Annotated in this window: 62 protein-coding genes (2 of these 62 only partly in view); 26 read left to right on the plus strand and 36 right to left on the minus strand. The window is 68.9% G+C overall.

Going from position 1 to position 52,871, the window contains the following annotated elements; translation table 11 throughout:
- The 4 genes in view from ACU5AX_RS06875 to ACU5AX_RS06890 are tightly spaced (at most 57 nt apart) and all read left to right on the plus strand, a layout consistent with a single transcriptional unit that may run on beyond the window.
- A protein-coding gene (locus ACU5AX_RS06875; RefSeq protein WP_446690180.1) for an Mrp/NBP35 family ATP-binding protein crosses the window boundary here: on the plus strand, window positions 1–695 show its 3' portion. 295 nt of this gene lie to the left of the window's left edge; only the last 695 of its 990 coding nucleotides appear in the window; its start codon lies beyond the left edge, outside the window; its stop codon occupies window positions 693–695.
- Between the two features lie 25 nt (window positions 696–720).
- Window positions 721–1,152, plus strand: a complete 432-nt coding sequence (locus ACU5AX_RS06880; RefSeq protein WP_446690181.1) for a CoA-binding protein — start codon at window positions 721–723, stop codon at window positions 1,150–1,152.
- Window positions 1,153–1,209: 57 nt separating this feature from the next.
- Window positions 1,210–1,548, plus strand: coding sequence for a hypothetical protein (locus ACU5AX_RS06885; RefSeq protein ID WP_446690182.1), 339 nt, complete (start codon window positions 1,210–1,212; stop codon window positions 1,546–1,548).
- The gene (locus tag ACU5AX_RS06890) at window positions 1,545–1,967 is read left to right on the plus strand and encodes a hypothetical protein (protein WP_198352058.1); all 423 of its coding nucleotides are present in this window, start codon (window positions 1,545–1,547) and stop codon (window positions 1,965–1,967) included. The genes ACU5AX_RS06885 and ACU5AX_RS06890 overlap by 4 nt, the downstream gene beginning before the upstream one ends.
- Here the strand turns inward: ACU5AX_RS06890 and ACU5AX_RS06895 are convergent.
- The 3 genes from ACU5AX_RS06895 to ACU5AX_RS06905 all read right to left on the minus strand — a co-directional run bounded on the left by ACU5AX_RS06895 (window position 1,964) and on the right by ACU5AX_RS06905 (window position 4,758).
- The gene (locus ACU5AX_RS06895; protein ID WP_446690183.1) at window positions 1,964–2,836 is read right to left on the minus strand and encodes a GNAT family N-acetyltransferase; all 873 of its coding nucleotides are present in this window, start codon (window positions 2,834–2,836) and stop codon (window positions 1,964–1,966) included. The genes ACU5AX_RS06890 and ACU5AX_RS06895 overlap by 4 nt on opposite strands.
- The gene (locus ACU5AX_RS06900; protein ID WP_446690184.1) at window positions 2,836–3,783 is read right to left on the minus strand and encodes a polysaccharide deacetylase family protein; all 948 of its coding nucleotides are present in this window, start codon (window positions 3,781–3,783) and stop codon (window positions 2,836–2,838) included. The genes ACU5AX_RS06895 and ACU5AX_RS06900 overlap by 1 nt, the downstream gene beginning before the upstream one ends.
- A gap of 225 nt (window positions 3,784–4,008) precedes the next feature.
- A complete protein-coding gene (locus ACU5AX_RS06905; protein ID WP_446690185.1) occupies window positions 4,009–4,758 on the minus strand; it encodes a Crp/Fnr family transcriptional regulator in 750 nt (249 codons plus the stop codon).
- 266 nt (window positions 4,759–5,024) lie between these two features.
- Between ACU5AX_RS06905 and ACU5AX_RS06910 the strand changes: the two genes are divergently transcribed.
- On the plus strand, window positions 5,025–5,273 hold the full coding sequence (locus tag ACU5AX_RS06910; protein ID WP_446690186.1) for a hypothetical protein: 249 nt from the start codon (window positions 5,025–5,027) through the stop codon (window positions 5,271–5,273).
- Here ACU5AX_RS06910 and ACU5AX_RS06915 read toward each other — a convergent pair.
- Window positions 5,270–6,016, minus strand: a complete 747-nt coding sequence (locus ACU5AX_RS06915) for a Crp/Fnr family transcriptional regulator (RefSeq protein WP_446690187.1) — start codon at window positions 6,014–6,016, stop codon at window positions 5,270–5,272. The two genes, ACU5AX_RS06910 and ACU5AX_RS06915, sit on opposite strands and share 4 nt — an antisense overlap.
- 116 nt (window positions 6,017–6,132) lie before the next feature.
- On the opposite strand from ACU5AX_RS06915, the gene ACU5AX_RS06920 reads away from it, so the two are divergent.
- Window positions 6,133–6,312: a hypothetical protein gene (locus tag ACU5AX_RS06920; protein WP_198352052.1), complete on the plus strand. Its 180-nt coding sequence runs from the start codon at window positions 6,133–6,135 to the stop codon at window positions 6,310–6,312.
- A gap of 29 nt (window positions 6,313–6,341) precedes the next feature.
- On the opposite strand, the gene uvrC is transcribed toward ACU5AX_RS06920, so the two are convergent.
- The 11 genes from uvrC to ACU5AX_RS06975 form a co-directional block, all read right to left on the minus strand.
- Window positions 6,342–8,264 carry an excinuclease ABC subunit UvrC gene (gene uvrC / locus ACU5AX_RS06925; protein WP_443024686.1) on the minus strand — a complete coding sequence of 641 codons (1,923 nt, stop codon included), beginning with the start codon at window positions 8,262–8,264 and terminating at the stop codon, window positions 6,342–6,344.
- A 64-nt stretch (window positions 8,265–8,328) separates the two neighbouring features.
- Window positions 8,329–8,790 carry a hypothetical protein gene (locus tag ACU5AX_RS06930; RefSeq protein WP_446690188.1) on the minus strand — a complete coding sequence of 154 codons (462 nt, stop codon included), beginning with the start codon at window positions 8,788–8,790 and terminating at the stop codon, window positions 8,329–8,331.
- Between the two features lie 206 nt (window positions 8,791–8,996).
- Window positions 8,997–9,317, minus strand: coding sequence for a DMT family transporter (locus ACU5AX_RS06935; RefSeq protein WP_446690189.1), 321 nt, complete (start codon window positions 9,315–9,317; stop codon window positions 8,997–8,999).
- A gap of 186 nt (window positions 9,318–9,503) precedes the next feature.
- Window positions 9,504–10,151, minus strand: a complete 648-nt coding sequence (locus ACU5AX_RS06940) for a F0F1 ATP synthase subunit B family protein (protein ID WP_446690190.1) — start codon at window positions 10,149–10,151, stop codon at window positions 9,504–9,506.
- On the minus strand, window positions 10,144–10,638 hold the full coding sequence (locus ACU5AX_RS06945) for a F0F1 ATP synthase subunit B family protein (protein ID WP_446690191.1): 495 nt from the start codon (window positions 10,636–10,638) through the stop codon (window positions 10,144–10,146). The genes ACU5AX_RS06940 and ACU5AX_RS06945 overlap by 8 nt, the downstream gene beginning before the upstream one ends.
- A gap of 54 nt (window positions 10,639–10,692) precedes the next feature.
- Window positions 10,693–10,923: a F0F1 ATP synthase subunit C gene (locus ACU5AX_RS06950; protein ID WP_115378701.1), complete on the minus strand. Its 231-nt coding sequence runs from the start codon at window positions 10,921–10,923 to the stop codon at window positions 10,693–10,695.
- Window positions 10,924–10,964: 41 nt separating this feature from the next.
- On the minus strand, window positions 10,965–11,756 hold the full coding sequence (locus tag ACU5AX_RS06955) for a F0F1 ATP synthase subunit A (protein WP_198352046.1): 792 nt from the start codon (window positions 11,754–11,756) through the stop codon (window positions 10,965–10,967).
- A 39-nt stretch (window positions 11,757–11,795) separates the two neighbouring features.
- Window positions 11,796–12,119 (minus strand): AtpZ/AtpI family protein, encoded by a 324-nt coding sequence (locus tag ACU5AX_RS06960; RefSeq protein ID WP_446690192.1) that lies wholly within the window; start codon window positions 12,117–12,119, stop codon window positions 11,796–11,798.
- 288 nt (window positions 12,120–12,407) lie between these two features.
- Window positions 12,408–12,776, minus strand: a complete 369-nt coding sequence (locus ACU5AX_RS06965) for a YdbL family probable chaperone protein (protein WP_446690193.1) — start codon at window positions 12,774–12,776, stop codon at window positions 12,408–12,410.
- Window positions 12,776–12,970 carry a YnbE family lipoprotein gene (locus ACU5AX_RS06970; protein ID WP_232473762.1) on the minus strand — a complete coding sequence of 65 codons (195 nt, stop codon included), beginning with the start codon at window positions 12,968–12,970 and terminating at the stop codon, window positions 12,776–12,778. The genes ACU5AX_RS06965 and ACU5AX_RS06970 overlap by 1 nt, the downstream gene beginning before the upstream one ends.
- A 29-nt stretch (window positions 12,971–12,999) precedes the next feature.
- Window positions 13,000–16,137, minus strand: a complete 3,138-nt coding sequence (locus ACU5AX_RS06975) for an intermembrane phospholipid transport YdbH family protein (protein WP_446690194.1) — start codon at window positions 16,135–16,137, stop codon at window positions 13,000–13,002.
- Between the two features lie 73 nt (window positions 16,138–16,210).
- Between ACU5AX_RS06975 and radC the strand changes: the two genes are divergently transcribed.
- Window positions 16,211–16,894, plus strand: a complete 684-nt coding sequence (gene radC, locus ACU5AX_RS06980) for a RadC family protein (protein ID WP_446690195.1) — start codon at window positions 16,211–16,213, stop codon at window positions 16,892–16,894.
- Between the two features lie 69 nt (window positions 16,895–16,963).
- Here radC and ACU5AX_RS06985 read toward each other — a convergent pair whose 3' ends face one another.
- Window positions 16,964–17,515 (minus strand): EF-hand domain-containing protein, encoded by a 552-nt coding sequence (locus ACU5AX_RS06985; RefSeq protein WP_446690196.1) that lies wholly within the window; start codon window positions 17,513–17,515, stop codon window positions 16,964–16,966.
- A 216-nt stretch (window positions 17,516–17,731) separates the two neighbouring features.
- Between ACU5AX_RS06985 and purB the strand changes: the two genes are divergently transcribed.
- Window positions 17,732–19,048 (plus strand): adenylosuccinate lyase, encoded by a 1,317-nt coding sequence (gene purB / locus ACU5AX_RS06990; protein ID WP_446690197.1) that lies wholly within the window; start codon window positions 17,732–17,734, stop codon window positions 19,046–19,048.
- A gap of 4 nt (window positions 19,049–19,052) precedes the next feature.
- On the opposite strand, the gene ACU5AX_RS06995 is transcribed toward purB, so the two are convergent.
- The 3 genes from ACU5AX_RS06995 to ACU5AX_RS07005 form a co-directional block, all read right to left on the minus strand.
- Complete coding sequence (locus ACU5AX_RS06995; RefSeq protein ID WP_446690198.1) at window positions 19,053–19,487, minus strand: TM2 domain-containing protein; 435 nt, start codon at window positions 19,485–19,487, stop codon at window positions 19,053–19,055.
- Between the two features lie 85 nt (window positions 19,488–19,572).
- Window positions 19,573–20,256, minus strand: coding sequence for a hypothetical protein (locus ACU5AX_RS07000; protein WP_446690199.1), 684 nt, complete (start codon window positions 20,254–20,256; stop codon window positions 19,573–19,575).
- Between the two features lie 306 nt (window positions 20,257–20,562).
- Window positions 20,563–21,069 (minus strand): thioredoxin family protein, encoded by a 507-nt coding sequence (locus tag ACU5AX_RS07005; RefSeq protein ID WP_446690200.1) that lies wholly within the window; start codon window positions 21,067–21,069, stop codon window positions 20,563–20,565.
- A gap of 185 nt (window positions 21,070–21,254) precedes the next feature.
- On the opposite strand from ACU5AX_RS07005, the gene ACU5AX_RS07010 reads away from it, so the two are divergent.
- Window positions 21,255–21,827 (plus strand): DUF6624 domain-containing protein, encoded by a 573-nt coding sequence (locus ACU5AX_RS07010; RefSeq protein WP_446690201.1) that lies wholly within the window; start codon window positions 21,255–21,257, stop codon window positions 21,825–21,827.
- Window positions 21,828–21,866: 39 nt separating this feature from the next.
- Here the strand turns inward: ACU5AX_RS07010 and ACU5AX_RS07015 are convergent, their stop codons facing one another.
- The 3 genes from ACU5AX_RS07015 to dnaK all read right to left on the minus strand — a co-directional run bounded on the left by ACU5AX_RS07015 (window position 21,867) and on the right by dnaK (window position 25,499).
- Window positions 21,867–22,322: a hypothetical protein gene (locus ACU5AX_RS07015; protein ID WP_446690202.1), complete on the minus strand. Its 456-nt coding sequence runs from the start codon at window positions 22,320–22,322 to the stop codon at window positions 21,867–21,869.
- Window positions 22,323–22,354: 32 nt separating this feature from the next.
- Window positions 22,355–23,473: a molecular chaperone DnaJ gene (gene dnaJ, locus ACU5AX_RS07020; protein ID WP_446690203.1), complete on the minus strand. Its 1,119-nt coding sequence runs from the start codon at window positions 23,471–23,473 to the stop codon at window positions 22,355–22,357.
- A 118-nt stretch (window positions 23,474–23,591) separates the two neighbouring features.
- A complete protein-coding gene (gene dnaK, locus ACU5AX_RS07025) occupies window positions 23,592–25,499 on the minus strand; it encodes a molecular chaperone DnaK (RefSeq protein WP_198352034.1) in 1,908 nt (635 codons plus the stop codon).
- A 165-nt stretch (window positions 25,500–25,664) separates the two neighbouring features.
- On the opposite strand from dnaK, the gene ACU5AX_RS07030 reads away from it, so the two are divergent.
- Window positions 25,665–26,117 carry a copper chaperone PCu(A)C gene (locus ACU5AX_RS07030; protein WP_446690482.1) on the plus strand — a complete coding sequence of 151 codons (453 nt, stop codon included), beginning with the start codon at window positions 25,665–25,667 and terminating at the stop codon, window positions 26,115–26,117.
- Window positions 26,118–26,121: 4 nt separating this feature from the next.
- Window positions 26,122–26,574, plus strand: a complete 453-nt coding sequence (locus ACU5AX_RS07035) for a vgr related protein (RefSeq protein ID WP_446690204.1) — start codon at window positions 26,122–26,124, stop codon at window positions 26,572–26,574.
- Between the two features lie 14 nt (window positions 26,575–26,588).
- Here ACU5AX_RS07035 and ACU5AX_RS07040 read toward each other — a convergent pair whose 3' ends face one another.
- Window positions 26,589–27,827 (minus strand): threonine synthase, encoded by a 1,239-nt coding sequence (locus tag ACU5AX_RS07040; RefSeq protein ID WP_446690205.1) that lies wholly within the window; start codon window positions 27,825–27,827, stop codon window positions 26,589–26,591.
- 126 nt (window positions 27,828–27,953) lie between these two features.
- On the opposite strand from ACU5AX_RS07040, the gene ACU5AX_RS07045 reads away from it, so the two are divergent.
- Both ACU5AX_RS07045 and ACU5AX_RS07050 read left to right on the plus strand, forming a co-directional pair.
- Window positions 27,954–28,184 carry a BrnT family toxin gene (locus ACU5AX_RS07045; RefSeq protein WP_446690483.1) on the plus strand — a complete coding sequence of 77 codons (231 nt, stop codon included), beginning with the start codon at window positions 27,954–27,956 and terminating at the stop codon, window positions 28,182–28,184.
- Entirely contained in the window at window positions 28,138–28,392 is a 255-nt protein-coding gene (locus ACU5AX_RS07050) for a BrnA antitoxin family protein (RefSeq protein WP_446690206.1), read from the plus strand. Before ACU5AX_RS07045 ends, ACU5AX_RS07050 begins: the two co-directional genes overlap by 47 nt.
- 6 nt (window positions 28,393–28,398) lie before the next feature.
- Here the strand turns inward: ACU5AX_RS07050 and ACU5AX_RS07055 are convergent, their stop codons facing one another.
- The 4 genes from ACU5AX_RS07055 to ACU5AX_RS07070 are packed head-to-tail and all read right to left on the minus strand — an operon-like array spanning window position 28,399 to window position 30,723.
- Window positions 28,399–28,605, minus strand: coding sequence for a hypothetical protein (locus ACU5AX_RS07055; RefSeq protein WP_446690207.1), 207 nt, complete (start codon window positions 28,603–28,605; stop codon window positions 28,399–28,401).
- A 5-nt stretch (window positions 28,606–28,610) separates the two neighbouring features.
- A complete protein-coding gene (grpE, locus tag ACU5AX_RS07060) occupies window positions 28,611–29,171 on the minus strand; it encodes a nucleotide exchange factor GrpE (protein ID WP_446690208.1) in 561 nt (186 codons plus the stop codon).
- A gap of 16 nt (window positions 29,172–29,187) precedes the next feature.
- On the minus strand, window positions 29,188–30,228 hold the full coding sequence (hrcA, locus tag ACU5AX_RS07065) for a heat-inducible transcriptional repressor HrcA (protein WP_446690209.1): 1,041 nt from the start codon (window positions 30,226–30,228) through the stop codon (window positions 29,188–29,190).
- 6 nt (window positions 30,229–30,234) lie between these two features.
- A complete protein-coding gene (locus ACU5AX_RS07070; RefSeq protein WP_446690210.1) occupies window positions 30,235–30,723 on the minus strand; it encodes a DUF6438 domain-containing protein in 489 nt (162 codons plus the stop codon).
- A gap of 88 nt (window positions 30,724–30,811) precedes the next feature.
- Between ACU5AX_RS07070 and rph the strand changes: the two genes are divergently transcribed.
- From rph to ACU5AX_RS07085, 3 genes are read left to right on the plus strand one after another with little or no spacing between them, the layout of a single operon-like run.
- Window positions 30,812–31,528 (plus strand): ribonuclease PH, encoded by a 717-nt coding sequence (gene rph / locus ACU5AX_RS07075; protein ID WP_198352027.1) that lies wholly within the window; start codon window positions 30,812–30,814, stop codon window positions 31,526–31,528.
- Window positions 31,525–32,151, plus strand: a complete 627-nt coding sequence (rdgB, locus tag ACU5AX_RS07080) for an RdgB/HAM1 family non-canonical purine NTP pyrophosphatase (protein ID WP_198352026.1) — start codon at window positions 31,525–31,527, stop codon at window positions 32,149–32,151. The genes rph and rdgB overlap by 4 nt, the downstream gene beginning before the upstream one ends.
- A 17-nt stretch (window positions 32,152–32,168) precedes the next feature.
- Window positions 32,169–32,804, plus strand: coding sequence for a GNAT family N-acetyltransferase (locus ACU5AX_RS07085; protein WP_446690211.1), 636 nt, complete (start codon window positions 32,169–32,171; stop codon window positions 32,802–32,804).
- Window positions 32,805–32,819: 15 nt separating this feature from the next.
- Here ACU5AX_RS07085 and ACU5AX_RS07090 read toward each other — a convergent pair whose 3' ends face one another.
- A complete protein-coding gene (locus ACU5AX_RS07090; RefSeq protein ID WP_446690212.1) occupies window positions 32,820–33,377 on the minus strand; it encodes a CAP domain-containing protein in 558 nt (185 codons plus the stop codon).
- Window positions 33,378–33,398: 21 nt separating this feature from the next.
- Here ACU5AX_RS07090 and hemW point away from each other — a divergent pair, with 21 nt between their 5' ends.
- Window positions 33,399–34,556, plus strand: coding sequence for a radical SAM family heme chaperone HemW (gene hemW, locus ACU5AX_RS07095; protein ID WP_446690213.1), 1,158 nt, complete (start codon window positions 33,399–33,401; stop codon window positions 34,554–34,556).
- A gap of 56 nt (window positions 34,557–34,612) precedes the next feature.
- Here the strand turns inward: hemW and ACU5AX_RS07100 are convergent, their stop codons facing one another.
- The 3 genes from ACU5AX_RS07100 to ACU5AX_RS07110 all read right to left on the minus strand — a co-directional run bounded on the left by ACU5AX_RS07100 (window position 34,613) and on the right by ACU5AX_RS07110 (window position 37,637).
- Complete coding sequence (locus ACU5AX_RS07100; RefSeq protein ID WP_446690214.1) at window positions 34,613–36,070, minus strand: carbohydrate porin; 1,458 nt, start codon at window positions 36,068–36,070, stop codon at window positions 34,613–34,615.
- A gap of 77 nt (window positions 36,071–36,147) precedes the next feature.
- Complete coding sequence (gene dapD / locus ACU5AX_RS07105; RefSeq protein ID WP_446690215.1) at window positions 36,148–36,975, minus strand: 2,3,4,5-tetrahydropyridine-2,6-dicarboxylate N-succinyltransferase; 828 nt, start codon at window positions 36,973–36,975, stop codon at window positions 36,148–36,150.
- Window positions 36,972–37,637, minus strand: a complete 666-nt coding sequence (locus ACU5AX_RS07110; RefSeq protein ID WP_446690216.1) for a pyrimidine 5'-nucleotidase — start codon at window positions 37,635–37,637, stop codon at window positions 36,972–36,974. Before ACU5AX_RS07110 ends, dapD begins: the two co-directional genes overlap by 4 nt.
- A gap of 127 nt (window positions 37,638–37,764) precedes the next feature.
- Between ACU5AX_RS07110 and ACU5AX_RS07115 the strand changes: the two genes are divergently transcribed.
- Both ACU5AX_RS07115 and ACU5AX_RS07120 read left to right on the plus strand, forming a co-directional pair.
- Window positions 37,765–40,086, plus strand: coding sequence for a S8 family peptidase (locus ACU5AX_RS07115; protein ID WP_446690217.1), 2,322 nt, complete (start codon window positions 37,765–37,767; stop codon window positions 40,084–40,086).
- Between the two features lie 45 nt (window positions 40,087–40,131).
- Window positions 40,132–41,130: an LLM class flavin-dependent oxidoreductase gene (locus ACU5AX_RS07120; protein WP_446690218.1), complete on the plus strand. Its 999-nt coding sequence runs from the start codon at window positions 40,132–40,134 to the stop codon at window positions 41,128–41,130.
- Here the strand turns inward: ACU5AX_RS07120 and ACU5AX_RS07125 are convergent.
- From ACU5AX_RS07125 to ACU5AX_RS07140, 4 genes are read right to left on the minus strand one after another with little or no spacing between them, the layout of a single operon-like run.
- Window positions 41,114–41,752: an HPP family protein gene (locus ACU5AX_RS07125; protein WP_446690219.1), complete on the minus strand. Its 639-nt coding sequence runs from the start codon at window positions 41,750–41,752 to the stop codon at window positions 41,114–41,116. The two genes, ACU5AX_RS07120 and ACU5AX_RS07125, sit on opposite strands and share 17 nt — an antisense overlap.
- An 11-nt stretch (window positions 41,753–41,763) precedes the next feature.
- Window positions 41,764–43,158, minus strand: a complete 1,395-nt coding sequence (locus ACU5AX_RS07130; RefSeq protein WP_446690220.1) for a sensor histidine kinase — start codon at window positions 43,156–43,158, stop codon at window positions 41,764–41,766.
- A 23-nt stretch (window positions 43,159–43,181) separates the two neighbouring features.
- On the minus strand, window positions 43,182–43,847 hold the full coding sequence (locus ACU5AX_RS07135; RefSeq protein ID WP_198352015.1) for a response regulator transcription factor: 666 nt from the start codon (window positions 43,845–43,847) through the stop codon (window positions 43,182–43,184).
- A gap of 30 nt (window positions 43,848–43,877) precedes the next feature.
- On the minus strand, window positions 43,878–44,201 hold the full coding sequence (locus ACU5AX_RS07140; protein ID WP_446690221.1) for a hypothetical protein: 324 nt from the start codon (window positions 44,199–44,201) through the stop codon (window positions 43,878–43,880).
- Between the two features lie 250 nt (window positions 44,202–44,451).
- Here ACU5AX_RS07140 and ACU5AX_RS07145 point away from each other — a divergent pair, with 250 nt between their 5' ends.
- A complete protein-coding gene (locus ACU5AX_RS07145; protein ID WP_446690222.1) occupies window positions 44,452–46,230 on the plus strand; it encodes an ABC-F family ATP-binding cassette domain-containing protein in 1,779 nt (592 codons plus the stop codon).
- 122 nt (window positions 46,231–46,352) lie between these two features.
- On the opposite strand, the gene ACU5AX_RS07150 is transcribed toward ACU5AX_RS07145, so the two are convergent.
- Window positions 46,353–47,468: an NADH:flavin oxidoreductase/NADH oxidase gene (locus tag ACU5AX_RS07150; RefSeq protein WP_446690223.1), complete on the minus strand. Its 1,116-nt coding sequence runs from the start codon at window positions 47,466–47,468 to the stop codon at window positions 46,353–46,355.
- Window positions 47,469–47,627: 159 nt separating this feature from the next.
- Between ACU5AX_RS07150 and ACU5AX_RS07155 the strand changes: the two genes are divergently transcribed.
- The 6 genes from ACU5AX_RS07155 to ACU5AX_RS07180 form a co-directional block, all read left to right on the plus strand.
- The gene (locus tag ACU5AX_RS07155; protein ID WP_446690224.1) at window positions 47,628–47,891 is read left to right on the plus strand and encodes a DUF6356 family protein; all 264 of its coding nucleotides are present in this window, start codon (window positions 47,628–47,630) and stop codon (window positions 47,889–47,891) included.
- A gap of 13 nt (window positions 47,892–47,904) precedes the next feature.
- On the plus strand, window positions 47,905–49,257 hold the full coding sequence (locus ACU5AX_RS07160; protein WP_446690225.1) for an FAD/NAD(P)-binding protein: 1,353 nt from the start codon (window positions 47,905–47,907) through the stop codon (window positions 49,255–49,257).
- Between the two features lie 73 nt (window positions 49,258–49,330).
- Window positions 49,331–51,415: a response regulator gene (locus ACU5AX_RS07165; protein ID WP_446690226.1), complete on the plus strand. Its 2,085-nt coding sequence runs from the start codon at window positions 49,331–49,333 to the stop codon at window positions 51,413–51,415.
- Between the two features lie 181 nt (window positions 51,416–51,596).
- Window positions 51,597–51,842: a translation initiation factor IF-1 gene (infA, locus tag ACU5AX_RS07170; protein WP_055844981.1), complete on the plus strand. Its 246-nt coding sequence runs from the start codon at window positions 51,597–51,599 to the stop codon at window positions 51,840–51,842.
- Between the two features lie 37 nt (window positions 51,843–51,879).
- Entirely contained in the window at window positions 51,880–52,464 is a 585-nt protein-coding gene (locus ACU5AX_RS07175; RefSeq protein WP_332837867.1) for a Maf family protein, read from the plus strand.
- A protein-coding gene (locus tag ACU5AX_RS07180; protein ID WP_446690227.1) for a ribonuclease crosses the window boundary here: on the plus strand, window positions 52,457–52,871 show its 5' end (the start). 530 nt of this gene lie beyond the right edge of the window; 415 of the gene's 945 nt are visible here — the first part of the coding sequence; the start codon lies at window positions 52,457–52,459; its stop codon lies beyond the right edge, outside the window. Before ACU5AX_RS07175 ends, ACU5AX_RS07180 begins: the two co-directional genes overlap by 8 nt.

Genomic DNA, 52,871 nt, shown 5'->3' on the forward strand with positions numbered 1-52,871 from the left:
GCCGCCGCGTCGGACTGGTCGATGCCGATATCTACGGTCCGTCGCAGCCGCGGCTGATGGCGGCGGAGGGCGTCAGGCCGACCGCCAAGGACAAGGTGCTCGACCCCGTCCCGACCCCTTATGGCGTGCCGATGCTGTCGATGGGGCAATTGGTCGAACCCGGCCGGGCGCTCGCCTGGCGCGGACCGATGGCGGCGGGCGCGCTCGGCCAGTTGGTCGAGGCGGACTGGGGCGCGACCGACACATTGGTGCTCGACCTGCCACCGGGCACCGGCGACGTGCAGCTGACCATGGTGCAGAAGTACAAGCCGGCCGGCGCCGTGATCGTCTCGACCCCGCAGGACCTGGCGCTGATCGATGCGACGCGCGCGATCGACCTGTTCGACAAGGCGGGCGTGCCGGTGATCGGGCTGGTCGAGAATATGGCGGGTTACGCCTGCCCGCATTGCGGCGAGGTGTCCGACCCCTTCGGCCAGGGCGGCGCGGAGGCGACGGCAGCGAAGCTCGGCCTGCCGTTCCTCGGCCGGGTGCCGCTGGCGATCGACATCCGCGTCGCCTCCGATGCCGGCAAGCCGCCGGCGGCGGAGGCGGACGATCGCGTGTTCGCGCCGATCGCGGAACGCGTGGCGGCGTGGCTGGCGGCGCAGCGAGCCGCCGCCCACGCCGGGGAACCGGCTTGCGCGGCGTCGGTATAGTCTCCGATTAACCGGAGACCCGCCGATGCCGTTGACCGACGATGCCGCGATCAGGACCCTGCTCGAGAACGCCCGCACGATCGCGATGGTCGGCGCCTCGGATCGCCCCGATCGCCCCTCTTACGGCGTGATGGCGATGCTGCAGCGGCACGGCTATCGCGTCATCCCGGTCAATCCGCAGATCACCGGCGAGCACGTCCACGGCGAGTTCGTGTTCCGCGAGCTGGCACAGCTCGGCGATCCGATCGACATCGTCGACATCTTCCGGCGACCGGAGGCGGCCGGGATAGCGGTGGACGAGGCGATCGCGATTGGCGCCAAGGCGGTATGGCTGCAACTCGGCGTGATCAACCACGAAGCGGCGGCGCGTGCCGAAGCGGCGGGTCTGCAGGTGGTGATGGACCGCTGTCCGGCGATCGAAATCCCGCGACTCGGGGTAGCGGCGATCACGGCTTGATTTGGCCACATTGCTTCGCAAGGATCGCAGCCGACCGATGATCGGTGGGAGTGGCCGATGCTGATTGCGCTGTTGCTGATCCAGGCCGCGTCGACCGCCGCGCCGGCCCCGCCGATCAGGCCGATCCTCGACCAGAAATGCACCTACGATCGCGATCGTACCGACATCACCGTTTGCGGCCGCCGCAATGCCGACCGGTTCCGCGTGCCGATCCTGGTCCACGAGCCCGGCGACCCGCGCCATGAGACGGTGCCGGCCGAACGCGAGCGGCTGCTCGCACGGTCGAACCCGGTCAAGGACCTCAGCCCGTTTCTGGTCGGCGGCGGCATGACCGGTGTCACGGTCAGCTCGACCGGCGCCGTGAACGGCGCGACCGACCGGCCGCTGGCGCCATGATCCTGCTCGCCCTGGCCTTGCAGGCCGCCGCGCCCGCCGTGCCGCAGACCAAGGCCGACGGGTCGCAGAGCTGGTCGATCCTGACCAAACCGCCGTGCGGGGCCAAGGATGAAAAGGGCGACATCGTCGTCTGCGCGAACGGCGAGAAGCTGCCCGAGCTACCCGATACCGAGCCGTCGGCCAGCGGGCGCGGTGCCAATCCCGATCTGTCGCCGAAGCAGGCGCTGGCCCTGCAAGCCACCCCCTGCGGCGCGCGAATGGCCGGCTGCACCGTCGGCTTCGGGCCGCCGATCGTGCCGATGGTGGCGGCGCTGGCCAAGGCGGCCAAGTCGGCCTTCGCCAAGAAGCCCGACAAGACCGGCCGCGTCGCGATCCCACTCGACGATCCGACGGGGCCGCTGCCGCCGTTGCAGCCCTAGCGGCGGATCCGGCGCACGGCGCGGGCGACGGCGGGATGGCCGCTGGCCCGCTTGGCCAGCGCCACCGCACCATCGAACCCGGCCAGCGCGGCCAGCGTCGCGCGATTGGCGAGGGTCGGGCGGAGCAGCAGCAGGTCGACGCAGGCGACACCACCGCTGGCGAACTGGCGCTTGTGCTGCCCCTCGCCCTCGGTGAAATCGAACCAGCGGAAGCGGTCGGCGAACAGGTCGCGCATCGCGGCGGCATGCAGGACGCTGCCCGGCGACAGCTCGCGGTGCGCCGGATCGTGACCGACGTGCATGTACAGCAGCGTCTCGCCCTCCGCCGTGCAGCAGAGATAGGCGACCGGCCGGCCGTTGAGCAGCAGCAGCCAGGCGCGCAGATCGTCGCGCGCGGCGGCGGCGCGCAACTGGGTCGGGTCGATCGGCAGGCCGGTGTCGAGCAGCCGCTCCTGATAGGTCGTCGCCGATACCTGCCGCGCGAGCGGGTGAAAGATGTCGAACTCGGCGGGCGTGCGATAGGCGCGGATCTCGACACCCAGCGCCGCCGCCTTCTTCGCCTTGCGCTTCAGCGTCGAGCGCGCCTGTCCCGACAGGCCGGCCAGCCAGGCGTCGTGACCGATGGTCAGATCGGTGTAATAGCGCGTATAGCGCTGACGCACCGTGGCGATCAGGCGGGCACCGCTCACGCCGGCGAGCGCGTTCGCCGCCAGCGAGGTGACGAGATAGCCATCGTCCTGTGGCGGCGGCAGTTGCGGGGCGATGCCCGCCATCGCCTGGATCAGCGTCAGCGGCACGCGCGTCAGCCGCCGCGGCACGGTGGCGATCGTCCGCGCGCCGACCTGGAACTTGAGGGCGGCCACCGTCATCAGGCGCGCTCGGCGACCCAGTTGGACCAGAGCTGCTCCGCCTGTCGCCAGTGCCGGCGCACTCTATGCGGGGCGAGCGGACGGTCGTTCCGATCGAGCGGCAGGGCGGGCAGATCGGCAAAATGCGCGGTGGGCAGGCGGTCTCGTCGGTCGTCCAGCGCCTGGCACAGCGCCGCGAAGCGACGGACGTGGACGCCGTTGGCGCGGGTGCCGAGCCGGTTGGCCAGCTCGAAGCCGTGGCTGACGATCGTCACCGCCGCATGATCCTCCGCCGCCGCATGATCGAGCGCGGCGGCGGCCTCCCCCGCCGACAGGGCGCAAAGCTGAAAATGGCGGTAGCAGTCCGGAGCTTCGGCGATCACCGTCACCGGCACCTCGACCACGCCGAGGTCGAGCGGGGCGATTTGGTCGGCGGGTAGACCGATGCGGCTGTCCGCTGGCTCTGCGCCATTGTGGCTGCTGTCGTAGCGGAAGCCGAGCTCGGCGAGCACCGCCGGCGTGTCCGCATTCGCCGCGTAGCTGCCGGCGCGAAAGGCGACGGGCGGCGGCGCCCCCGCGGCGACGAGCAGGTCGGTCGCCCCTGAGATCAGGTCGCGTTGCTCGCCGCGATCATATTCGTGCAGCTGGCTGCGCGACGCCCCTGCGCGCCGTTCGACCAGCGAAGCACCGGTCCAATGCGGGTGGAGGTGGAGCTGCACCTCCTGCCCGGCGGCGAGGATGGTCTCGACCATACGGCGGATCGGCGCGAGGCCGGTGATCACCGCTGGCATCGGGTCGACGAAGAAGCAAGCCTTCAGCCCGTGTCGCGCGAGCATGTCGAGCTGATAGCTGAGGCCGACGCCGGCCGGCTCGATCGAGCGGGCATAGACCGTATCCAGATCGAGACCGGCGACATGATGGCGCCACGCGAATTCGGTGTCGATCGTCAGGAAGACAGAGGTCGGCATCGGCTCGCTCTAGCAACCAGCCGTGAACAAATGACGAAGCGGAGGACTTGGGCCGACCGGCAGCGAAAGCTGACAAAGTTCACGCGTATGCAGTGTCCGCCCGCCGGCAGGGACCCGGACGGGCAGGACGCGCCGGGATGCGACGAGCCTAGCGTCTTGCCGGCTTGTAGGACAGCGCTTTTACCGCCCGCCGCCGCTGGCAGTGCAGCGATGGTCCCCGCCGGGTCAGCGTGCCGCGTCGCCCGCTGCGTCGCCCCAATGGAGATAGCTGGCGTCGAACGCCGCCGCCCGGCGCAGCGCGCCGACGTCGCGGATCGTCAGATGTCCCTGCATGATCTCGACCAGTTCGGCCTCGCGAAGCTGGCGCAGCACGCGGTTGATATGGACGCTGGTCAAGCCGAGCGCGTCGCCGAGATGCTCCTGCGTGATCGGCCATGGGAAGCGGCGCGGGCCGACGGGTGCGTCAGAATGGAGACGGGCGTCGAATTCGCAGAGCAGGTGCGCCAGGGTGCGAAACGCATCCGACGAATTGAGCAGCCACGTGCGCAGGATCGCCTCGTCGACCAGCTTGGCGTACCATAAGGCGCGTCCCAGCAGCGGACGTGCGGCGACCAGGCTTTCGACCTCAGCCAAGTCCACCCGCGCCAGCGTACATTCGGTCAGCGCCAGGATGGCATGGTCCATCGGCGCGTGACAGACGGCGTGAATGCCGCAGAAGTCGCCGGGCAGCAGGAAACCGGTGATGCGGCGGGTGCCGTCCGGCCGGAGGCTGTAGCGGGCCGCCCAGCCGTCGAGCACCGCATAGAAATACGGCGGCCGCTCGCCCTTCTGAATCACGTCTCGATGCCGGGCGAACCGGACCGCCTGAAAGTGCAGCTGGTCGATCGCCGCGCGATCATCGTCCGCCAACGGGATCAACCGGTCCAATCGGTGCAGGAATGGTCGTAGTGACGCCGTGTCATCTTGATCGGCCATACAGCCCTCCTCCACGCAGATCGCCGAACCGGTCTAACCTGCATTGCAACGGCTGGCTTTGATCGCCGTTAATGTTGCGGGACGGTAATAATCGTCACCGTTCTCCGTCGATCGGACACCCGCCTGGCCCCAGCGCCGGCAACGAAAACCTTGGACTGAGCGGATGGAATCTTGATGCCGATCAAGGCACAAGTCAGTCGTACGGTCTGACTTTCCGCAATCATCTTCGCCGTGACATGGATCGGTTTCTGACGGATAGTGTGGCGATGCGTATCTTTTCGGTGATCCTCGACGACGGTCAGACGCGCGATCATGCGGAAGGTCATTATCGTTCGATCGACAATGCGCTCCGGGATACGATCCAGGCCGCAGCGCAGGTCGCGGTCGAGACGCTCGGCACCGCGGGCGGCACGCAATCGATCGTCTGCACGGTCGAGGACGTCGACGCGGGGGAGCGGCGCAGCGCCACGCTGCATGTGGCGGTGGAGACGGCGCCGGTCGCGCCCCGCGACTAGCCGTTCGGGATCGGCTGGCCGACGGGTGGCAGCCATGACGGCTGGAATTGCGGGCGGCGGGGCGACAGCGGCGACAATCGGCGGAGCGCCGCCATGTCGAGCAGTGCCAGCCGGCGGCCGCGACGGGCGATCATTCCTGCGTCTTCGAGGGCCCGTAGCGTTCGGTTGACGTGAACGTTGGTCATGCCGAGCAAGTCCCCGAGCGTCTCCTGGGTCAGCGGCAAGTCGAACCCGTCATCGTCGACCAGGCCGAGCGGGCAGAGCCGCGCATGCAGGTCGAGGAACAGGCGCGCGAGCTGCTCCCTGGCAGAGGCGGTGCCCTGTACCGCCAGCGCGTCCATCAACGACAATCGCTCCATCTGCACCGCAATGGTGAACAGTGCGGCCAGACGTGGCGCCGAAGTGAATAACTGGCCGAAGCGTTCGTAGGGGACAAAGGCGGTCGCCGCGTCGGTGACCGCGGTCAGGGTGTCGGCCGCCGCCGTCAGCGCCATGCTGGGCGTCGCCAGCATGTCGCCGGGAAGATGCAGCTTCTGGATGAGGCGCTTGCCGCTGGGCAGCGTGATCGACGAGGCGATCCAGCCGCGGGTGTGGAGGTAGAAGCCGTGGAGAGGGTCGCCTTCCATCTGGAAGGTCTCACCCTTCGGGCGGAGGACTTCCGGATCGCCGAGTGCCGCAAGATGCGCCTCCTCTTGCGGGGTCAGATCGGCGAAGGCCCGGTATCGATGGATCGGATAGGCCATGCAGGCTCCGTAATCGAGCCGGCCTCCATGGGTCAAATTACCGCAGCGGGCGAGCACCGGGCCGCCACCCCGTTGAAAAGCCGTGACCTTGCCCGCCGGCCGGACTAGCATGTCCCATGGCCGAACGCTTCGAACGTCACCGTCAGCCCTGGACGCCGGATGAGGTGCAGAAACTGCACACGCTGGCGAAAAAGGGCATGGCCCTGAAGGCGATCGCCAAGGCGATGACGCGCAGCGAGGAGTCGATCAAGGACCGCGCCAAGGCGGACGGGCTGTCGATCGCCAAGCTGCGCTGATCGCGACGCGGGGCGACCGTCGCCCCGCGCTAACGCGCGTGATAGAAATCGTAGACCTGCTGCGCCACCGAGGTCGACACGCCGGGCGCCTTGCGCAGATCCTCCAGGCTCGCATTGCGCACCGCCCGCGCCGTGCCGAAATGCATCAGCAGCGCCTTCTTGCGCGCCGGACCGATGCCCGGCACCTCGTCGAGCGGGCTGGCGCCGATCGCCTTGGCACGCTTGTCGCGATGCGCGCCGATGACGAAGCGGTGGACCTCGTCGCGTAGCCGCTGGAGATAGAAGAGCACCGGCGCGTTGACCGGCAGCTGGAATTCCCGTCCGTCGAGCAGGTGAAAGACCTCGCGCCCCTCGCGGCCGTGATGCGGGCCCTTGGCGATGCCGACCAGGCAGACGTCCTCGATGCCGAGATCCTCCAGCACCGCCTTGGCGGCGTTGAGCTGGCCGCGGCCGCCGTCGATCAGCACGAGGTCCGGCCAGGTGCCGTCGTCGCGGTCTGGCGCTTCCTCCAGCTGACGCGCGAAGCGGCGGCGGAATACCTCGCGCATCATGCCGAAATCGTCGTTGGTCGCCGCCTCATTCCCCTTGATGTTGAACTTGCGATACTGTCCCTTGCGGAAGCCCTCGGGGCCGGCGACGACCATCGCGCCCAGCGCGTTGCTGCCCTGGATATGACTGTTGTCATAGATTTCGATCCGGTCGGGCGGCCCATCCAGCCCGAACAGCTCGGCCACCTCGCGCAACAGCCGCGCCTGCGTCGTGCTTTCCGCGAGCCGCCGTTCCAGCGCCTCGATCGCATTGCGCTTGGCCTGGTCCATCAGCCGGCGGCGGTCGCCGCGCTGGGGAACGGAGATCGCGACCTTGTAGCCGGCACGCTCGCCGAGCGCCTCCATCAGCAGCGTGCCCTCGGCGAGCTCGCGGTCGACCAGGATGGTGCGCGGCGGCGGCACCTCCTCGTAGAACTGGGTCATGAAGCTGACCATCACCTCGTCCTCCGGCACCTCCGCGGTGTGGGCGGGGAAGAAGCTGCGATGGCCCCAATTCTGGCCGCCGCGGATGAAGAAGGCCTGGATGCCGATCACCCCGTCCTTGCACGCCAGCGCGAAGACGTCGGCATCGCCGACCCCCTCGGCGTTGATCGCCTGCGTACCCTGGACGAAGGTCAGCGCCTTCAGCCGGTCGCGCAGCAGCGCGGCCAGCTCGAAATCCATGTTCTCCGCCGCGGCCTGCATCTGCGTGCCGAGCTTGGCCTGGACCTTGGTCGACTTGCCGGCCAGGAAGTCGCGGCAATCGTCGACGAGTTCCTTGTAGCCTTCCGTGTCGATGCGGCCGACGCAGGGCGCCGAGCAGCGCTTGATCTGATAGAGCAGGCAGGGCCGGTCGCGCGTCTTGAAGAAACTGTCGGTGCACGAGCGCAGCAGGAACAGCTTCTGCAGCGCGTTGAGCGTGTTGTTGACGCTGCCCGCGCTGGCGAACGGGCCGTAGTAATTGCCCGGCGCGCGACGCGCGCCGCGATGCTTCTGGACGCGCGGAAAATCGTGGTCGGTGCGCAGCAGGATGAAGGGGAAGCTTTTGTCGTCGCGCAGCAGCACGTTGTAGGCGGGACGGAAGCTCTTGATCAGCTGCGCCTCGAGCAGCAGCGCCTCCGCCTCGTTGTTGGTCGTGACGATCGTCATCGACCGCGTCTGCGACACCATGCGCTGCAGGCGTTTCGGCAGCCCGTTGATCTGCGTGTAATTGGCGACGCGCTGCTTCAGCGAGCGCGCCTTGCCGACGTACAGCACGTCACCCTTGGCATCCTGCATCCGATAGACGCCGGAACGGGCGGGCAAGGTCTTGAGGACATTGCGGATCGCCGCCACGCCCGCGTCGAGATCGGGCGTGTCGGTACCGCGGACGGTGAAGGTGGCGCGTTCTTCGTTGAAGCGATCGGGGGGGCCGTAGCCGGACATGGCGCCCATGTAGGAGTCTGGGAGTCTTGGCGAAAGGTCTGTGCCGTCACTCCCGTTGCATGGCCTAGCGGCCGACCACCGGACCCGTCGGCTTCTTCGCTCCCGGCGGCGGCGCGCCACCGCCGAGCGCGGCGAGGTCATAGGCCAGCTTGCCCATCAGATCGGCCGTCATCTGCCCGCCGCTGAGCGGCGCCAGCCGGCGCAGCGACAGCGCGTTGAACTTGGGCAGATTGTCGTCGGTGCTGAGCCCCGGCATGTCCTTGTCGAGCACCGCCTTGGCCCCCGGATCGGCGAGCAGATCGGCGATCGGCGTGTCGAGCGAGAAGTGAGTCGTCGTCGGGCGTGTGACCGGCGCAGGGTCGGCCGGCGGCACGCCGGCGGGCTTGGGATCGGCAGTTTTCGAGTCGGCGGGCGCGATCACCGTGTCGTCGGCGGGCAGGTCGAGCGAGAACTTGCCCGCCCGATCGGCGGCGGTGGAGGATTGCGGCGCCTGGGCGGCGACAAGCAAGAGCGACAGCAGGATCATCGGCAACACCTCACCTCGCGTCACGACGCGCGGGGAACATGTACCATCACCAAGCCCACCCCGTCACCCCGGACCTGTTCCGGAGGTCCACCGGGCCGCAAGCGCCCGGCAAGAGCAGCGGAGGCCACACCCAGCCGCAGGGTGGACCCCGGAACGGGTCCGGGGTGACGGTGGGTGTGCGGCACCGTGCCGCGCTCCTCATGCCTTCACGCCTGGCCGAACAGCTTGGTGCCGACGACGCCGATCACGGTCAGCGCCATGAAACCGGCCTGGATCAGGCTGACCTTGTCGCCGAAGAAGATGACGCCGCCGATGATCACGCCGACCGCGCCCAGCCCCGTCCAGACCGCATAGGCCGTTCCGGCGGGCAGTCCGCGCATCGCCAGCGCGAGCAGGTCCATGTTGACGAAGGACAGGATGATCGGAACGCTGGATGCCTGCCAGGTGGCGAGCGTCGCGGCCCATTTCAGGCTGAGCGCCCAACAGATCTCGGTGACGACGGCGACGGCGAGAATGGCCCAGGACATGGAGGATGTCTCCTTGCTGCGGGCTCGTTGACCGTTGGGCGCCGCCGGAAACCCGGGAAGAGACGGCGCGGGGTTAAGAAGTCACCACCGTGCGGCGGCATGATCCTGCCGATGCAGGAAACCCGGAGCCGCGAGCGGCTCCGGTAGGGTGTCAGGCTCCTGCACGAGGCAGGCGCGCAGGTCGGATCAGTGGGGGCGGCCGAGCCCGGCGATGGCGCGGTCGACCATCGCCTTGTCGGCGTTGCCGTCGATATGTTCCGCGATCAGCGTGGCGGCGGCCTTGGCGGCGCTGTCGGCGGCGAGCGCGCGGACCTCGGCGATCGCCTGGCGTTCGGCGGCGGCGATCTTGTCCTCGGCGCGCTTGGTGCGGCGGGCCATCAGCTCCTCCGCATCCTGCTTCGCCTTGGCGATGATCTGGTTCGCTTCCTGCTGCGCATGGCTGCGCATGGTCGCGGCATCCGCCTCGGCGGCCTTGGCCTTGGCCTCATATTCGTTGCGCAGCCGCTCCGCCTCGGCGCGCAGCGCCTTGGCCTCGTCGAGCTGCTGACGGATCGCGGCGATCTTGCCGTCGAGCGAGGCGCCGATCTTGCCCGGCACCTTGGCGACGATCATGCCGATCAGCACGACCAGCGCTGCGATGCCGACCCAGCCGGTGGTGTTCAAGCCGAGCGCGGTCGGCTCCTCGACATGATGCGCGTCAGGCTCGGCGACGCCGTTGGTCAGGGCGCTGGCATCGCGGATGTCGCGGGGCTGGAGCCCCTGCGCCGAGGCCGCGTCGTTGAGGTTGGCCTGGATCGACGCATCCGCCCGATCCATCGTGGCGGCATTAGCCATGGGCGTTGCTCCGGCGGACCGCATCGGCGGCGGCTTCGATGCTGACCTGGACGCCGGCGACCTTGGCGACCAGATCCTGCGCGACTTCCGCCGCGACCGTCTGCAGGTTCAGCATCGCCTGCGCCTTGGCATTGCCGACGGCGAGGTCATGATGCGCCAGCCGTTCGGCCAGCTCGGCGTCGACGGCATGGACCTGGCTTTCCGCCGCCTTGGCGGCGCGCGCCTTGGCCGCGGCGGTCTCCGCCTGCGCCGCGCTGCGCGCCGCATCCATTTCGGCACGCCATGCCGCCTCGGTCTGGTCGGCGGCCAGACGCGCCTGTTCCGCCGCGGCGAGATCGCCGGCGATCTGCGCCTCGCGCGCGTCCACGGTCGCAATGACCCTGGGCACCATCATCTTGCCGATCCCGAAATACAGGATGCCGAAGGTGACGAGCAGCCAGAAGATCTGCGAGGCGTAGGTGGCGGAGAGCTGGGCTATCTGGGGCATGGCGTCCTCTCGTGGCCGGCGGCGCGTGGCGTCACGCACCGCCCGCCGACGACATTACTTGGCGACGAACACCAGGATGATCATCGTCACGAAGGCGAGCAGGCCGAGCAGCTCGGCGCCCGCGAAACCGATGAACAGACGGCCCTGCTGGCTGTCCGCCGCACCCGGATTGCGCAGCGCGCCCTCGAGGAACTTGGCGAACACGTTGCCCACGCCGAGCGAGGCGAGGCCCATACCGATGGCGGCCAGACCGGCACCCAGCATGCGAGCGGCTTCTGCGTCCATTTCAATCACTCCAGTTCAAAACGTTGGTAGGGTACGAAAACTCAGTGCAGGTTGACGGCGTCGTTGAGATAGACGCTCGTCAGCAGCGCGAAGACATAGGCCTGGATGGCGGCGACCAGCAGCTCGAGCAGCGTGATGCCGATCATCAGCAGGAAGCTGGGCAGCGAGATCAGCGCGACATAGCCGGGGCCGAAATTGATGCCGTTGATGACGAAGGCGGCGAGCACTTTCAGCAGGATGTGCCCCGCGGTCATCGCGACGAACAGTCGCAGGCCGAGGCTGAAAGGGCGCACCAGGAAGCTCATCAGCTCGACAACGAAGATCAGCGGGATCATCAGCGGCGGCGTGCCGTGCGGCACGAACAGGCTGAAGAAGTGGAAGCCGTGCTTGCCGAAGCCGACGATCAGCACGATCGAAAAGCTGATGATCGCCAGCACGCCGGTGACCGTCAGGTGGCTGGTGATCGTGAACGGATGCCAGCCCGGCACCACGCCGACCGGGGTCAGGCCCCAGATGTTGGCGAACAGGATGAACATGAACAGCGAGAAGACATAGGGAACGAAGCGCTTGCCCTCCGGCCCGATGTTCGACGTCAGCATGTTCTGGACGAAGCCGGTGAAGCCTTCGACCGCGGCCTGCCAGCGGCCGGGCACCAGCTGGCGCTTCATGCCACCGAGCATGAACAGCCACAGGCTGGCCAGGGTGATCACCATCCACAGCGCGGAGTTGGTGAAGGACAGATCGTGCCCCGCGACGATCCAGTGCCGACCGAACAGAGGTTCGATCAGGAACTGGTGCATCGGATCGATCTTGCTGCCCGTCTCTGCCGCCACGTGCTGTTGCTCGCCTTCCCAATATGACAAACGCCCGGTTTACTCCGGGCGCGTGCCTGTGATCCGTATGATCTGCCTGAACGCGACCGCTATTCCGAGGAACAGCATCACGATCAGCGCCCAAGGGGTCGTGCCGAACCAGCGGTCGATACACCAGCCGATCAACGCCGAACCGACGAGACTGCCGATCAGGGCCGCCAGCACCCGGTTGCCGAGCGAATAGCCCGCATCCGCATTGGGTGCCGCCTGACCCGTCCGCACCGCTTCCTGATGCCGGGCTTTCCGTAGCCGCTCGTCGAGCGCGGAAAGCCGCGGATCTTCCGCCGTGCTGCCGAAGTCCTGTCCCGGACCCTCATCCGCCATGCGCCATCCTCAACCCAATCGTCATCGGCCGGGGGAGGATTGCGCACGATCGGCGAGCGATCCCGCCAAGGCACGGATGCGTCTAGATAAGGCACCTTGGGGTGTCAACCGCTCGCGATTGTTACGCGGGGATGAACGGGAATGCGGCCCGTTGCCGCGGCCGTTTCCTTTATTCCAGCGGCGGCGGGGACCCAGAGACGCTGACGGCGTGGTCTACGTGAGACCTGCACGTCTGGATCCCCGCCTTCGCGGGGATGACGGGTCGGGCGGTCGTCCCGCCCCGCCCCATCACTTGCAGCGTGGGTCGATCTCCGGCGTGCCGGTGTTTTCCTTCCACTGGCCCGACGGCGTCTTGTACATCTCGCCGACCGGCACGCGCGCGACGAGGTTGCAGCCGGTGGTGAAGGCGAATTGCTCCACCGTCGACCCGTTCGCCTGCGCGCTCTGCGTATAGGCCGCCTTGCGCTTGATGTTGATGTCGCGGACCAGCGCCTGGATCGCCGGGCCGCCGCTCACCACGCCGAGATAGCCGTCGGGCTGTTCGCCGACCTGCTTCGCCTCGCGTGCGGCGGCATAGGCGGGGTCGCGCTGCGCCGCGGCCTGCACCGAAAGGCCGGCGAGAGCCGCCAGGCCGGCAACCATCATGACCTTGTTCATCAGAAAATACCCCCAGGGTTCTGCTGGATCAGCGACTTCGCCTCGCCGTCGAGGCGGTACACCACCTGCTGCGTGACCGCGATGTTGAGGTTGATCTCGATCGGCTTGTCCGGCGCGGTGACGTTGACGCACGCGCCCGTCCCCATCGCCAGCCCGATCGCGGCCCAACCCTTCATCGCGATGGAAGTCGTCATCCTTCGCCGTTTCGTCAATGCTGTTACGCTCATGGCACGGTCTCGCTTGCGGGGGGCTGAATGCCCTGTTTGCGTTGTTCCTCGAGCAGCGCGGGCAGATTGCGCTGGATCAGCCGGCTGGGGTCGTAGAAGGACTGCGCCGAATCGAGCAGCCCGCGGAAGGGCGCCTTGATCTGCACGTTGAACACGAACGCCAGGCGCTGCAGCCGGCGGATTAGGAAATTCGACTTGGCGCCCTTGCCCTGCGTCACGCCGGCGAAGCGGACCTGCGTCACCATCTCGCCGGCCAGCGGCCCGTTCATCGTGATCGTCAGGCTGCGGTAGCGCAGCGAGCGCAGCGCCTGGAAGGCGAGATTGCCCCAGAAGCCCAGATCCTTCTGCGTCAGCTCGCCGACATAGGCGAGGCCGCCGCCGCCCTCCCGCACCGTCAGATGGCCACCCTCGATCCGCCCGCCGGTGGTGTCGAACACCATCGGCAGCTCGCCGTCGAAGATGCCGGTGGCGTCGAGGTTCTTGAAGTCGAATTGCTGCAGGAACTGGTCCGCCGCGGCACCGCGGATGCGGAAGGTCATGCGGCGCGGCTGATCGGTGGAGAAATCGAGCGTCGTCGGCAGCAGGGTCAACTGCCCACCGGCGAACGGCCAGGTGCCGGATTCGACGCGCACGCGGCTGCCGGCGAGCGTCTGGTAGCGGATCGTACCGTCGTTGACGGCGATGCCGGGATTGACCGTCTTGATCGTCGCCACCTGCCCCGGCGCGCTTTCCAACGCGAGCAGATCGGTGAAGTGGATCGTGGTCGTGATGCCGGTGACCGGGCCGAGGGCGGCGGCGAGGTTCAGGCCGGTCGTCGCAAATTGCCCGGTCGAGGTGACACCGGCGGCGCTCCAGGCGATATGCCCCTCCCCCGTCACGACGCCATCGACATCCGCGACGACGCCCTTGGTCAGGGTGGTGAGCAGATCGGGCTGGAAGGTCTTGGCAAAGGTGATGCCGGGCACGGTCAGGTCGGCGCGGCCTTCGCCGGTGCTCAATCGATGCGCGATGACGACGTCGGCGACGCGGGTGCCGGTGGTCGGCTCCGCGAGCGTGCCGGTGGCGCGGATCGCGCCGTCCGCCAGGGTCAGCGCGACGTCGCGGCCGTTCATAGGATTGAACCGCGGCACGTCGGCAGCGTCGCGTACGGTCAGCGCGCCGGTCAGCGCCAGCACGCCGCCACGGAACCGCCAGTTGCCCGCGGCCTCGCCGAGCAGCAGCGGCACCGCGCCGATCTGCCCCGCGCCGCCGGCGAAGGTGCCGGCGACCCCACCGTCGGTGACCCGTCCGGCAAGATCGGCGATGTCGATCCGCGTCACCCGTTCGGCGCTGCCCAGCCGCACTGCCAGACCGGCGACGGTGAACCCGCGGTCGCCGAGGCGGAGCGTCGCGCCCGTCGCGGCAAGGTCGAGCGGCGTGCCACCAAGCCGGCCGGTCAGATGGGTCGTGCCGAGCCGCGCCCCGCCGTCGATCCGGCCGCCGACACTGCGGATTAGCCCCTCGCCCGGCGCGCAGACGCGGGTCGCGACCGGATCGAGGGTTAGGCCGGACAGCACCAGCCGGCGCAGCGCCAGCGGGGTGCAGCCGGGATTGATGACGATCGCGCCCCGGCCGTCGCGGCGCAGGTCGACCGGCACGGTCAGCCCATCGACCCGGCCGCTCCCGGCCAGCGGACCGGACAACTGCGCCCGGGTGGTCAGCCGCAGCGCGCCGCCGTCCTGCAGCGCGAGCCGGATCGGCGTCAGCGCGAGCCGCGCATCCTCGACCGCATAGGGTGCGACCGCGATCTGCGCCTGCAACGTCGCGCCGGGCCGGCGACGTGCGACATCGGCGGTGACCGTGGGCAGACCGCCGCCCGCCAGCGCGAGCTGGGCCGCGCCGCTGAGCGGGGCGCGGCGCGCATAGCCGATGCCGTCGCCGCTGGTCAGACGGAGTCGGGCACCGCTTGCCGCGGTCAGCTCGGCGTCGGTCAGTGTGATCCGGGTATCGTCCGGGCTGCGTTCGGCGCGGATCGTCGCGCGCGCCGCGAAGCTGCGTGCCGCCTGCCGAAGCGCAAAGTCCATCCGCCGCGCGAGCGGGGCGAGCGGCGTCGAAGCAGTGGCGGCCGTCATGTCCGGCAGGCGACGATCGGCGCGTGCACCCTCGACCGCGAGGCGACCGGCGAAGCTCTGCGTCGCGCCGATCCGATAGTCACCGTCCACGGTCAGCCGTGCCGCGGCACCCGGCGCGGTGCGGACCCGCAACGCCGCCAGGGCGACATGGCCGGCGGTAGCGGCGGCCTTGCCTGCAAAGTCGAGCCGCCCCTGCGCCGCCGTCGCCGCCACACCGGGGCCGCGCACCGCGCCGCTCGCCAGCCGTGCGCTGCCTTGCCAATGGTCGAGGCGGGCGGACAGCACCGCATCCACGTCGAGCCCGGCATTGGCTAGCGCCACAGTCCCGCAGCCGCCCTGCGCCGCGCGCACCGGCCCGGCAAAGCGCGGCGCGCCGTCGGCGGTGGTGACGTGCAGCGCCGCGGCAAGTCCGCGCACGTCGCAGCCGGCGACCATCAGACGCGGCGCGACTGCGGCGATGCGACCGTCAAAGCCGTCGTCGATCCGCCCCTTGCCGCTCAGGCGCAAGCCCACCGGGCCGGCCGGCGTCTCCAGCCGCATCCGCGCATCGGCGATGTCGACGCGCATCGCCGGCAGCGCGAACGGCTTGCCCGATGGCGGCCCCATCAACTTGTCCAGCTCGCCGAGCGTGATCCGGCCGTCCTGCCATCGCCCGCGGACGCGGACATGGCCGGCGCGCAGCTTGACGAGGCGCGGTCCGTTCAATCCGAAGCCCGTGTCGGTTTCGATCCAATCGGCGACCAGATCGGGATCGGCCGGGTCGCCGATGACGACATCGGTCAGCCGCTGCGCCCCGAAGCCGAGGTCGCCGATCGTATAGCGCGCGGCGACGCCCCGTCTGGCGAGTTCGCGGTCGATGACATGGCCGGCGATCGGCTTGCGCCCGATCCACAGCGCGATCAGCGCCGCCAGGGCGACCAGGGCGACTGCCAGCGCGATCCGACCGCCGCGCCCGAACCGCGGGATGGGCCGCCGCCGGGCGACGCGCGCTGCCTGTTCCGCGTCGTCGCCGGGCTCATCCATGCCGCTTCCATAGGCCGGTCCGCCGTGGCGATGCAATTGCGTCCACCCCGGCCGGGCTCTAGTTTGACGGGCCATGACCGACCGGTCGGACGATAATGCCGGGCATCGATCCCGCCTGCGCGCACGCCTGCTCGGCCACGGCGGCGAGGCGTTGCAGGATTATGAGCTGATCGAATATCTGCTTGGCCTCGCGATCCCGCGCCGCGACACCAAACCCCTCGCCAAGGCGCTGCTGCGTGAGTTCGGCGGCATCGGCGGGGCGCTGACCGCCGATGCCGAAGCGCTGCGGCGGGTAGCCGGCATGGGCGAGAGCAGCATCGCGGCACTCAAGGTCGCCCAGGCCGCCGCGCTGCGGCTGTTGCAGGCCGACGTCGCGGCACGGCCGGTGCTCGCCAACTGGCAGGCGCTGCTCGACTATCTGCGGGCGGACATGGCGCATCACGGCATCGAGCGTTTTCGGGTGCTGCACCTCAACACCCGCAACATGCTGATCCGCGACGAGGTGATGAGCGAAGGCTCGATCGACGAAACCGCCGTGCACGTCCGCGAGGTGATCCGCCGCGCGATCGAGCTCGGCTCGGCGGCGGTGATCCTGGTGCACAACCATCCCTCCGGCGACCCCTCCCCCAGCCGCGCCGATATCGCGATCACCCGGTCGATCGCCGAGGCCGGCAAGCCGCTCGGCATCGCCGTGCACGACCATCTCATCATCGGCACCGCCGGCCACGCGAGCCTGCGGGCGGCCGGGCTGATCTGACCGCAAGCCGGCACAGCAAAGGGGCCGCCGGATCGCTCCGGCGGCCCCTCGTCATCCGTCGCTACCGGATCAGGACTGGCCCTGGCTCAGGAAGCCGATCAGCTCGGCCTTGCTGATCTCCTTGTTCCGATCCTTGTCGGCCTGGGTGAAGGCCGCGCCCAGCCACTTTTTCGTCGCGGGGGCATCGGCGGTGGTCGCCGGATCGCTCGCCTGCTTCAGCTTGACCATCCAATTGTCGAATTCGACCTTGGTCAGCTGCCCGTCCTTGTTCCCGTCATAGCTGGGGAATTCGGTGTCGACGATCGTCGCAACCTGGGTCGCTCCGCTGGCCGGCGTGGCGGCTGCCGATGCGGTGGCGGTCGTGGCGCTATCCGACTCCGGTGAGGTCGCTGCTTGCGGTGCTGGTTGGACCTGCGCCGCCTGTTCGACCGGGGTGGCGGTGTCCGCCGGTTGCGTCGCCGGCTGAGCCGCCTGTATTGTCGTCTGGTCCGGCACAGTCGTCGCGGGTGCCGTGGCCATCGGCTGGCGCCCCGGCTGCGTCTGCGGCTGAGTTGTCGCACTCTGCGCCATCGCCGGCGCAGCAATCGTCATCGCGCCGGCGAGCAAAGCATATTTCAACATTGCTTGTCTCCCATTGTCGTATCGAAACGTTCTGACGGATCATCTTGAGACGACCGCGCCGTCCATTTCATGTGGGTCAACGTTGCATGGTTTTCAACGGTTCCACATCGGACCGTTTGTGGACGGCGCACGGCTTTGCTAACGCCCCGCGGCAATCCGCGAGTCGCGTGCCAAGCCGCGCGGCGAACCGTGCCCTCTTCAGGACGAAGGATCCTTATGGTCCCCCGCTATTCCCGCCCCGACATGACTGCGATCTGGACGCCGGAGGCGCGCTATCGCATCTGGTTCGAGATCGAGGCGCATGCCACCGACGCGCTCGCCGATCTGGGCGTGGTGCCGCGCGAAGCGGCCGAGGCGCTGTGGGCGTGGTGGCGCACCGATCCGGTCATCGACGTCGCGGCGATCGACGCGATCGAGGCGGTGACCAAGCACGATGTCATCGCCTTCCTGACCTGGGTCGCGGAGCATGTCGGCGACCAGGCGCGCTTCATGCACCAGGGCATGACCTCATCCGACGTGCTCGACACGACGCTGAGCGTGCAGCTGGCGCGGGCGGCTGACATCCTGATCGCCGACCTCGACCGGCTGCTCGAGGTGCTCGAGCGGCGCGCGCGCGAGCACAAGCTGACGCCGACGATCGGACGCAGCCATGGCATCCACGCCGAACCGGTCACCTTCGGCCTCAAGCTGGCGCAGGCCTATGCCGAGTTCGACCGCTGCCGCACCCGGCTGATCGCCGCTCGTGCGGATATCGCGACCTGCGCGATCTCCGGCGCGGTCGGCACCTTCGCCAACATCGATCCGCGCGTCGAGGAACATGTCGCCGCCAAGCTCGGCCTGGCGATCGAGCCCGTGTCGACCCAGGTCATCCCGCGCGACCGGCACGCGATGTTCTTCGCGACGCTGGGCGTGATCGCCTCGTCGGTCGAGCGGCTTGCGGTCGAGGTGCGGCACCTGCAGCGTACCGAGGTGCTGGAGGCGGAGGAATATTTCTCGCCGGGGCAGAAGGGTTCGTCGGCGATGCCGCACAAGCGCAACCCGGTGCTGACCGAGAACCTCACCGGCCTTGCGCGCATGGTGCGCGGCTATGTGACGCCGGCGCTGGAGAATGTCGCGCTGTGGCACGAGCGCGACATCAGCCATTCGTCGGTCGAACGCTATATCGGCCCGGACGCGACGATCACGCTCGACTTCGCGCTGGCGCGGCTGACCGGCGTCATCGACAAATTGCTCGTCTATCCGGCGCGCATGCAGAAGAACCTCGACCGGATGGGCGGCCTCGTCCATTCGCAGCGGGTGCTGCTGGCGCTGACCCAGGCGGGGGCGAGCCGCGAAGACGCCTATCGCCTGGTGCAGCGCAACGCGATGAAGGTGTGGGAGAGCGACGGCGCGCTGTCGCTGCTCGACCTGCTCAAGGCCGATCCCGATGTGACGGCGGCGCTATCGCCGGCGGAGATCGAGGACAAGTTCGACCTCGGCTACCATTTGCGCCACGTCGATACGATCTTCGCCCGCGTCTTCGGTAACAGCTGACCGGTCAGTCCGACCGCGCGTAGCGCGCTGCGAACTCGCGGTTGGACATCAGCAGATAGCGGATGGCATCGACGAACGCCCAGATACCGGTGACGAACAGCCCGATGACGGTGAGCGACACGACCAGCATCGCGATGCCGGAACCGGTTCGCCCCAGATAGAAACGGTGGATGCCGAGCGTGCCCAGGAAGAGGGCGAGCAGCGCGGCGACGATCTTGCTGCGGTCGGCCACCGGCGGCTGCGGGCGTGGCGGCAGCGTCGTCACGCCGCGTTGCTCGCCGGGCAGCGGAAAGACGCTGAGCGCACGATCCTGGTCAACGTCGAAATCGACCGTCATGCCGATCGCCGGCTCGCCGCGCGTCGCCCAATCCTGCTGGCTGAAGCGGTAGCGCCGGCCGTCGTCGCCCGCCACCAGCCCCTCGCCGGTCCTGACGTCCACCCCCAACACCCGACCCTGCATCATCGTCCCCCCGGTTGCAGGGGCATGATGCCCGCTGCAGCGCGGCATGCAAGAGGCGCGGTGATCAACCTGCCGGAATCAGACTATCGACGCCGCGCGCCGCCACTACCCAGCGATAGAAGGCTTCGGCAACATAGGCACGCAGATAGACCGGATCGATCGTGACCCGCTGCGTATTGCCGAGGCAGGCGCGCCCTTCGATCAGCAAGGTCTGCGTCAGGCCGCGTTGCAGTTCCCGATCGGTCGACGCGTGAACGAAACGGGTGGCGAGCTTCGGCTGCCGCTGAACGAGACACATGGCGATTTGGAAGGCGCCGAGATCGTTGGGCAGGCGAAAGCGATTGTGCGTCGCCTCGCTGTCAAACAATCGCTGCGTGATCGCTGGATCATAGGTCTGGGCCAACGTCAGCGTCGCATCCGGCGCATATTTGGTCAGCGTCTGTTCGAACATCGTGCCGCGGTCGATCAGGTCGACTGGCACCTCGACCTGGTTGATCGACACTTTCTGCAAGGTCCCGGCCCGCGGACGGTAGCAGCCAGCATGGGTCATCAGGATCCGCGATGCGGCGAAACGGGTCGATGCATAATTCGGCGCCCCGTCGATCGCCTTGCGGAGCCAAGCCGCGTCGGTCGTCTTGAAGGCGCAACGCATGAAGAAGGCGGCACCATCCTGTTCGATCGTCGAACTGAACGCCGTCGTCTGGTTCCAATGGACTTGGACGGGCAGCTTCTCGCGGGGAATCTGCAATGCTCGAACGATGATATCGTCCGAACTGTCGGCGTTGGGAAGCGACGGCGGTGTGGCCATAGCCTCGGAACGAAGCTTCTCCTGCGCCACTGCGGCAACCGGCACGGCGCAAGCCGCCATAAGGCAACAGACACCATATCGCAGAAATCGCCGCGTCATATCCGCCTCCGTTTTGCCGATCATTACATCATAGAGGGAATATACCCACCAGCGATATATTTCGGCCCATTGCCAAACGAATTAGCTCAACATGTGCAACTTTGTGCGATTGCTCTATGCGGATGGTATACTCGCCCTCGACGAATTCTATGCTACCCAGCCCGCCAGCCAGTCGGCGAGTGCCTGCGGGGTCAGGCTGCGCGCATCGGCCAACGCGGTTTCGCGGCCGGCGTTGACCAGGCGGTTGGTCTTGGGATCGACGATCAGCACCGCGGGAACGCCCGCCAGCCGTCCCTTGATGCCGTAGCTGGCAGGGATGTCGAGATTCTGGTCGAAGCGGCCGACATCGACCGTCACCACTTCGAAATGTTTGGCGACGAAGCCGCGCATCTGCGGCAGTTCCATGACGCCTGCGAGCAGACGGCAGTCCAGGCACCAATTGCCGCCGAGATCGATCAGCAGCCGCTTGTGCGCCTTGGCAGCACGCACCCGCGCCGCGGCGACCGCCGCCTTCGCATCACCGGCGTGATAGGGCAGCGGCAAGGGCTGCGGCAGCGCGTCGAAGCTCGCCACGCCGACCCGCGGCGCCGCGACCGGTGCAGCGGCGAGGAGCAGGGGCGTGGCGAGCGTGGCGATGGCGAGGGCAAGGCGCATGAAGGAAACTCCGCGATTTCGTCGGCCATCCAAACGGCTGGAGCGGGGAAAGGCAAGCGAGCAAAATCTTGTCCCCCGGCAAGCGATCGCGCCGCCACGACAGGACGTCGGGTGACCCCCCCTTGCCACATGCCGACTACACTTGTAATCATAACGCCACGACAACGACGCGAAGGTGACTGTCGATGGGTCTTCCGCCACTTGCCGCCCTCTTGCTCAGCCTGTCCCCGGCGGCCGCCATGCCCCCGGCGCATGCCGTGGTGGCTCAGGACGACCAGACGCTGGCGGCGCTGTTCGACGCCGACCAGGCGATCCGCAAGGCGATCGGCGCGACCAAGCCGATCGACGTCGCGCTGGCGCGGCGCATGGTCGCTGAGGACGCGGACCGTCGCATCAAGGCGCGGGCGCTGCTGGCAGACGGCCATGTCCGCACCGCCGAGGATTTCTACCGCGCCGCCTTCATCCTGCAACACGGCACCAAGGCGCCGGACTATCTCCTCGCCCATTCGCTGGCCCTTGCGGCTGCGGCGCGCGGCAAGGTAGAGGCCCAGTGGATCGCCGCGGCCACGCTGGACCGGTATCTGATGGCGATCGGCCAACCGCAGATCTACGGCACGCAATATGTCCGCGACACGCGCGTCGGCGGAACCGGCCTGACGATGGAGCCGTACGACCAGAGCCTGGTGCCCGACACGCTGCGCACGGCATTGGGCGTGCCGACCCGGGCGGAGCAGCGAGCCCGGCTGGCCACCGACTGACGTCGGTCGGGGATCGATGAGCCGCGCTGGGCTGCCGGCCTAGCATGCCTGCGCCGCGTCATGCGGCCCCTCGTCGTCGTTGGCGGGTGACGATCGGCGCGGCCGGATCGTCCGCCGGCGGCGGCAGTGGCCGGCGCGACGCAGCGGAAGGGAGATCCGAACACCATCGCCGCGGCCACGCCACGCGGCAATCGCGGCAGCGACGGCAACGATCGTGTCGAGCACCATCGACCATTCCACCGCCGACACCCACAGCGCGACATCGGGCACTGCGGTGACGAACAGGCGGGCGGCGGATCCGTCGTCGCAGCAGATCATGACGATGCCCGCGACCAGCACGGTCAGGCCGATCACGGCATCGGCGCGGCTAAGCGCGGAAAGCCGCGTCGCAGGGACCAGCACCAGCCAACGGTGCAGACACAGGCCGATCGCCGTCCGCGGCGCCACCGCTAGCATCAGCCAGCAGAAGAGAAACGTCGTGATGATCGCCGTCATCGCCCCCCCGATCGCCGGCACCCCGTAACCGGCTATTCCCCCGCGAACACGCCCTTCAGCTTGGCGAAGAAGCCGTGGCTCGCCGGACATTCGTCACCCGTTTCCGTCTCGCGGAACAGCTCAAGCAGTTCGCGCTGCCGCGTCGACAGCTTGGTCGGCGTTTCCACCTCGATCTGGACGACGAGGTCGCCCTGGCCGCGCCCCTGCAGCACCGGCATGCCGGCGCCGCGCTGGCGCAGTTGCTTGCCGGACTGGATGCCCGCGGGGATCTTGATCTCGTGCTTGGCGCCGTCGAGCCCCGGGATCGACAGCATGCCGCCGAGTGCCGCAGTGGTGAAACTGATCGGCGCGCGCGCGAACAGGGTCGTGCCCTCGCGCTCGAAGATCGCATGCCGTTTGACGTGCAGGAAGATGTAGAGATCGCCGGCCGGCGCGCCACGCGGCCCCGCCTCGCCCTCGCCGGTCAGGCGGATGCGCGTCCCCTCGTCGACGCCGGGCGGTACGTTGACGGCCAGCGTCTTGGTCCGTTCGATCCGACCGTCGCCGCGACAGTCGGCGCACGGATCGGCGATCACCTGGCCCGAGCCCTGGCAGACCGGGCAGGCGCGTTCGACGACGAAGAAACCCTGCTGCGCGCGCACCTTGCCATGGCCGGCGCAATGGCGGCAGGTCGTCGCCTGCGTCCCCGGCTTGGCGCCCGTGCCCTGGCACGTGTCGCATTGCGCGGACACGTCGACGGTGATCTCGGTCGATTTGCCATGGAACGCCTCTTCGAGGCTGATCTCCATGTCATAGCGCAGATCGGCGCCACGTCGCGGCTGCGCCCGGCCACCGCCGCGCCCGCCGCCCATGAATTCGCCGAACACGCTTTCGAAGATGTCGGAGAAGGCGCCGAAATCCTGCGCGCCACCGCCGCCGCCGTTCTGGAACGCGGCATGGCCGTAGCGATCGTAGGCGGCGCGCTTCTGCGGGTCCTTTAGGACCTCATAGGCCTCGCTGACCGCCTTGAACTTGGCTTCCGAATCCTTGCACCCGGCGTTCTTGTCCGGATGGTATTTCATCGCGAGCTTGCGATAGGCGGACTTCAGCGTCGCACCGTCCGCATCACGCTCGCATTCGAGCAATTCATAATAGTCGACTGTGGTGCTCATACTCGCCCCCGAGACATGCCGTCATGCCAGCGGAAGCTGGCATCTCCATCCATTCGAGCGAGCTCTGGGGGAAGGAGGCCCCAGCTTTCGCTGGGGCGACGGCAGGTGTCCACCGGTCTTACGCCTTGTGGTCGTCGACTTCCGAGAATTCGGCGTCGACCACGTCATCGGCCTTCGCCTCTTCGCTCGTCGCGCCGCCCTGCGGCGAGGCATCGGCCTGCTGCTGCTTCTCGTAGATCGCCTGGCCGAGCTTCATCGCGACCTGCGCGAGCGCCTGCGCCTTCTCGGTCATGCGATCGGCATCGTTCGACTCGACCGCCGACTTGGCCTCGTCGATCGCCGCCTGGATCTCCGACTTCAGCGATTCGTCGACCTTGTCGCCATTGTCGGCAAGCTGACGCTCCGTCGTGTGGATCAGGCTTTCGGCGTTGTTCTTCGCCTCGGCCGCCGCACGCCGCTTCTTGTCCTCCTCGGCGAACTGCTCGGCGTCGCGGACCATCTGTTCGATGTCGTTGTCGCTGAGACCACCCGAAGCCTGGATGCGGATCTGCTGCTCCTTGCCGGTGCCCTTGTCCTTCGCCGAGACGTTGACGATGCCGTTGGCGTCGATGTCGAACGTCACCTCGATCTGCGGCACGCCGCGCGGCGCCGGCGGGATGCCGACCAGGTCGAACTGGCCGAGCAGCTTGTTGTCCGCCGCCATTTCGCGCTCGCCCTGGAAGACGCGGATCGTCACCGCGCCCTGGTTGTCGTCCGCGGTCGAATAGGTCTGCGACTTCTTGGTCGGGATGGTGGTGTTGCGATCGATCATCCGGGTGAACACGCCGCCCAGCGTCTCGATGCCGAGCGACAGCGGCGTCACGTCGAGCAGCAGCACGTCCTTGACGTCGCCCTGCAGCACGCCCGCCTGGATCGCGGCGCCCATCGCGACGACCTCGTCCGGGTTGACGCCGGTGTGCGGCTCCTTGCCGAAGAACTGCTTCACCGCCTCGCGCACCTTCGGCATGCGGGTCATGCCGCCGACAAGCACGACTTCGCTGATGTCGCTGGTCTTCACGCCGGCATCGGCGAGCGCCTTCTTCATCGGCTCGATCGTGCGCTGGATCAGGCCGTCGACCAGACGCTCCAGATCGGCGCGGCTGATCGTCTTGACCAGATGCTTCGGGCCGTTCTGATCGGCGGTGATGAAGGGCAGATTGACCTCGGTCGACGCCGCCGACGACAGCTCGATCTTCGCCTTCTCGGCCGCTTCCTTCAGGCGCTGCAGCGCGAGCTTGTCCTTGGTGAGGTCGATGCCCTCATCCTTCTTGAAGCCCTCGGCCAGATAATCGACCAGCTTGTTGTCGAAATCCTCGCCGCCCAGGAAGGTGTCGCCGTTGGTCGCCTTCACCTCGAACACGCCGTCGCCGATCTCGAGGATCGAGACGTCGAAGGTGCCGCCGCCAAGGTCGTAGACCGCGATCGTCTTGCCGTCCTGCTTCTCGAGGCCATAGGCCAGCGCCGCCGCGGTCGGCTCGTTGATGATGCGCAGCACTTCGAGGCCGGCGATCTGGCCGGCGTCCTTGGTCGCCTGGCGCTGCGCGTCGTTGAAGTACGCCGGGACGGTGATCACCGCCTGCGTCACCGTCTCGCCAAGATACGATTCGGCGGTTTCCTTCATCTTCTGCAGCGTGAAGGCGCTGATCTGCGACGGCGAATAATCCTTGCCGCCGGCCTGCACCCACGCATCGCCGTTGCCGCCACGCACGATGTGGTACGGCACCAGCTCGGTGTCCTTCTTGGTGATCGGATCGTCGAAGCGACGGCCGATCAGACGCTTCACCGCGAAGATCGTGTTGTCGCCGTTGGTCACCGCCTGACGCTTCGCCGGCTGGCCGACCAGCCGCTCGCCATCCTTGGCGAAGGCGACGATCGACGGCGTCGTGCGCGCGCCCTCGGCGTTCTCGATCACCTTGGGCTTGCCGCCCTCCATCACCGCAACGCAGCTGTTGGTGGTGCCGAGATCGATACCGATTACTTTAGCCATACGTGCTTAACCCTAGCCCCTGACAAACAAACCATGAGGGATGCACCCCGTTACGGCAGCGCAATCTCCTCGTCACGGCGGCGATATAGGTGGGGTTCGCCTTGCCGCAAGAACTGCGGTTCCATAGAGCAAGCGAGGAAGTTCCCGGACGGAGACACCAGGGTGATGCGGCGACAGATGGCGGGCGTGCTCGCGGTAACGATGGCGGCGTCGCTGGCCGGGTGCGTCAAGCCCGATCCGCTGAGCATGACCAACGCCTGGGTGCGGTTGCCGGCCGTACCGGGACGGCCGGCGGCGGGCTATTTCACGCTGCACGGCGGCAAGACGCCGCAGACGGTCGTCGCCGCCAATTCCGACGTGTCGCTGCGAGCGGAGATGCACGAAAGCGCCGCCGGTGCGGGCGGCACGGCGACGATGCGGCCGCTGACCAGCGTCGCGCTGCCGGCGAATAGCGATGTCGTCTTCGCGCCGGGCGGGCGCCACGTCATGCTGTTCGACGTCAACCGCGCGGTCAAGCCCGGCGACCGCGTCACGCTGACCGCGACGCTGGCCAATGGCGCTCGGATCAGCGCGCGCGCGACGGTGATCGCGCCGGGAGCGCCGGCACCGCAGTTCTGATCCAATGATCGACCGGACGCTCACCCCCGGCGAGGTCGCACTCGCCCGCACCGTCTTCCACGATGCGATCGATTATGCCGCGGTGCGCATCGCACGGCGCAAATGGGCCTTCTTCCAGCCGCGCGACACGGTGATGGCGCCGCGCGGCTGCATCCATTTTCATCCCGGCGGCAGTGCCTATCGCGACGATTTCGCGGCGGCCCGGCTCGCCGACCAGGGACTGTTCATCCACGAGATGGTGCACATCTGGCAGCATCAGCGCGGCATCGTCCTGCCGCTCGCCCGCCATCCCTTCTGCCGCTACACGTACGCGTTCAAGCCGGGCCAGCCGCTGCACCGCTATGGCATCGAACAGCAGGGCGAGATCGTCCGCCACGCCTTTCTGCTGCGCCACGGCGCCGCCGTCGCGGGGGCGCCGCCGCTCGCCCAATATGAGACTTTGCTGCCGTTCGGCTGAGACCGACCGGCCGGTCAGAGCGCGTCGAAGTCGATCGGACCATGCCGGTCGAGCCAGTTCGGCGCTTCCGGCATCGGATATTTGAGTCCCGTCGCGCAGTTGAACAGCACGACACGCTCGTCCTCGTCGACCTCGCCGGTGCGCAGCGCCTCACGATAGGCGGCAAGCGTCGCGCCGCCCTCCGGGCAGAGCAGCAGGCCGTCCGCGCGCGCGCACTCCTCCACCGCCTTCAGGATGGCGGGATCGCCGACACCGACCGCCTTGCCGCCGCTCTCGCGTACCGCCCGCAGGATCAGGAAATCGCCGACCGCGCGTGGCACCCGGATACCGGCGGCGACGGTGTGCGCATCCTCCCAACGCTCGGCATGGTCCTCGCCCGCCTCGAAGGCGCGGACGATCGGCGCGCAGCCCGATGCCTGCACCGCATACATGCGCGGCCGCTTCGCCCCGATCCAGCCGAGCCGCTCCAGCTCGTCGAACGCCTTCCACATGCCGATCAACCCGGTGCCGCCGCCGGTGGGGTAGAAGATCGCGTCCGGCAGCTGCCAGCCGAGCTGCGCGGCCAGTTCCAGTCCCATCGTCTTCTTGCCCTCGATCCGGTAAGGCTCCTTCAGCGTCGACAGGTCGAACCAGCGGCCCTCCGCCGCGCCCTTGCCGACGATCGCGCCGCAATCGTCGATCAGGCCGTTGACCCGATAGACGCGTGCGCCCTGCATCGCGATCTCGCGGACGTTCACCTCCGGCGTGTCCTCAGGACAGAAGACGATCGTCTCGATCCCGACGCGGCTCGCATAAGCGGCGAGCGCCGCCCCCGCATTGCCGTTGGTCGGCATCGCGATCCGGGTGATGCCCAATTCCTTCGCCATCGCCACCGCCATGACGAGGCCTCGCGCCTTGAAGCTGCCGGTCGGCAACCGCCCTTCGTCCTTGATCAGTACCCTGTCGTTCCGGGGGCCGCCACCGGCGCTCTTCGGGATCGGTATCAGCGGCGTCTCGATCTCGCCCAGGCTGACGACATTGTCCGTCCGTCGCACCGGCAGCAATTCCCGCCAGCGCCACAGATCGTTCGGCCGCGCCTCCAGCATCGGCCTCGGCAGATTGGCGCGGACGGCATCGAGATCGTAGCGGACCAGCAGCGGCCGCCCGACGCGCGACAGGCCATGCACCGTGTCGGCGTCGTAGCGCTCGCCCGTCATCGAGCATTCGAGATGCGTGACGAAGGTCGGGCAATCAGTGGTGAGATTGGCGTTCATGACGACATTCCTAGCCGCGCCAGGGAGATGCCGTCCACTTGAATGCATCGCAGATCGTAGTTACAATCAGCCGTGGACATCGAGTTCGACCCGGCCAAGGACGCGGTCAATCGCGCCAAGCATGGCGTGTCGCTGGCGTTTGGAGAACGAGTCCTCGAAGATGCGGCTCATGTTCTCATCGCATCCGCTCGGCCTGAGGACGGAGAGTCGCGGTGGAAAGCGATAGGCACGGTGGAAGGTCGCCTATGGACGGCGGTGTTCGTCGAGCGTGGAGCCGCGACCCGTTTCATCTTGGTAAGGAAAAGCAACGATGCAGAAGCTCGCGGATACTATCGCCATCCCCGCCGATCCCAATGATCCCGAGGATTTCGACGTTACCGAGGCGGCACTAGAACAGGCGTTGATCGAACGGCGCGAGCGATTGCGCACGCGAGGCGCCCAGGTGGCGCCGACCAAGCAGCAGGTGACGCTGCGTCTCGATCGCGACGTCCTCGCCAAGTTCCGCGCGACCGGGCCGGGCTGGCAGGCGCGGATCAACGCCGCCTTGCGGGCAGCGCAGGTCTAGCCAGGGTCAGTCGTCGAATTGCAGCGCCGCCGCCGCACCGCCCGACAGGTCGAGCGGGCGGTCGGGGGTGACCGGGCAGGGATCGCCGCCCGCCTCGCCGCGTGGCGGACGCCGCCGCATACGGTCTGCGAGGCGACGGGCGAAGGCCTTGTCGCGCGCGATCCGGAGCCGTTCCTCTGCCGAACGGCGCGGGCCCAGATCCGGTATCGGCACGGCGGTTACTCCGGCTTCTTCGCCACCGCGACCAGCGCGGGGCGGAGCAGGCGATCCTTGATCATATAGCCGGCCTGCATCTCCTGAACGATCGTGCCGGGTTCGGCGTCGCTCGGCATCTCCATCATCGCCTGGTGCTTGTTGGGGTCGAGCGTCATGCCCATCGCCTCGACCTTGGTGATGCCGTGGCGGGTGAAGACGCTCTCCAGTTCGCGACCCGTCGCCTCCAGGCCGGTCACCAGCCCCTTCATCTTGTCGTCGCCGCGCAGGTCGGCGGGGATCGCGGCCAGGGCACGCGCCAGATTGTCCGCCACCGACAGGATGTCGCGGGCGAAATTGGTCGCGGCATAGTTGCGCGCGTCGGCCGCATCCTTCTCGGCGCGACGGCGGACGTTCTGGATGTCCGCCTGTGCGTAGAGCGTGTCCTGCTTGGCCGCGGCGAGCTGATCCTCCAGTTCGGCGATGCGCTTGGCCGCGCTGTCGTGCTCGGCCACTTCCGGCGCGTTGTCCGCAGTTTCCTGGCGCAGATCGTCGGCGCCGGCAGGCGTGGTCGTCTCTTCGGTCATTCTAATCCCTGTTTCTTCAGCCCATCAGACGGGCGAGCGTTGCCGCCGTGAAATCCACCATGGGCACGACGCGCGCATAGTTCAACCGCGTGGGGCCGATCACCCCGACCACGCCGACCACCCGGCCGCCGGGCCCGCGGAACGGCCGCGCAATCACCGACGAGCCCGACAGCGCGAACAATTTGTTCTCCGCCCCAATGAAGATGCGGGTCGCGTCGCCGGCCCGCGCGCTGTCGAGCAGGTTGGCGATCTCCTGCTTGCCGTCGAGATCGTCGAGCAGGTCGCGGACGCGTTCGAGATCGGCAACCGCCGCCGCATCGATCAGCCGCCCCTGCCCCCGCACGATCAGCACCGGCCGGCGCGCGCCGTCCTCGCTCCAGACGGCCAGCCCCTGGTCGACCAGCGCCCGCGCCGCGCCATCGACCAGCGCGCGCTCCTCCGCCATCTCGCGTTCGATACGCGCGCGGGCCTCGGCCAAGGTCAGCCCGCCCAGCGTCGCGGTCATGTAATTGCCTGCCTCGACCAGCGCCGACGGCGTCATGCCCTCCGGCAGGCCGATCACCCGATTCTCGACCGATCCGTCCTCGCTGACGATCACCGCCATGCCCTGCGTCGGCGACAGTGCGACGAAGCCGATCGAGCGCAGCGCCAGCTCCCGCTTCGGCACCATGACCAGGCCTGCGCAGGCGGACAGGCCGGACAGCGCCGCGGTGGTCGCCGCCAATGCCTCCTCGACCGGGCCGCCGCGGCCGGCGCGATGCTCGATCGCGGCACGTTCCTCCGCGCTCGGCTCCAGCGCCTGCATCATGCCGTCGACGAACAGGCGCAGGCCACGATCGGTCGGCACGCGGCCGGCACTGGTGTGCGGCGAGGCGAGCAGGCCCAATTCCTCCAATTCCTGCATCACGCTGCGGATCGAGGCGGGCGACAGCTTAAGGCCGGAGGCGGCGGCGATCGTCTTCGATCCCACCGGCATGCCGTTCTCGACATAGCCATCGACGACGGCACGGAAGATCTCGCGCGCACGATCGGTCAATTCGGTGACGGGCGGTGCCATGCGCGCCTATCTAGGACGGCGGCCGTCCCCGATAAAGGCGGCAATCGGCAGCGCGGCCGGCGCCGCCTTCAACCGCTCGAACAGCGCGCTGTTGCCATCCATGTCGCAGCCGAAATAGGCCGACAGGTGCGAGGGTGGCCGGGTGCCGCCGGTCCAGCGCACATCGACGGTGATCTGGTCGGTCGCGATCGAACGGCAAGCCGGCTTGCCGTTGAGCCCGCGCACGCCGGCCGGCCGGTCGGCCGCCAGCTTCGCGCGGAAGGCGGCAAATTCCGCCGGAGTCACCCGGAAGGCCTTGCGCCCCTTTTCCGCGGTGAACCGGCCTCCCTCGAACACGCCCTGCCCGGTCGAGCTGACGGTGACGCGATAGGCGGGGCAGAAGCCGAAACAGGGTCCGGTCTCGTAGCGGATCGTTTCCGGCTGCGGCTTCGCCTCCGCCACCGCGACCAACGTCCCGGCCGCCAGCGCCGCCGTCAGTGCCACCATCACGCGCATCTCCGTCTCCTCGCGACTGGCGCGCCGCAGCGCGCCGGGTTAGGGCAACGACTAACGTCTTGCCCCTTCCTACCTTGAGGAGAGTTGAATGCGCCCCAGCGGCCGCGCCCCCGACCAGATGCGTGCAATCACGATCACCCCGAACTTCACCCGCCATGCGGAGGGATCGGTGCTGATCGGCTTCGGCGACACGCGCGTGCTGGTCACCGCCAGCATCGAGGAGCGCGTGCCCCCCTTCCTGCGCGGCAAGGGCGAAGGCTGGGTGACCGCCGAATATGGCATGCTGCCGCGCGCGACCCACACCCGCGGCAGCCGCGAGGCGGCAAAGGGCAAACAGTCGGGCCGCACCCAGGAGATCCAGCGGCTGATCGGCCGATCCCTGCGATCGGTGATGGACATGAAGCTGCTCGGCGAACGGCAGATCACGCTCGATTGCGACGTGATCCAGGCCGACGGCGGCACGCGCACCGCGTCGATCTCCGGCGCCTGGGTCGCGATGCGCCTGGCCGTCGACACTTTGCTCGCCAACGGCAAGCTGACCGTCGACCCGATCAAGCAGAAGGTCGCGGCGGTCAGCTGCGGCATCTATCAGGGCACGCCGGTCCTCGACCTCGACTATGACGAGGATTCGAACGCTGACGCCGACGCCAATTTCGTCCTGCTCGAGAACGGCCATATCGCCGAGGCACAGGCGACCGCCGAACATGCGACATACGACGAAGAGGCGCTGCTCCGCCTGTTGCGCCTCGCGCGCATGGGCTGCACCGAGATCTTCGCCGCGCAGGATCGCGCGGTGCGCGCATGAGCGGCGAGGGCAGCGAACCGCAGGCGATCCGCAAGCTGCAACCGGGCAAGCTGGTCATCGCCAGCCATAACGAGGGCAAGGTCGCCGAATTCCGCGAGCTGCTCGCGCCCTACGGCGTCGAGCTGCTGTCGGCGGCGGAGCTCGACCTGCCCGAACCGGAGGAAACGGGAACGACCTTCGTCGCCAATGCCGAGTTGAAGGCGCTGAGCGCCGCCGACCTGTCCGGCCTGCCCGCCCTGTCCGACGACAGCGGCCTGTGCGTCGAGGCGCTGGGCGGCGACCCCGGCCTGTTCTCCGCCCGCTGGGCCGGGCCGGAAAAGGACTTCGCGATGGCGATGCGGCTGGTCGAGGATCGCCTGACCGAGGAGCCGGATACGGCGCGCGAGGCGCATTTCATCTGCGCGCTGGCGCTCGCCTGGCCGGATGGTCATGTCGAATGGTTCGAGGGCCGCGTCGACGGCTGCATCGTCTGGCCGCCGCGCGGCGACAAGGGCCATGGCTACGATCCGATCTTCCAGCCGCTCGGCCACGACCAGACCTTCGCCGAGATCGATCCGGCGGTGAAGAACGACATCAGCCACCGGGCGGATGCGTTCCGGCAGCTGACCGCGGCGGTGTTCTGATCGCGTCGGCGGAATCGGTGGGGACGATCGATCCCGCGCTGGTCCATGGCTGGCTGGCCGGACGCTCGCTGGCGCGCGGCCTGCCCGTGCCGGTCGCGGACCACGGCGGCTGGCGCGTCGATACCGATGGCGAGGAGGAGCGGCGGCGATACGTCTTCGCGATCGCGGATAACCGGCTGCGCGATCTGGTCGCCAGCATCGCTGCGCCGCGCATCTTCGTGAAGCTGTGCGCCGATGCCGAGACGTTCCGCAGCCTTCTGCCCGCTCGCTGGTCGGTGCTGCCGGCCAATTGCATGATGGTCGCCGGCACCGTCGCGCCGGCGCCCCCGCCCCTCCCCGCCGGTTATGTGCAGGCGGTGCAAGTCGACGGACGCGTCGCGCGCGTGGTCATCACCGCGCCGGACGGCAGTCTCGCGTCCCACGGCTATGCCGCGGAGACCGCAGGCGTCTTCGTCTACGACCGCATCGTCACCGAAGAGCCGCACCGCCGCCGCGGGCTGGGCCGAGCCTTGATGGCGGCGCTGCGCGATACCCGCCGCGATCCGGGCTCACAGGAGGTGCTGACCGCGACGCCGATGGGTCGGGCGCTCTACGAAAGCATCGGCTGGCGCGTCTATGCGCCCTATACGACCGCGGTAATCCCGGACCCGTGACGGGGACGGCGGCGCTCAATACGCCCGCTCGCCGACCACGTTGCCGGCAGGGGCGTAACGGCAGACCAGGTAATCGTCGGTCCGGTTGCTCGCCAGCGCGCAGCCGACCTCGGTCGAGCCGCGCCAGACGATCTGCGCATAATGCGCGACGTCGCCGAAGCGGCCGGTACGGCTCGCCGCCGGAACCGCGATGTTGACGAAGTCGCGCCGCTCGTCGAGCCAATGGCCGAACATTTCCTGATAGGCATAGGCGTCGCGCGTGCCCGTCCACAGGGTCTCGCCCTGTCGGCCCGGCCCCTGCGGCTGCTCGGCATGTTCGAAGCGGCCGGTGCGGGCGAGATCCTGCGCATAGCCGCGCGCGGAGACGGTCAGCGGCTCGCTCCAGGTCAGCGGCGGCACGCCCACCGCGGCGCGGGCGACATTGTGCCCGTCGAGCATCGCGCTGCGCAACAGCGCCGCCCCGCGCGCCGCCGGCGCATCGCTGGTGCGCCGCTCGACCACCCGTTCCGGCCCCGCCTGGGTGCAGGAGGCGAGCAGCAGCAAGGCGGCGGCAAGCTGGCGTTTCGCGATCATCGCCGCCATATCGGCGCCACCATGACCCCCGACAAGACGCCGCTCGCGCTCTACGTCCACTGGCCGTTCTGCGTCTCGAAATGCCCCTATTGCGATTTCAACAGCCATGTCCGCGAGTCGGTCGACCAGCAGGCATGGCGCGATGCGCTGCTCGCCGACCTGGCGCACGAGGCCGGACTGCTGCCCGGGCGGCGGCTCGGCTCGGTCTTCTTCGGCGGTGGCACGCCCTCGCTGATGCCGCCGGCGACGGTGGCGGCGATCCTCGACGCGGCGCAGCGACACTGGGCGCCGACCGACGATATCGAGATCACGCTGGAGGCGAATCCATCGTCCGTCGAGGCGGCGCGCTTCGCGGATCTCGCCGCCGCCGGGGTCAATCGGGTGTCGCTGGGGCTGCAGGCGCTGGACGACAATGTCCTGCGGTTCCTCGGCCGCGCCCACGACGTGGCGGAGGGGCTGGGCGCGCTCGACACCGCGCAGCGGCATTTCCAGCGCGTCAGCGTCGACCTGATCTACGCCCGGCCCGGCCAGTCGCTGGCGGCGTGGGAGGCGGAACTCGCGCGGGCGCTGTCGTTCGGCACCGAGCATCTGTCGCTCTACCAATTGACGGTCGAGCCGGGCACGCGCTTCGCCACCGAGGAGGCGAAGGGGCGGCTGACGCTGCCGGACGGCGACGCCGCCGCCGACGTGTTCGAGACGACACGCGCGATGACCGCTGCCGCCGGGCTGCCCGCCTATGAGACATCCAACCACGCGCGGCCGGGTGCGGAAAGCCGCCACAACCTGACCTATTGGCGTTACCGCGACTATGCCGGCGTCGGTCCGGGCGCGCATGGCCGCCGCGGCGGTCTCGCGACGCAGCGGCGCCGGAAGCCGGAGAATTGGCTGGCGGCGGTGGCGCGCAACGGCCACGGCATCGAGGCGGAAACCGCACTGACTGCGCATGAGCGCGCTACCGAGGCGCTGCTGATGGGGCTGCGGCTGGCGGAGGGCGTCGACCTGACGCACGTTGCCGCCCTTGCCGGGGGGCGCGCGCCGATCGACTGGGCGGCGGTCACACGGCTCGCCGGACAGGGTTTGATCGTCCACGCGGGCGACCGGCTGATCGTCACCGAGGCGGGTGCGTTGCTGCTCGACGCGATCCTGCCGCTCGTCGTCGCGGATGCGGTGGCGGCCTGATCGCCCCCCCACTCTTCCCTGGCAAAGGCCGGGGAAGATGGCGCGGAGTGTGTCCGCTACAGCGTGATTGCCGCCTTCATGCCGACCACGCCGACGTCGTTCGCCTCGCGGATGCCGCCGGGCTGGTGGATGTACTGCACGTTCGGCCGCAGTTCGAGCCAGTCGGCAGGGTGGATCGAATAATAGACCTCCGCCGCATATTCCTCATGCCGCACCGGCGTGCCCGGGACGGCGAGATCGGCGAGCGCGGCGCGTCCATTGACGTTGGTCCGCGCCACCGCCAGCCCCAACACGTCGCCCGGCACCGCCGGGACCAGCCCCTTGTAGAAGACGCCGACCGACACCTGATTGTCGGTCACCGACGTCTTGCGGTCGGCCTGCGTGACGTTGGCGAACATCGACAGGCCGGTCAGCGACTTGCCGTCCTTCGACGTGCCGGTCAGCTGCTGCTGCATGGTGAAATAGACGCCGTAGCGGCTGGAATGCTGGAGCGGCGCAAGGCCGGTCACCGCCGCCACGTTGCGATTGACGTCGAGCAATACATCGTTGCCGTCCGCCGTGCCGAGCCAGCCGCCGATCTTGTACGACCCGACGTGGCCGTCGTCGCCGCCGCGCGTCCAGCCCGCCTCGACCGGGATCAGCGCGCCCGTGGCACCCCTGAAGTGGCCGATGAAGAAGTCGTTGTCGAGGTTGCGCGGGTTGATCTCGTAGACGCCGCCCTGAACATATAGATCGTGCGGCAAGTCGACGCGCACGCGCGCGCCCCATTGGCTGACCGGCCAATTGTACCAATAATCGCCGACGAGATTGCCCGGCTGCGCGCCGCAGAAGCTCAGGTTCATGAAATGGCAGGAGAAGACCGCGAAATCCTCGCCGGGATTGGTGCGGCCGAGCTTGATCTCGACGGCGCGGCCGATCTTCTGTTCGTACCAGAATTGCGTCAGGCGCACGGTCTGGCCGCGGCCGTAGACCTCCTGCACCTGTTGCAGGGAATTGATCCCCGCCGCCGTGGTCAGGTCGTAGCCGCGCCGCCACGTCACCGTCGCCTGGAACGCACCGCCCTTCAGCCCGACGAGCTTTTCGAGATCGAGCAGCGCGCCGACGTCGAACTGCCCCGTTTCGCGGAACAGGTTTTTCGTGCCGCCGGCGAAGTTGTAGCCACTTTCGGAGGCATAACGCGCGGTCAGGCCGATGCCGCGCCGGCCGAGGCGGGTGCGGATCTCCTGCCAGTCACCGATCAGGCCGGGAGGCGGCGCGCTTTGCGTGTCGCCGATCAAGGCGGACGGCGACGTGTCGCGCTGGCGCGGACGCGACGCCGGCGTCTGCGGCCGGTGCTGCGTGTCGCCGATGCTGCTGTCCGGCGTCTGCTGGCGGGTCTCGGGCGCCGGTGTCTGCTGGCTGTTCGCCGCGTCCGCCGGCGGCGAGGCGCCGACGTCGATCTGCTGCGCCGCGGCCGCCCCGGCCGTCACCGAGGCGAGGCATACCGCCGCCACCCCCAGAACCACTCGCTTCATCACCACCCCTTTCACGGCCGGTTCGCCGATCGGAAGGGGTAACGATGCTGTCACGATAAGGTTCGAACCTGCCTGACTCAGTCGCGCAGCAATTCGTTGATGCTGGTCTTGCTGCGCGTCTGCGCGTCGACGCGCTTGACGATCACCGCGCAATAGAGGCCGGGCTTGCCGCCCTCCGTCGGCGTCGACCCGGGGACGACGACCGCATAGGGCGGCACCTCACCGCGGAACACTTCGCCGGTGTCGCGATCGATGATCTTGGTCGACTTGCCGAGATAGACACCCATCGACAGCACCGCGCCCTCGCCGACGCGCACGCCCTCCGCCACCTCGGAGCGCGCGCCGATGAACGCGCCGTCGCCGATGATCACGGGGTCGGCCTGCAGCGGCTCCAGGACGCCGCCGATGCCGGCGCCGCCGGACAGATGGACGTTCCTGCCGATCTGCGCGCAGCTGCCGACCGTCGCCCAGGTGTCGACCATCGTACCCTCGCCGACATAGGCACCGATGTTGACGAAGCTCGGCATCAGGATGGCGCCCGGCGCGACATAGGCGCCGCGGCGCACGACGCTGCCGGGCACGGCGCGGAAGCCGGCGGCGCGGAACTCCGCCTCGCTCCAGCCGGAGAATTTCGACGGCACCTTGTCGAACCAATGGCCCGCGCCCGGTCCGTTGTCGATCAGCGTATTGTCGTTGAGGCGGAAGCTGAGCAGCACCGCCTTCTTCAGCCACTGATTGACGCGCCAGCCGCCCTCACCGTCCGGCTCGGCGACACGGGCGGTGCCGGCGTCAAGCGACGCCAGCGCGCGATCGACCGCCAGCCGCACGTCGCCGACCGTGTCGAAATTGAGGGCGGCGCGATCCTCCCATGCGGCGTCGATGACGGTTGCGAGCTCCTGGCTCATGCTGCCTCCAAGATATGATTGAGCCACGACGCGAGGTCGCGGACGATGAAGTCGATATGGTCGCGGGCCGCCTCCGGCCCCTGTTCGGAGCCGTTGTCGACCCAGACCGTGGTCATGCCGATCGCCTTGGCCGGCGTCAGGTTGCGCGCCATGTCCTCGACGAACAGCGCGCGGTGCGGGTCGATGCCGAAGGCCGCGCACAGGCCGGCATAGGCCGAGGGATGCGGCTTGGGCACCAGATCCATCGCGTGGATGTCGTGGATCGCCTCGAAGCTGTCGCCGAGACCCAGTCGGTCGAGCACCTTCAGCGCATAGGGTTTGTCGCCGTTGGTGAAGACCAGCTTGCGACCGGGCAGCCGGGCGAGCGCGGCAGCGAGCGGCGCGTCCTTCTCCAGCACGTCCATCTCGACGTCGTGGACGTCGGCGAGGAATTCATGCGGATCAACGCCGTGCTCCGCCATCAGTCCTGTGAGGGTGGTGCCGTGGCGGTGAAAATAGTTCTTCTGGATACGCCACGCCTCCTGCGGATCCACGCCGAGCCGACGCGCGACATAAGCGGTCATGCGCGCGTCGATCCGCGCGAACAGGTCGGCGCGCGCCGGATAGAGCGTGTTGTCCAGATCGAAGATCCAGGTGTCGATCGAGGCAAGCTGCGCGAGCATGGCGGGGCGTCTAGGCGGCACGGCCATCAGGGGCAAGCCGCAGGCTCCTGCCGTGGATCATGAACCCGCTGTAAAGGCTGATCGCTCCGTGATATGCGGGTGAGAGGGGAGCTGGGGTGTACGCGTGATGAAGGTTCGGTCTGAGCTGCTCCGGTCGGCTGCCTGGTGCGGAACGGCATTGCTGTCGGCCTGCGGCGGTGGCGGCGGCGGCGGCGTCAACAGCACGCCCACCCCGCCGAGTGTCTCGATCCCGACCCCCGCGCCATCGCCGATTCCGGCGCCCACGCCAACGCCGGCGCCGGCCCCCGCGCCGACACCGACGGCAACCAATTACGACACCAGTGAATATCGCGCCACGGTCGGCGCGGTGTCGATGAACGCACTTGCGGCCTATAACCGCGGCGCGACCGGTCTTGGCATCAATCTGGCGATTATCGACAGCGGCATCGACACTACAAGCGCGGAATTCGGCAACCGCATCTCCACCGCGTCGCAGGACGTGGCGGGCAATACGAGCATCACCGACCAGGGCGGACACGGCACGGCGGTGGCCTTTACCGCGGCGGGGCGGCGCAACGACACGGGCACGCTGGGGGTCGCCTTCGACGCGACGATCACCGTGCTGCGCGCCGATACGCCCGGCAGCTGTACCGCGACGACGACCGGCACCGAATCGCCCTGCAAATTCTCCACCGACGCGATCGCGCGCGGCGTGGATGCCGCGCGCGTCGCCGGTGCGCGGGTGATCAACATGTCGCTCGGCGGATCGGCGATGCCGCAGAATCTGGTCGACGCGATCAGCCGCGCCACCGCGCAGGGCATCATCATCGTGATCGCCGCGGGCAATGACGGCAGCGACAATCCCGATCCCTTCACCGCCGTTGCCTCCGATGCGGCGGCGCGCAATCTGGTGATCATCGCCGGGTCGGTCGGCACCAGCGACGCGATTTCGAGCTTCAGCGACAAGGCCGGCACCGGCGCGGCGCACTTCCTGGCCGCGGTCGGCGAGCGCGTGCGCGCGCCCGATCAGAACGGCACCGCCTATCTCTGGTCCGGCACCTCCTTCGCCGCGCCGCAGATCTCCGGCGCCATCGCGCTGCTCGCCCAGGCCTTCCCCAATTTGTCGGGGGCGCAGATCGTCGACCTGCTGTTCCGCACGGCGCGCGACGTCGGCGCGACCGGGGTCGACAGCATCTACGGCAATGGCGTGCTCGACCTGACCAAGGCGTTCCAGCCGGTCGGCACCACGGCCCTGGCGGGATCGAAACAGGCTATCTCGGTGATGAGCAACGCCACCCTGTCCGCGCCGATGGGCGATGCGCAGGTCGGCACGCTCGGCGCGGTGATCCTCGACAGCTATGCGCGCGCCTTTGCGATCGACCTGGCGCGTACCGTGCAGCGCACCGGTCCGCAGCGGACGCTGACCGGCGCGCTGGCGACGCGCCAGCGCAACGTCGCGCTGGACGTCGGCGGCACCACCGTGTCGATGACGCTGGCACCGCAGAGCGACGGAGCAGTCGCGCTGCAGCGGACGAACCTCAGCGTCCAGCAGGCGGACACCGCCCGCGCGATCGCGGCGACGGTGACGCAGCAATTGGGCGCCAACACCCGCTTCGGCTTCGCCATCGCGCAAGGCGGCGGCACCCTGTCCGCGCAGCTCGCGGGGCGCGGCCAACCCGCCTTTCTAGTCGCGGGTCAGGGCGGCGCCGGCTTCGACAGCATGGCGCGATCGGCGACCGCGCTGCGCCAGCAGTTCGGGGCCTTTGGCGTCACTGCCGGGGTCGAGACCGGCGACGTACTGGGCCGACGCGACCCGCTGATCGCCGGGCTTACCGGCTACCGGCGGTCGGGCTATGCCCGCACCACCTTGGCCGTCGACACACGCTGGCGCGGCGTCAGCGGCGCGCTGACCGCGACCCGGCTGACCGAGCGCGACACGCTGCTCGGCGCGCGCTTCGACGGGGCGCTCGGCGCGCCACGGGCGGCGAGCTGGTTCGTCGACGCCGATGCACGCGCCGATCTGGGCGGCGGGTGGACGCTTGGCGCCAACTGGCGGCGCGGCTGGACCGATGCGCAGCTGCGCGGCGGCCTGGGCGGTGGCGGCACGCTGCGCACCACCGCCTTCGCCGCGGACGTCGGCAAGGACGGCGTGTTCGGGACCGACAGTCTGGGCCTGCGCATCGCCCAACCTCTACGCGTCACTCAGGGCGGCCTCGACTACAGACTGCCGACGGGATGGGATTATGCGACGCTAACAGTATCCGACTGGACGACGCAACGCATGAACCTGACCCCGACCGGGCGCGAGCTCGACATCGAGGCGCGCTATCGCGTCCTGCTCGGCCTCGGCGACGTGCAGGCCAATTTGTTCTGGCGGCGCGATCCGGGGAATTTCAGCAGCCTGCCGGACGACCGCGGCGCGGCCGTCCGCTACGCGATCGGTTTCTGATCGAGACGGATTGCGTCCGTGCCCGAAAGCCCCATCTAACCGGGCATGACCCGTTTCGCTCTGCTCGATCTGGTGCCCGTCGTCGAGGGCGGCACCGTGGCGCAATCGCTCGCCAACGCCGCCGATCTGGCGCGCCATGCCGAAACGCTCGGCTTCAACCGTTACTGGGTGGCGGAGCATCATGGCATGCGCGGCATCGCCAGCGCCGCGACGGCGGTGGTGATCGCGCATGTCGCCGCGGCGACCCGGACGATCCGCGTCGGCGCGGGCGGCATCATGCTGCCCAACCACGCCCCGCTGGTGATCGCCGAACAGTTCGGCACCCTCGACGCGTTGTTCCCCGGCCGCATCGACCTGGGCCTCGGCCGCGCGCCGGGCAGCGACCAGAGGGTGGCGCGGGCGATGCGGCGGACGCTCGACAGCGATCCCAACGCCTTCCCCCAGGACGTGCTCGAGCTGCAAAGCTATTTCGCCGACGACGGCCAGACCGGCATTGTCGCGACGCCGGGTGCGGGCGCCGACGTGCCCCTGTGGATCCTCGGTTCGAGCACCTTCGGCGCGCAGCTCGCCGCCGCGCTCGGCCTGCCCTACGCCTTCGCGTCGCATTTCGCGCCGGATGCGCTCGACCAGGCGCTGGCGATCTACCGGCGTGACTTCCGCCCGTCCAAGCAGCTCGACCGCCCCTATGCGATGGCCGGGTTCAACGTCTTCGCCGCCGACACCGATGCGGAGGCGGAATTGCTCGCCAGTTCGCAGCAGCAGTCGTTCGTCGCGCTGCGTACCGGCAATCCGCGCCAGCTGCCGCCGCCCGTCGAGGGTTATCGCGCCAGCCTGGGGCCGCAGGGCAATGCGATCCTCGACCATGTGCTGCAATGTTCCGCGGTCGGTTCGCCGGAAACGGTCGCCCGCCACACCGCCGCATTCGTCGAGCGGACGGGCGTCGACGAGATCATGGTGACCAGCGCCATCTACGACCATGACGCACGCAAGCGCAGCCTGGCGATCACCGCCGAGGTCATGAGCGGCCTCACCGTCCCCGCCTGACCGCGGCGTGGGCGGCGGCCCGCGCCAGCAGCGCGTCGAGGTCCGCCCGGTCGATGTCGAAGGTCTCGTGCATCTCGGCCAGCGCCGCGTCGACGTCTTCGGCGGCGAAGCCGGGCGCGGCGACGGCGGGGCGATGCGGATAGCTGTGGCCGCTTAACCGGTGGAAGCAGACACCGGCGGCGACGAGCAGCAGCGAATCGAGCGCCACCGGCACGAACGGAAACAGCCAGCCGACATGGCCGCTGGTCTGTGCCAGCAGGATCGCGCTGAGCGCCGCGGCGCCGCCGGGCGGATGCAGGCAGCGCAGCCACGACATGACCAGGATCGCGCCGCCGACCGCGACGCCGGTCGCCAGTGCGAACGGCCAATGGAGCGCCGCCACCGCGACGCCGAAGGCCGCGGACAGCATGTTGCCACCGATCACCGGCCACGGCTGGGCCAGCGGGCTGGCGGGCACCGCGAAGACGAGCACCGCGCTGGCCCCGATCGGTGCGACGATCAGCGGCCAGACCGGCGCGGCGGTCAGGATCGCAGCCAGCACGCCGGCCAGGATGATCCCCGCCACGGCGCCCCCGGCGGCGAGCAGCCTGTCGCGGGCGGTCGCCCCCGCCAACAGTGGCACGAACCCGCGCATCAATTGGCCGCGGGCAGGCGTAGCCGCACGAGCAGGCCGCCCAGGTCCTCGCTTTCCTCCAGGCTGACCGTGCCGCCGTAGATTTCGGCGACGTCACGGACGATCGCCATGCCCAATCCGGTGCCGGGTTTGCCGGTGTCGAGCCGGACGCCGCGATCGAAGATGCGGACGCGGTCTTCCTCGGGAATGCCGGTGCCATCGTCCTCGATCAGGAATTCGACGAAGCCCGCATTGGCGCCGACGGTGACGAACACGCTGCCGCCGCCGTATTTGGCGGCATTCTCGATGAGATTGCCGAGCATCTCGTCGAGATCCTGGCGCTCGATATGGACCTGCAAATCCTTGGGCCCGGTGACGTCGATCCGCACGTGGCGGTAGAGGCGACCGACCGCGCGCTCGACCGATTCGAGGCTGGGCCAGACCTCCGCGCGACTATGCGCCGAGCCGCGCCGGCCGACTGCACGGGCGCGGGCGAGATGATGGTCGACCTGCCGCCGCATCGTTCGCGCCTCGCGGATCACCGTATCGGCGAGGTCGTCGGCATGCGCGGTGGCGGCGTTCATGATCACGGTCAGCGGCGTCTTCAGCGCATGGGCGAGGTTGCCGGCATGCCGCCGCGCCTCTTCCGCCTGCCGCTCGTTATGTTCGATCAGCGCGTTCAGCTCCTCGACCATCGGCGCGACCTCGATCGGCATCGCGCTCGACACGCGGTTCGACTGACCGGCGCGCATCCGCGCGATCTCCTCGCGCACCCGGCGCAGCGGCCACAGACCGTAGAACGTCTGGAGCGCGGCCAGCGCGATCAGGCCGAGGCCGAGCAGCAGGAAGCTGCGCACCAAGGTGCGGCGGAGCACCGCGATCTGCGAATCCAGACCATCGCGGCTCTGCGCGACCTGGAAGCGCCAATGGACATTCGATCCTGGCAGCTGTGCGTCACGTTCGACGACACGCAGTTTCTCGTCCGGAAACTGGTTGCTGTTGTAGATATGAATGCTGCGATCGTCGTGAGCCGAGCCAAATGCCAGCCGGCGGTCCCACAGCGAGCGCGACGGGAAGGCCTCCCTCACCGAGCGACCGGGCGCCGAAATCTGCCAATACAGCCCCGAATTGGGCTCCAGAAACCGCTGATCCGCGGTGGCATCACGGCTAAACGCCACCTCGCCGTCCGGATCGATATAGGCCGACACCAGCAGCGATCGCATCACGTAGCTGAGATTGTCGTCGAAATTGCGCGTTACCGCCGCCGACAGCACGCGATCGAGCGCAAAGCCGCCGCCGAACAGCAGCACGCCGATCCACGCCGCCGCGATCAGGATCATGCGGCGCGACAGCGAACCCGTCGTCCGGGCCCGGCGGCGCGGCGGCGCTTCGGCGAGCGGCGGTGCGTCGGTCATGGTGTGACGGTCTTGAGGGGCGATCAGGCGTCCGGATCTTCGAGGCTGTAGCCAAGGCCGCGGATCGTCGTGATCACGTCCTGGCCCAGCTTCTTGCGGATGCGCGTCACGAACACCTCGATCGTGTTCGAGTCGCGATCGAAATCCTGGTCGTAGATATGCTCGATCAGCTCGGTGCGGCTGACCACCTTGCCCTTGTGATGGAGCAGGTAGCTCAAGAGCTTATATTCCTGCGCGGTCAGCTTCACCGCCTCGCCGGCGCGGGTGACCTTGCCCGAACGGGTGTCGAGGCGGACGTCGCCGGCGGTCAGCTCGCTCGACGCATTGCCGGAGGCGCGGCGGATCAGCGCGCGCAGGCGGGCGATCAGCTCCTCCGTCTGGAACGGCTTGGCGACATAATCGTCGGCACCCGCGTCGAGCCCGGCGACCTTGTCCGACCAGCTATCGCGCGCGGTGAGGACGAGCACGGGCGTGGTCTTGCCCTCCTTGCGCCAGCGGTCGAGCACGGTCAGCCCGTCGATCTCCGGCAGGCCGAGATCGAGCACGATCGCGTCATAGCTTTCGGTCGAACCCAGGAAATGCCCCTCCTCGCCATCGGTGGCGAGGTCGATGGCATAGCCCGCGCCCTCCAGCGTATTCTTCAGCTGCTGGCCGAGATTGGGTTCGTCCTCGACGATCAGAACGCGCATGGGATCTCCCTGTTTATGGGTCGCCGGTGGTTAGCGGCCGGTGCGACCGATGATCTGGCCGGTGCGGCCGTCGACATCGACCCAGACCACGGTTCCATTGCGCAGGAACTTGAGCGTGTAAACGCCGCTCGCGAAGTCGATGTCGAAGCCGAGATATTCGTAGCCCTTCATCTGCGGCAACACGCGCGCCTCGATCACCTTGTTGGGCAAGAGGTCACCGCGGCGACGCGCATCGTAGGCGCGTTCCTGGTCGCTACGCCGTTGCGTATCGGGCGCCTGCGCAAGTGCCGGAGCGGCGGCCAGGAGAGCGAGAGGAACGATCATTCGCATCGGCGTCGCATAGGTCAGCACCATTGAACAGCCTGTGAATGGACCGGAAACGCTGGAGTCAGGAGCCACGGCGACACGAGTCTTGACAGAATTGACGCCTGAACGGGCAAACGTCCGGACCGATCCTGCCCCGCACGAAAAGAATGGCGATGGCGGCGGACCCGGTCATGCCGGCCAAGATAGGAAGGCGCAGCTTTGTAGGACAGCGGTTATCAAGCCGCGCCGGTCGGATAAGCTTGCTCCCCTGCCCGCCACCCCCTACCTCGCGGCGCCTATGGCTGCCCCCATCCTTTCCTACGAAGACCTTGGCCTGATCCAGGGGTCCGGCTGGCTGTTCCGCCATCTCGACATCCATATCAGCGCGCGCGACCGACTGGCGCTGATCGGGCGCAACGGCGCCGGCAAGACGACGTTGCTGAAGCTGCTCGCCGGCACGATCGACAGCGACGAGGGCCGGCGCACCGTCGTGCCCGGCACGCGCGTCGTCATCCTCGAACAGGAGCCGAGTCTGGCCGGCTGCGCGACGCTCGCCGATTACGTGCTGGGCGGCGACAATCCGCCCGAGCGGCACGAAGCGGACGCCATCGCCGACCAGCTTGGCATCGACCTGTCGCGCGACGCCACGTCGGCGAGTGGCGGCGAGCGGCGGCGCGCAGCGATCGTGCGGGCGCTGGCACAGGATCCGGACGTGCTGCTGCTCGACGAGCCGACCAACCATCTCGACATCGCCGCAATCGACTGGCTGGAGGACTGGCTGAACCGCTGGCGCGGAGCCTTTGTCGTGATCAGCCACGACCGCACCTTCCTGACCCGGCTGACCAAGCAGACGCTCTGGCTCGACCGCGGCCAGATGCGGCGCAGCGAAGTCGGCTTCGGCGGCTTCGAGGCCTGGACCGAGGCGGTCTATGCCGAGGAACAGCGCGCTGCCGAAAAGCTCGACGCCAAATTGAAGATCGAGGAGCATTGGCTGCAGCGTGGCGTCACCGGGCGCCGGCGGCGCAACCAGGGACGACTTGCCAAGCTGAAGGAGATGCGCGCGACCCGCGCCGCGATGACCGGGCCGCAAGGGTCGGCGAACCTCGTCACCGGATCGGACGATGCCAAGACCAAGGTGGTGATCGACGCGCTGCACGTCACCAAGGGTTATGGCCCGCGGACGGTGATCCGCGACCTCTCCTTGCGCGTCACGCGCGGCGACCGGATCGGCATCGTCGGCCACAATGGCGCCGGTAAGACGACGCTGCTGCGGTTGTTGACCGGCGAGCTGGCGCCCGACAGCGGCGAGGTGAAGCTGGCCAAGACGCTCGACGGCGTGGTCATCGATCAGCAGCGCAGCCTGATGGCGCCGGAGAAGACGGTGCGCGACGTGCTCGCCGACGGTGGCGACTGGATCGACGTGCTCGGCGTGCGCAAGCACGTCCACGGCTATCTGAAAGAATTCCTGTTCGATCCCAGCCTGGCGGAGGCGAAGGTCGGCACGCTGTCCGGCGGCGAGCGGTCGCGCCTGCTGCTGGCGCGCGAGTTCGCCCGGCGATCGAACCTGCTGGTGCTCGACGAGCCGACCAACGATCTCGATCTCGAGACGCTCGACCTGTTGCAGGAGGTGATCGCCGATTACGACGGCACCGTGCTGATCGTCAGCCACGATCGCGACTTTCTCGACCGGACGGTGACGGTGACCCTCGGCCTCGACGGGTCGGGGACCGTCGATGTCGTCGTCGGCGGCTATGAGGATTGGGAGCGCAAGCGCAAACCCAAGGCGGAGAAGAAGACCGAGAGCAAGAAGCCGGTCGAGGCCCCCGCCCCGGCGCAGCCCCGTACCAAGCTGAGCTACAAGGACCAGCGCGACTTCGATCTGCTGCCCAAGCGGATCGAGGAGATCGACCGGTCCGTGGCGGCAAAGGAAGCGACGATGGGCGATCCGGGCCTGTATGCGCGCGATCCGGCGGCGTTCGACCGGCTGGGCAAGGAGATCGCGGCGCTCCGCGACGAGAAGGACGCGGCGGAGATGCGCTGGCTGGAATTGGCGGAGATGGTCGAGGGGATGGGGTGATCTGGTAGAAGCCCCTCCCCTTCAGGGGAGGGGTTGGGGTGGGGCCTGTCCTCAAGCGCAGCGTCCGTGGCGATGCCCCACCCCCTACCCCTCCCCTGAAGGGGAGGGGCTTTGGATCACACTCAACTCTCCGCGCTGCCCTCCACGTCGAACAGATGCCGGTATTGGCGCGGCTGCGAGCGGAGATACTGGTCGGGCGCCTTGACCCGCGCGCCGAGGTGGGCGGCGGCATGCCAGGGCCAGCGCGGATCGTAGAGGATCGTCCGTGCCAGCGCGATCAGATCGGCGTCGCCGGTGCCGACGATCGCCTCCGCCTGTTCGTAATCGGTGATCAGGCCGACCGCGACGACCGGGATCGCCACCGCCTGCTTGACCGCCCGGGCGAGCGGCACCTGATAGCTGGGCCCGACCGGGATCTGTTGGCGCGGATCGAGGCCGCCGCTCGACACGTGGATCGCCGCGCAGCCCCGTGCCTCCAGCGCGCGTGCGAAGGCGACGGTCTGCTCCGCGTCCCAGCCGCCCTCCACCCAGTCGGTGCCGGAGACGCGCACCGTCACCGGCTTGTCCGCCGGAAAGGCGGCGCGTACCGCGTCGTACACCTCGAGCGGGAAGCGCATCCGGTTGTCGAGGCTGCCGCCATAATCGTCGTCGCGGGTGTTGCTGAGCGGGGAAAGGAATTGATGGAGCAGATAGCCGTGCGCGGCGTGGATCTGCACCGCGTCGATGCCAAGCCGCGCGGCGCGGCGCGCCGAATCGGCGAAGGCGTCGCGGATCGTGGCCAGCCGCGCCGCGTCGAGGGCGACCGGCGGATGTTCGTCCGCGGCGAAGGGCACGGCCGACGGCGCCTCGGTCTGCCAGCCGTCGGGGGCGTCCGGGGCGATTTGCTTGCCGCCCTTCCACGGCAGGTCGGTCGACGCCTTGCGGCCGGCATGGGCGAGCTGGATCGCGATCGGCATGTCGGAATGACGGCGGACGCTTTCCAGCACGCGCGCCATCGCAGCCTCGGTCTCGTCGTCCCACAGGCCGACGTCGCCATAGGTGATCCGCCCCTCCGGCACGACCGCGGTCGCCTCGATCGTCAGCAGCGCCGCGCCCGACAGCGCGAGATGGCCAAGGTGGATCGTATGCCAGTCGGTCATCCGCCCCTCGTCGGCGGAATATTGGCACATCGGCGCGATGACGATGCGGTTGGCAAGCGACAGGCCGCCGACGGCGAGCGGTTCGAAGAGTTTGGACATGGCGCGCACTACGTTCGAGCGGGCGATCGGTGCCCTGCCCGATCAGCCACGGTCGATCCGGCATGACGGGTCGGGTGCGGGTCGAGGTGAACGGCGCCCCTCACCCCTTGCGCCCCGACGGCTCGCACCGGTAGCCTGGCGCCACGGAGGTGACCGACGATGCGACCCCTGCCTGCCACGTTCGACACGCTGTTCGCCGCGCATCCGCGCCGCGTCGGCGAGAGCTATCTGGCCCATGCCCGCACTGCCATGGGTTTCGGCGCGACGATGATCGTCGGCGGCGCGGCGTGCATGATCCACGGCCTCGTCCCGGCGGTGTTCACCACCACGGGCAGCGACACCGTCCGGCGGCTGCATGCGCGGATGGGCGGGCGGGCGCGCGAGGCGCAAGAGGCGGGAGCCGGTCTCTGCTACGACATCTGAACGCGGATCGCGGATGATCCGCCACGTCGCGATCGTCGGCGCGGGCTTTTCGGGGACGTTGCAGGCGATCAACCTGCTGCGCCACGACGGGCCGCGCGCGACGCTGATTGAGCGCGCGCCGGTCGCGGGGCTCGGCGTCGCTTATGGTGCGGCACAGCCGAGCCATCTGCTCAACGTCCGCGCCGGCAACATGAGCGCCTTTCCCGACGATCCCGACCATTTCGTCCGCTGGCTGGGCGGGCGCGGCATGGTCGACGCCGCGGGGACGTTCGTGCCGCGCGTCACCTATGGCGCCTATCTGCGCGACCTGCTGGAGGAGGCCCGCGCGCGCGCCGGCGACCGGCTGACCGTGGTCCAGAACGACGTCGCCGACATCGTCGCGGCGGACGAGGGCGCAAGCGTGATGTTGGCGGACGGCGAGCGGATCGCGGCGGACGCGGCGGTGCTCGCGGTCGGCAACCTGCCGCCGCACGATCCGCCCGGCCTCGATCCGGCGACACTGTCGACGCGCTATCGTAACGATCCCTGGGCGCCGGGGCTCAGCGACGGGCTGAGCGATGCCGACACCGTGCTGGTCATCGGCACCGGCCTCACGATGGTCGACGTCGCGCTGACGCTCGACGCGCAGGGCTTCGGCGGCCGGATCGTCGCCGTATCGCGGCGCGGGCTGCTGCCGCGCGAACATGCGCCGCCCGCCCCCAATCCGGACCGCCTGCGCGAGCGCCCGGCGACCGTCGCCTCGGACCTGGTGGGGATGGTCCGCGATCGCGGCGAGCGGATCGGCTGGCGCCAGGCGGTCGACGAACTGCGCCCGTTCACCCAGGGCATGTGGGCCAATGCCAGCGGTGCCGAGCGGGCACGCTTCCTGCGCCACCTGCGCCCCTGGTGGGACGTCCACCGCCACCGGATCGCACCGCCGGTCGCCGCCCGGCTGGCGGCGATGATCGCGGACGGCCGGCTGCACCTCGTCGCCGGCAAGACCGCCGGCTTCGTCGAGCGACCCGACGGCATCGCGGTGACGTGGCGGCCGCGCGGATCGGACACGACCGAGATCATCGTCGCGCAACGGATCGTCAACTGCACCGGGCCGCAGGGCGACCTGTCCCGCACCACCGAGCCGCTGCTGCGTCGCCTCGCCGATCGCGGCACGATCCGTGCCGATGCCGCCCGGCTGGGCATCGACGTCGACGCGGAGGCGCGGACGATCGCCGCCGATGGCGCGGCCAACGACTGGCTCTATGCGCTGGGGCCGATGACGCGCGGGGCTTTCTGGGAAATCGTCGCGGTGCCCGACATCCGAACGCAGACCTGGGCGGTGGCGCGCAAACTGTCGAATGCGCATTGGGTTGGAGGCGAAGGGCTCTAGCCGCAGGCGATGCAATGAGGGGATGCGGCGCAAAGCGCTTCTGCCGCGTTGGCGGCGTCGATATGGAAGCCCGATGATCGCCGCCGCCCCGCCCGAATCGGACCTGCCCGCCGCACTCGGCTTCCTGCGCGGGGGCGGACTGGCGACCGAATTGATCCTGGCGCGCGACTGGACGACGCATCCGCTGGGGTCGCCCGCGGGCTGGCCGAACGGCCTCAAACAGGCGCTGGGACTGGTGCTCCATTCGCCCGAATCGATGATCCTCGCCTGGGGTCGCGACGAACTGTTCTTCTTCTTCAACGAGACCTATTGCCCGCTGCTCGGGCCGCGGCTCGACTGGGCGATGGGCGCGCCGTTCGCCGAGGTGTGGGCGGATGCCTGGGACCAGGCCAAGCCGATCATCGACGACGCCTTCGCCGGGCGCAGCAATCGCTTCGTCGACTTGCCGTGGAAGCTCGACACCGATCGCGGACTGGCGGACACCTGGTGGACCTTTTCCTATTCGCGCGTGCTGGACGAGCATGGCGAGATCGCCGGCCTGTTCATCTTCACCAACGAAACCACCGCCCGCGTCCTCGCCGACCGCGCGCTGGCGCGGAGCCAGGCGGAACTGAGCGCGCTCAACGCGACGCTGGAACGCCAGGTCGAGGAGCGCACCGCCGAACGCGACCGGATGTGGAACACCTCGCCCGACCTGATGGTGGTGCTGTCGCCGGACGGCATCTACCGCCGGATCAATCCGGCCTGGCGGACGGTGCTCGGCTATGAGCCCGGCGATGTCCTCGGCCATTTCGTCACCGACTTCACGCACCCCGACGATATCGCGCCCACCGAAGTGGCGCTTGCCACCGCCCAGGTCGGCCAATTGCCGAATTTCGAGAATCGGTTCCGCCACGCCGACGGCGGCTATCGCTGGCTGCAATGGGTCGCGGCGCCCGGACCGGACGAGATCTTCGCCGTCGGTCGCCACGTCACCGACGCAAAGGCGGCGGAAGCGCGGTTGCAGGAGACGGAGGCGCAGCTCCGTCAGGCGCAGAAGATGGAGGCGGTCGGCCAGCTGACCGGCGGCATCGCGCACGACTTCAATAACATGCTGACCGGCGTCATCGGCAGCCTCGATCTGCTCAGGCGGCGGCTGGGCGCGCATGGCGACCCGCGCATCGACCGCTATATCGATGCCGCCACCACGTCCGCACAACGGGCGGCCGGGCTGACCCAGCGGCTGCTCGCCTTTTCGCGACGGCAGGCGCTCGACGTGCGCGCGACGGACGTCAACGCACTGGCGATCGGCATGGAGGAGCTGCTGCACCGGACGCTGGGCGAGAATATCGCCCTCGACCTGCATCTCGCCGGCGATGCCTGGCCGGCGCTGACCGACGGCAACCAGCTGGAAAGTGCGCTGCTCAATCTGGCGATCAACGCACGCGACGCGATGCCCGACGGCGGCCGGCTGACGCTGGCGACCGGCAATGCGCCACGCGGCAGTGCGCCGGCCGCCGCCTTCGACGGCGTCGAGCCGGGCGATTACGTGATGGTGTCGATGACCGATACCGGCACCGGCATGCCGGCCGATGTCGCCGCCCGGGCCTTCGACCCCTTTTTCACCACCAAGCCGATCGGCGTCGGCACCGGCCTCGGCCTGTCGATGATCTACGGCTTCGTCCGCCAGACCGGCGGCCGGGTGCGGATCGTCACCAAGGAGGGCGAGGGCACGGCGATCCACATGCTCCTGCCGCGCGCGGACACGGACCCCAAGCCGACCGTCGCGCCGATCTCGTCGCCGATGGCGGCACGACCGGGCGAGAGCGTGCTGCTGGTCGAGGACGATCCGGCGGTGCGGATGCTCGTCGCGGACCTGCTCGGCGATCTCGGCTTTCGCGTCCGGCAGGCCAGGGACGGCACGGCGGCCCTGACCGAACTGGAAGCCATGCCGCGCCTCGACCTGCTGATCACCGATGTCGGGCTGCCCGGCATGAACGGCCGCGACCTCGCCGATCTGGTGCGCGCGCGTCATCCGGCGCTGAAGGTGCTGTTCATCAGCGGCTATGCCGGAAAGGCGACGATGCTGGGCGATTTCCTGGCCGAGGGTATGGAGCTGGTGTCGAAGCCGTTCGACATCGACGCGCTGTCGGCCCGTATCCGCGCGATATTGGGCTGAGCGGCCCCGCCTACCCCGAAACCGTGCGGAAAGAGCCTGCCGGCGCTTGTCGGACGCCGCATCCGCGCCCATATGAGGCAGGCGCCGCAATCGATCATTGCCGCGCATCCCCTGCGCTCGCCTTTCCTTTTTCGGTCTTCTCGGCTAAGGGCGCGCGCACTTAGCGCGAAAGAGACACCGTTTGGCGAAAGAAGAACTCCTGGAAATGCGCGGTCGCGTGGTGGAATTGCTCCCCAATGCGATGTTCCGCGTCCAGCTGGAAAACGATCACGAGATCCTGGGTCATACCGCCGGCAAGATGCGCAAGAACCGCATCCGCGTGCTGGTCGGCGACGAGGTGCTGGTCGAGCTGACCCCCTATGATCTGACCAAGGGGCGGATCACCTATCGCTTCATGCCGGGTCGCGGCGGCCCCGGCCCGTCCTGATCCACGCGATGCCGGTGTCCGCTTGCGAGCGCCGCTCGTGAGCGCGCCCGCACCGTCCCTCGTCCTCGCCTCGTCCTCGCCGCGCCGGCGGGACCTGTTGACGCGGATCGGCGCCGCGCCGGCGCGGGTCGCCGCGCCCGAAATCGATGAATCGCCGCAGCCGCGCGAACTGCCGCGCGCCTATGCCCTGCGCCTGGCGGTGGAGAAGGCGCAGGCGGTGTCCCGCGCGCCGGACGAGATCGTGATCGCCGGCGACACGACGATCGCCGTCGGGCGCCGCATCCTGCCGCCGGCGGACGACGAGACGATCCAGCGCACGCTGCTGGGCCTGCTGTCCGGTCGCCGCCACCATGCGCTGTCCGCGATCTGCGTCATCGATCGTGCCGGCACCGTCCGCACCCGCCTGGCCGACACGATCGTCGCGTTCAAGCCGCTCTCTCCGGCCGAGATCGACGCCTATGTCGCCAGTGGCGAGGGCCTCGGCAAGGCGGGCGGCTATGCGATCCAGGGACGGGCGGAGGCGTTCGTCCGCTTCCTGCAGGGCAGTCACTCTGGGGTGATCGGCCTGCCGCTGTTCGAGGCGCGCGCGCTGTTGCAGGCGGCGGGGCTGCCGCTTGGCTGAATGGCTGTATGAGGCCGGGATCGGCGAGGAACGCGCCGCCCTGGTCGATGACGGCGGCCGGATCGTCGCGGCGGCGATCGCGCTGCCCGATCGCTTGCGGCTGGGCGCTGTCGTGACCGCTCGGTTGGTCGAGGCGCTGCCGGGCGGGGCCGGTCGGCTCGACATCGACGGTCGCGAGGCGCTGATCGCCCGCCTTCCCGCCGGCGTGACGCAGGGCGCACGATTGACCGTGGCGATCACGCGCGAGGCGATTCCCGAAGCGGGGCGCCCCAAGCCGCCGCGCGCCGCCGCCACCGACGCGCCGCTCGGCGAGGGGCCGGATCTGCGCGCCCGCCTGGCGGAAAGCGGTCTGCCCGTCCGGCCACTGCCTGCGCATGCCGCGGACGCGCTGGAGGCGGCGGGCTGGT

Source organism: Sphingomonas benefaciens, assembly GCF_052907485.1.

Bases quoted from the DNA above. Each gene is read 5' to 3' on its own strand.
- purB (WP_446690197.1), top strand. From the start codon at position 17,732: ATGGTCCCCCGCTATTCCCGCCCCGACATGACTGCGATCTGGACGCCG.
- ACU5AX_RS06910 (WP_446690186.1), top strand. From the start codon at position 5,025: ATGCGTATCTTTTCGGTGATCCTCGACGACGGTCAGACGCGCGATCAT.
- ACU5AX_RS07010 (WP_446690201.1), top strand. From the start codon at position 21,255: ATGGGTCTTCCGCCACTTGCCGCCCTCTTGCTCAGCCTGTCCCCGGCG.
- ACU5AX_RS06880 (WP_446690181.1), top strand. From the start codon at position 721: ATGCCGTTGACCGACGATGCCGCGATCAGGACCCTGCTCGAGAACGCC.
- dapD (WP_446690215.1), bottom strand. From the start codon at position 36,975: ATGAGCCAGGAGCTCGCAACCGTCATCGACGCCGCATGGGAGGATCGC.
- rdgB (WP_198352026.1), top strand. From the start codon at position 31,525: ATGAGCGGCGAGGGCAGCGAACCGCAGGCGATCCGCAAGCTGCAACCG.
- ACU5AX_RS06885 (WP_446690182.1), top strand. From the start codon at position 1,210: ATGCTGATTGCGCTGTTGCTGATCCAGGCCGCGTCGACCGCCGCGCCG.
- ACU5AX_RS07110 (WP_446690216.1), bottom strand. From the start codon at position 37,637: ATGCTCGCGCAGCTTGCCTCGATCGACACCTGGATCTTCGATCTGGAC.
- ACU5AX_RS07130 (WP_446690220.1), bottom strand. From the start codon at position 43,158: ATGACCGACGCACCGCCGCTCGCCGAAGCGCCGCCGCGCCGCCGGGCC.
- ACU5AX_RS07145 (WP_446690222.1), top strand. From the start codon at position 44,452: ATGGCTGCCCCCATCCTTTCCTACGAAGACCTTGGCCTGATCCAGGGG.
- ACU5AX_RS07005 (WP_446690200.1), bottom strand. From the start codon at position 21,069: ATGCGCCTTGCCCTCGCCATCGCCACGCTCGCCACGCCCCTGCTCCTC.
- ACU5AX_RS06965 (WP_446690193.1), bottom strand. From the start codon at position 12,776: ATGAACAAGGTCATGATGGTTGCCGGCCTGGCGGCTCTCGCCGGCCTT.
- ACU5AX_RS06890 (WP_198352058.1), top strand. From the start codon at position 1,545: ATGATCCTGCTCGCCCTGGCCTTGCAGGCCGCCGCGCCCGCCGTGCCG.
- ACU5AX_RS06935 (WP_446690189.1), bottom strand. From the start codon at position 9,317: ATGTCCTGGGCCATTCTCGCCGTCGCCGTCGTCACCGAGATCTGTTGG.
- ACU5AX_RS06970 (WP_232473762.1), bottom strand. From the start codon at position 12,970: ATGACGACTTCCATCGCGATGAAGGGTTGGGCCGCGATCGGGCTGGCG.
- ACU5AX_RS06900 (WP_446690184.1), bottom strand. From the start codon at position 3,783: ATGCCGACCTCTGTCTTCCTGACGATCGACACCGAATTCGCGTGGCGC.
- ACU5AX_RS07140 (WP_446690221.1), bottom strand. From the start codon at position 44,201: ATGGTGCTGACCTATGCGACGCCGATGCGAATGATCGTTCCTCTCGCT.
- ACU5AX_RS07035 (WP_446690204.1), top strand. From the start codon at position 26,122: ATGATCGACCGGACGCTCACCCCCGGCGAGGTCGCACTCGCCCGCACC.
- ACU5AX_RS07150 (WP_446690223.1), bottom strand. From the start codon at position 47,468: ATGTCCAAACTCTTCGAACCGCTCGCCGTCGGCGGCCTGTCGCTTGCC.
- ACU5AX_RS07070 (WP_446690210.1), bottom strand. From the start codon at position 30,723: ATGCGCGTGATGGTGGCACTGACGGCGGCGCTGGCGGCCGGGACGTTG.
- rph (WP_198352027.1), top strand. From the start codon at position 30,812: ATGCGCCCCAGCGGCCGCGCCCCCGACCAGATGCGTGCAATCACGATC.
- ACU5AX_RS07090 (WP_446690212.1), bottom strand. From the start codon at position 33,377: ATGATCGCGAAACGCCAGCTTGCCGCCGCCTTGCTGCTGCTCGCCTCC.
- ACU5AX_RS06975 (WP_446690194.1), bottom strand. From the start codon at position 16,137: ATGGATGAGCCCGGCGACGACGCGGAACAGGCAGCGCGCGTCGCCCGG.
- ACU5AX_RS07135 (WP_198352015.1), bottom strand. From the start codon at position 43,847: ATGCGCGTTCTGATCGTCGAGGACGAACCCAATCTCGGCCAGCAGCTG.
- ACU5AX_RS07160 (WP_446690225.1), top strand. From the start codon at position 47,905: ATGATCCGCCACGTCGCGATCGTCGGCGCGGGCTTTTCGGGGACGTTG.
- ACU5AX_RS06930 (WP_446690188.1), bottom strand. From the start codon at position 8,790: ATGATCCTGCTGTCGCTCTTGCTTGTCGCCGCCCAGGCGCCGCAATCC.
- ACU5AX_RS06960 (WP_446690192.1), bottom strand. From the start codon at position 12,119: ATGGCGGATGAGGGTCCGGGACAGGACTTCGGCAGCACGGCGGAAGAT.
- ACU5AX_RS06920 (WP_198352052.1), top strand. From the start codon at position 6,133: ATGGCCGAACGCTTCGAACGTCACCGTCAGCCCTGGACGCCGGATGAG.
- ACU5AX_RS06950 (WP_115378701.1), bottom strand. From the start codon at position 10,923: ATGGACGCAGAAGCCGCTCGCATGCTGGGTGCCGGTCTGGCCGCCATC.
- hrcA (WP_446690209.1), bottom strand. From the start codon at position 30,228: ATGGCACCGCCCGTCACCGAATTGACCGATCGTGCGCGCGAGATCTTC.
- ACU5AX_RS06940 (WP_446690190.1), bottom strand. From the start codon at position 10,151: ATGGCTAATGCCGCCACGATGGATCGGGCGGATGCGTCGATCCAGGCC.
- radC (WP_446690195.1), top strand. From the start codon at position 16,211: ATGACCGACCGGTCGGACGATAATGCCGGGCATCGATCCCGCCTGCGC.
- ACU5AX_RS07155 (WP_446690224.1), top strand. From the start codon at position 47,628: ATGCGACCCCTGCCTGCCACGTTCGACACGCTGTTCGCCGCGCATCCG.
- ACU5AX_RS07015 (WP_446690202.1), bottom strand. From the start codon at position 22,322: ATGACGGCGATCATCACGACGTTTCTCTTCTGCTGGCTGATGCTAGCG.
- ACU5AX_RS06895 (WP_446690183.1), bottom strand. From the start codon at position 2,836: ATGACGGTGGCCGCCCTCAAGTTCCAGGTCGGCGCGCGGACGATCGCC.
- ACU5AX_RS06945 (WP_446690191.1), bottom strand. From the start codon at position 10,638: ATGCCCCAGATAGCCCAGCTCTCCGCCACCTACGCCTCGCAGATCTTC.
- dnaJ (WP_446690203.1), bottom strand. From the start codon at position 23,473: ATGAGCACCACAGTCGACTATTATGAATTGCTCGAATGCGAGCGTGAT.
- hemW (WP_446690213.1), top strand. From the start codon at position 33,399: ATGACCCCCGACAAGACGCCGCTCGCGCTCTACGTCCACTGGCCGTTC.
- ACU5AX_RS06915 (WP_446690187.1), bottom strand. From the start codon at position 6,016: ATGGCCTATCCGATCCATCGATACCGGGCCTTCGCCGATCTGACCCCG.
- grpE (WP_446690208.1), bottom strand. From the start codon at position 29,171: ATGACCGAAGAGACGACCACGCCTGCCGGCGCCGACGATCTGCGCCAG.
- ACU5AX_RS07165 (WP_446690226.1), top strand. From the start codon at position 49,331: ATGATCGCCGCCGCCCCGCCCGAATCGGACCTGCCCGCCGCACTCGGC.
- ACU5AX_RS06985 (WP_446690196.1), bottom strand. From the start codon at position 17,515: ATGTTGAAATATGCTTTGCTCGCCGGCGCGATGACGATTGCTGCGCCG.
- ACU5AX_RS06905 (WP_446690185.1), bottom strand. From the start codon at position 4,758: ATGGCCGATCAAGATGACACGGCGTCACTACGACCATTCCTGCACCGA.
- ACU5AX_RS07050 (WP_446690206.1), top strand. From the start codon at position 28,138: ATGCAGAAGCTCGCGGATACTATCGCCATCCCCGCCGATCCCAATGAT.
- dnaK (WP_198352034.1), bottom strand. From the start codon at position 25,499: ATGGCTAAAGTAATCGGTATCGATCTCGGCACCACCAACAGCTGCGTT.
- ACU5AX_RS07115 (WP_446690217.1), top strand. From the start codon at position 37,765: ATGAAGGTTCGGTCTGAGCTGCTCCGGTCGGCTGCCTGGTGCGGAACG.
- ACU5AX_RS07030 (WP_446690482.1), top strand. From the start codon at position 25,665: ATGCGGCGACAGATGGCGGGCGTGCTCGCGGTAACGATGGCGGCGTCG.
- ACU5AX_RS07100 (WP_446690214.1), bottom strand. From the start codon at position 36,070: ATGAAGCGAGTGGTTCTGGGGGTGGCGGCGGTATGCCTCGCCTCGGTG.
- uvrC (WP_443024686.1), bottom strand. From the start codon at position 8,264: ATGTCCGGCTACGGCCCCCCCGATCGCTTCAACGAAGAACGCGCCACC.
- ACU5AX_RS07040 (WP_446690205.1), bottom strand. From the start codon at position 27,827: ATGAACGCCAATCTCACCACTGATTGCCCGACCTTCGTCACGCATCTC.
- ACU5AX_RS07120 (WP_446690218.1), top strand. From the start codon at position 40,132: ATGACCCGTTTCGCTCTGCTCGATCTGGTGCCCGTCGTCGAGGGCGGC.